The sequence below is a fragment of the Bradyrhizobium sp. BR 10261 genome (assembly GCF_019455395.1).
Taxonomy (GTDB): domain Bacteria; phylum Pseudomonadota; class Alphaproteobacteria; order Rhizobiales; family Xanthobacteraceae; genus Bradyrhizobium; species Bradyrhizobium manausense.
In genome coordinates this window covers 1-55,538 of record NZ_JACOFQ010000022.1, presented here as the reverse complement: position 1 = coordinate 55,538, position 55,538 = coordinate 1, and the positions used below count along the sequence as shown (strand labels likewise).

The 55,538-nt window shown below is 63.6% G+C and carries 58 protein-coding genes and 1 pseudogene; 49 read left to right on the top strand and 10 right to left on the bottom strand.

Translation table 11 applies throughout. The features are described 5' to 3' along the window. Positions 1 to 144: 144 nt before the first annotated feature. The 35 genes from fliN to HYH07_RS24105 all read left to right on the top strand — a co-directional run bounded on the left by fliN (position 145) and on the right by HYH07_RS24105 (position 29,812). Positions 145 to 519, top strand: coding sequence for a flagellar motor switch protein FliN (gene fliN, locus HYH07_RS24275; protein WP_220004865.1), 375 nt, complete (start codon positions 145 to 147; stop codon positions 517 to 519). A gap of 2 nt (positions 520 to 521) precedes the next feature. Next, positions 522 to 1,556, top strand: a complete 1,035-nt coding sequence (locus HYH07_RS24270) for a flagellar motor switch protein FliG (RefSeq protein WP_220004864.1) — start codon at positions 522 to 524, stop codon at positions 1,554 to 1,556. Between the two features lie 13 nt (positions 1,557 to 1,569). Further along, positions 1,570 to 2,652, top strand: coding sequence for a flagellar biosynthesis protein FlhB (gene flhB, locus HYH07_RS24265; protein WP_220004863.1), 1,083 nt, complete (start codon positions 1,570 to 1,572; stop codon positions 2,650 to 2,652). Between the two features lie 64 nt (positions 2,653 to 2,716). Beyond that, positions 2,717 to 3,118: a flagellar basal body rod protein FlgB gene (gene flgB / locus HYH07_RS24260; RefSeq protein ID WP_057742839.1), complete on the top strand. Its 402-nt coding sequence runs from the start codon at positions 2,717 to 2,719 to the stop codon at positions 3,116 to 3,118. A gap of 11 nt (positions 3,119 to 3,129) precedes the next feature. Then, positions 3,130 to 3,546 (top strand): flagellar basal body rod protein FlgC, encoded by a 417-nt coding sequence (flgC, locus tag HYH07_RS24255; RefSeq protein WP_220004862.1) that lies wholly within the window; start codon positions 3,130 to 3,132, stop codon positions 3,544 to 3,546. A gap of 2 nt (positions 3,547 to 3,548) precedes the next feature. After that, a complete protein-coding gene (locus HYH07_RS24250; protein ID WP_220004861.1) occupies positions 3,549 to 3,878 on the top strand; it encodes a flagellar hook-basal body complex protein FliE in 330 nt (109 codons plus the stop codon). An 18-nt stretch (positions 3,879 to 3,896) separates the two neighbouring features. Continuing rightward, complete coding sequence (flgG, locus tag HYH07_RS24245) at positions 3,897 to 4,688, top strand: flagellar basal-body rod protein FlgG (protein WP_220004860.1); 792 nt, start codon at positions 3,897 to 3,899, stop codon at positions 4,686 to 4,688. A gap of 13 nt (positions 4,689 to 4,701) precedes the next feature. Continuing rightward, the gene (gene flgA, locus HYH07_RS24240) at positions 4,702 to 5,178 is read left to right on the top strand and encodes a flagellar basal body P-ring formation chaperone FlgA (RefSeq protein ID WP_228749744.1); all 477 of its coding nucleotides are present in this window, start codon (positions 4,702 to 4,704) and stop codon (positions 5,176 to 5,178) included. Next, on the top strand, positions 5,175 to 6,305 hold the full coding sequence (gene flgI / locus HYH07_RS24235; RefSeq protein ID WP_220004858.1) for a flagellar basal body P-ring protein FlgI: 1,131 nt from the start codon (positions 5,175 to 5,177) through the stop codon (positions 6,303 to 6,305). Before flgA ends, flgI begins: the two co-directional genes overlap by 4 nt. 67 nt (positions 6,306 to 6,372) lie before the next feature. Next, the gene (locus HYH07_RS24230) at positions 6,373 to 7,128 is read left to right on the top strand and encodes a MotE family protein (RefSeq protein WP_220004857.1); all 756 of its coding nucleotides are present in this window, start codon (positions 6,373 to 6,375) and stop codon (positions 7,126 to 7,128) included. Then, positions 7,129 to 7,824 carry a flagellar basal body L-ring protein FlgH gene (gene flgH / locus HYH07_RS24225; RefSeq protein WP_220004856.1) on the top strand — a complete coding sequence of 232 codons (696 nt, stop codon included), beginning with the start codon at positions 7,129 to 7,131 and terminating at the stop codon, positions 7,822 to 7,824. A 30-nt stretch (positions 7,825 to 7,854) separates the two neighbouring features. After that, entirely contained in the window at positions 7,855 to 8,298 is a 444-nt protein-coding gene (locus HYH07_RS24220) for a flagellar basal body-associated FliL family protein (RefSeq protein WP_220004855.1), read from the top strand. Then, positions 8,295 to 9,035 (top strand): flagellar type III secretion system pore protein FliP, encoded by a 741-nt coding sequence (gene fliP / locus HYH07_RS24215; RefSeq protein ID WP_220004854.1) that lies wholly within the window; start codon positions 8,295 to 8,297, stop codon positions 9,033 to 9,035. The genes HYH07_RS24220 and fliP overlap by 4 nt, the downstream gene beginning before the upstream one ends. 239 nt (positions 9,036 to 9,274) lie before the next feature. Then, on the top strand, positions 9,275 to 10,180 hold the full coding sequence (locus HYH07_RS24210) for a flagellin (protein ID WP_220004853.1): 906 nt from the start codon (positions 9,275 to 9,277) through the stop codon (positions 10,178 to 10,180). 270 nt (positions 10,181 to 10,450) lie between these two features. Then, a complete protein-coding gene (locus HYH07_RS24205; RefSeq protein ID WP_220004852.1) occupies positions 10,451 to 11,359 on the top strand; it encodes a flagellin in 909 nt (302 codons plus the stop codon). A 286-nt stretch (positions 11,360 to 11,645) separates the two neighbouring features. Continuing rightward, entirely contained in the window at positions 11,646 to 12,554 is a 909-nt protein-coding gene (locus HYH07_RS24200) for a flagellin (RefSeq protein WP_057742869.1), read from the top strand. A gap of 287 nt (positions 12,555 to 12,841) precedes the next feature. Continuing rightward, the gene (gene fliF / locus HYH07_RS24195) at positions 12,842 to 14,467 is read left to right on the top strand and encodes a flagellar basal-body MS-ring/collar protein FliF (protein ID WP_220004851.1); all 1,626 of its coding nucleotides are present in this window, start codon (positions 12,842 to 12,844) and stop codon (positions 14,465 to 14,467) included. Then, positions 14,464 to 15,171, top strand: coding sequence for a hypothetical protein (locus HYH07_RS24190; RefSeq protein ID WP_220004850.1), 708 nt, complete (start codon positions 14,464 to 14,466; stop codon positions 15,169 to 15,171). The genes fliF and HYH07_RS24190 overlap by 4 nt, the downstream gene beginning before the upstream one ends. A gap of 7 nt (positions 15,172 to 15,178) precedes the next feature. Continuing rightward, the gene (locus tag HYH07_RS24185) at positions 15,179 to 16,498 is read left to right on the top strand and encodes a MotB family protein (RefSeq protein ID WP_220004849.1); all 1,320 of its coding nucleotides are present in this window, start codon (positions 15,179 to 15,181) and stop codon (positions 16,496 to 16,498) included. Next, positions 16,495 to 17,679 carry a chemotaxis protein gene (locus HYH07_RS24180; protein WP_220004848.1) on the top strand — a complete coding sequence of 395 codons (1,185 nt, stop codon included), beginning with the start codon at positions 16,495 to 16,497 and terminating at the stop codon, positions 17,677 to 17,679. The genes HYH07_RS24185 and HYH07_RS24180 overlap by 4 nt, the downstream gene beginning before the upstream one ends. Further along, positions 17,676 to 19,001 carry a flagellar hook-length control protein FliK gene (locus HYH07_RS24175; RefSeq protein ID WP_220004847.1) on the top strand — a complete coding sequence of 442 codons (1,326 nt, stop codon included), beginning with the start codon at positions 17,676 to 17,678 and terminating at the stop codon, positions 18,999 to 19,001. Before HYH07_RS24180 ends, HYH07_RS24175 begins: the two co-directional genes overlap by 4 nt. After that, a complete protein-coding gene (locus HYH07_RS24170; protein WP_220004846.1) occupies positions 18,952 to 19,533 on the top strand; it encodes a transglycosylase SLT domain-containing protein in 582 nt (193 codons plus the stop codon). Before HYH07_RS24175 ends, HYH07_RS24170 begins: the two co-directional genes overlap by 50 nt. Before the next feature lie 128 nt (positions 19,534 to 19,661). Further along, a complete protein-coding gene (locus tag HYH07_RS24165) occupies positions 19,662 to 20,900 on the top strand; it encodes a flagellar hook protein FlgE (protein WP_057742884.1) in 1,239 nt (412 codons plus the stop codon). A gap of 46 nt (positions 20,901 to 20,946) precedes the next feature. Beyond that, the gene (gene flgK, locus HYH07_RS24160) at positions 20,947 to 22,425 is read left to right on the top strand and encodes a flagellar hook-associated protein FlgK (protein ID WP_220004845.1); all 1,479 of its coding nucleotides are present in this window, start codon (positions 20,947 to 20,949) and stop codon (positions 22,423 to 22,425) included. Then, positions 22,425 to 23,471: a flagellar hook-associated family protein gene (locus HYH07_RS24155; protein WP_220004844.1), complete on the top strand. Its 1,047-nt coding sequence runs from the start codon at positions 22,425 to 22,427 to the stop codon at positions 23,469 to 23,471. Before flgK ends, HYH07_RS24155 begins: the two co-directional genes overlap by 1 nt. A 45-nt stretch (positions 23,472 to 23,516) precedes the next feature. Beyond that, entirely contained in the window at positions 23,517 to 23,861 is a 345-nt protein-coding gene (flaF, locus tag HYH07_RS24150) for a flagellar biosynthesis regulator FlaF (RefSeq protein WP_220004843.1), read from the top strand. Continuing rightward, positions 23,861 to 24,271 carry a flagellar biosynthesis repressor FlbT gene (flbT, locus tag HYH07_RS24145; protein WP_057742891.1) on the top strand — a complete coding sequence of 137 codons (411 nt, stop codon included), beginning with the start codon at positions 23,861 to 23,863 and terminating at the stop codon, positions 24,269 to 24,271. Before flaF ends, flbT begins: the two co-directional genes overlap by 1 nt. Positions 24,272 to 24,285: 14 nt before the next feature. Beyond that, positions 24,286 to 24,708 (top strand): flagellar hook assembly protein FlgD, encoded by a 423-nt coding sequence (gene flgD / locus HYH07_RS24140; RefSeq protein WP_220004842.1) that lies wholly within the window; start codon positions 24,286 to 24,288, stop codon positions 24,706 to 24,708. Positions 24,709 to 24,710: 2 nt separating this feature from the next. Further along, positions 24,711 to 24,977: a flagellar biosynthesis protein FliQ gene (fliQ, locus tag HYH07_RS24135; protein WP_220004841.1), complete on the top strand. Its 267-nt coding sequence runs from the start codon at positions 24,711 to 24,713 to the stop codon at positions 24,975 to 24,977. Positions 24,978 to 25,048: 71 nt separating this feature from the next. Further along, positions 25,049 to 27,130, top strand: coding sequence for a flagellar biosynthesis protein FlhA (gene flhA, locus HYH07_RS24130; RefSeq protein ID WP_220004840.1), 2,082 nt, complete (start codon positions 25,049 to 25,051; stop codon positions 27,128 to 27,130). Further along, complete coding sequence (gene fliR / locus HYH07_RS24125; protein ID WP_220004839.1) at positions 27,127 to 27,879, top strand: flagellar biosynthesis protein FliR; 753 nt, start codon at positions 27,127 to 27,129, stop codon at positions 27,877 to 27,879. The genes flhA and fliR overlap by 4 nt, the downstream gene beginning before the upstream one ends. A gap of 7 nt (positions 27,880 to 27,886) precedes the next feature. After that, positions 27,887 to 28,306 carry a hypothetical protein gene (locus HYH07_RS24120; protein ID WP_220004838.1) on the top strand — a complete coding sequence of 140 codons (420 nt, stop codon included), beginning with the start codon at positions 27,887 to 27,889 and terminating at the stop codon, positions 28,304 to 28,306. Then, on the top strand, positions 28,303 to 28,770 hold the full coding sequence (locus HYH07_RS24115; protein ID WP_220004837.1) for a rod-binding protein: 468 nt from the start codon (positions 28,303 to 28,305) through the stop codon (positions 28,768 to 28,770). The genes HYH07_RS24120 and HYH07_RS24115 overlap by 4 nt, the downstream gene beginning before the upstream one ends. 44 nt (positions 28,771 to 28,814) lie before the next feature. Further along, complete coding sequence (locus tag HYH07_RS24110; RefSeq protein ID WP_220004836.1) at positions 28,815 to 29,357, top strand: flagellar biosynthesis protein FlgN; 543 nt, start codon at positions 28,815 to 28,817, stop codon at positions 29,355 to 29,357. Beyond that, entirely contained in the window at positions 29,354 to 29,812 is a 459-nt protein-coding gene (locus HYH07_RS24105) for a hypothetical protein (protein ID WP_220004835.1), read from the top strand. The genes HYH07_RS24110 and HYH07_RS24105 overlap by 4 nt, the downstream gene beginning before the upstream one ends. A gap of 115 nt (positions 29,813 to 29,927) precedes the next feature. On the opposite strand, the gene HYH07_RS24100 is transcribed toward HYH07_RS24105, so the two are convergent. Beyond that, positions 29,928 to 30,698: a response regulator transcription factor gene (locus tag HYH07_RS24100; RefSeq protein ID WP_220004834.1), complete on the bottom strand. Its 771-nt coding sequence runs from the start codon at positions 30,696 to 30,698 to the stop codon at positions 29,928 to 29,930. Positions 30,699 to 31,510: 812 nt separating this feature from the next. On the opposite strand from HYH07_RS24100, the gene HYH07_RS24095 reads away from it, so the two are divergent. After that, entirely contained in the window at positions 31,511 to 32,446 is a 936-nt protein-coding gene (locus HYH07_RS24095) for a hypothetical protein (protein WP_220004833.1), read from the top strand. Positions 32,447 to 32,459: 13 nt separating this feature from the next. Here HYH07_RS24095 and HYH07_RS24090 read toward each other — a convergent pair whose 3' ends face one another. After that, a complete protein-coding gene (locus tag HYH07_RS24090) occupies positions 32,460 to 33,038 on the bottom strand; it encodes a MarR family winged helix-turn-helix transcriptional regulator (RefSeq protein ID WP_220004832.1) in 579 nt (192 codons plus the stop codon). Positions 33,039 to 33,471: 433 nt separating this feature from the next. Between HYH07_RS24090 and HYH07_RS24085 the strand changes: the two are divergent. Next, positions 33,472 to 33,638 (top strand): annotated as a pseudogene (locus tag HYH07_RS24085) (dienelactone hydrolase family protein); the annotation flags it as partial. On the opposite strand, the gene HYH07_RS24080 reads toward HYH07_RS24085, so the two are convergent. The 3 genes from HYH07_RS24080 to HYH07_RS24070 all read right to left on the bottom strand — a co-directional run bounded on the left by HYH07_RS24080 (position 33,613) and on the right by HYH07_RS24070 (position 36,559). Next, positions 33,613 to 34,473 (bottom strand): SDR family oxidoreductase, encoded by an 861-nt coding sequence (locus HYH07_RS24080; RefSeq protein ID WP_220004831.1) that lies wholly within the window; start codon positions 34,471 to 34,473, stop codon positions 33,613 to 33,615. The pseudogene HYH07_RS24085 and the gene HYH07_RS24080 sit on opposite strands and share 26 nt — an antisense overlap. Positions 34,474 to 34,592: 119 nt before the next feature. Further along, entirely contained in the window at positions 34,593 to 35,000 is a 408-nt protein-coding gene (locus HYH07_RS24075) for a nuclear transport factor 2 family protein (protein WP_220004830.1), read from the bottom strand. 89 nt (positions 35,001 to 35,089) lie between these two features. Next, a complete protein-coding gene (locus HYH07_RS24070) occupies positions 35,090 to 36,559 on the bottom strand; it encodes a mannitol dehydrogenase family protein (RefSeq protein WP_220004829.1) in 1,470 nt (489 codons plus the stop codon). A gap of 131 nt (positions 36,560 to 36,690) precedes the next feature. Here HYH07_RS24070 and HYH07_RS24065 point away from each other — a divergent pair, with 131 nt between their 5' ends. From HYH07_RS24065 to uxuA, 3 genes are all read left to right on the top strand, one after another. Continuing rightward, positions 36,691 to 37,500, top strand: a complete 810-nt coding sequence (locus HYH07_RS24065; RefSeq protein ID WP_220004828.1) for a FadR/GntR family transcriptional regulator — start codon at positions 36,691 to 36,693, stop codon at positions 37,498 to 37,500. A gap of 66 nt (positions 37,501 to 37,566) precedes the next feature. Then, on the top strand, positions 37,567 to 38,616 hold the full coding sequence (locus tag HYH07_RS24060; protein ID WP_220004827.1) for an L-idonate 5-dehydrogenase: 1,050 nt from the start codon (positions 37,567 to 37,569) through the stop codon (positions 38,614 to 38,616). A 72-nt stretch (positions 38,617 to 38,688) separates the two neighbouring features. Beyond that, positions 38,689 to 39,879 (top strand): mannonate dehydratase, encoded by a 1,191-nt coding sequence (gene uxuA / locus HYH07_RS24055; protein ID WP_220004826.1) that lies wholly within the window; start codon positions 38,689 to 38,691, stop codon positions 39,877 to 39,879. Positions 39,880 to 40,455: 576 nt separating this feature from the next. Here the strand turns inward: uxuA and HYH07_RS24050 are convergent. From HYH07_RS24050 to HYH07_RS36635, 3 genes are all read right to left on the bottom strand, one after another. Next, positions 40,456 to 40,923 carry an MAPEG family protein gene (locus tag HYH07_RS24050; RefSeq protein WP_220004825.1) on the bottom strand — a complete coding sequence of 156 codons (468 nt, stop codon included), beginning with the start codon at positions 40,921 to 40,923 and terminating at the stop codon, positions 40,456 to 40,458. A gap of 430 nt (positions 40,924 to 41,353) precedes the next feature. Then, the gene (locus HYH07_RS24045; protein WP_220004824.1) at positions 41,354 to 41,947 is read right to left on the bottom strand and encodes a DUF6647 family protein; all 594 of its coding nucleotides are present in this window, start codon (positions 41,945 to 41,947) and stop codon (positions 41,354 to 41,356) included. A 227-nt stretch (positions 41,948 to 42,174) separates the two neighbouring features. Next, the gene (locus HYH07_RS36635) at positions 42,175 to 42,411 is read right to left on the bottom strand and encodes a DUF1127 domain-containing protein (protein WP_220004823.1); all 237 of its coding nucleotides are present in this window, start codon (positions 42,409 to 42,411) and stop codon (positions 42,175 to 42,177) included. Between the two features lie 745 nt (positions 42,412 to 43,156). Between HYH07_RS36635 and HYH07_RS24035 the strand changes: the two genes are divergently transcribed. Further along, complete coding sequence (locus HYH07_RS24035) at positions 43,157 to 44,614, top strand: M81 family metallopeptidase (protein ID WP_220004822.1); 1,458 nt, start codon at positions 43,157 to 43,159, stop codon at positions 44,612 to 44,614. 21 nt (positions 44,615 to 44,635) lie between these two features. On the opposite strand, the gene HYH07_RS24030 is transcribed toward HYH07_RS24035, so the two are convergent. Further along, positions 44,636 to 45,397 carry an FCD domain-containing protein gene (locus HYH07_RS24030; RefSeq protein WP_228749743.1) on the bottom strand — a complete coding sequence of 254 codons (762 nt, stop codon included), beginning with the start codon at positions 45,395 to 45,397 and terminating at the stop codon, positions 44,636 to 44,638. A 220-nt stretch (positions 45,398 to 45,617) separates the two neighbouring features. Here HYH07_RS24030 and HYH07_RS24025 point away from each other — a divergent pair, with 220 nt between their 5' ends. After that, the gene (locus HYH07_RS24025; RefSeq protein WP_220004820.1) at positions 45,618 to 47,264 is read left to right on the top strand and encodes an L-lactate permease; all 1,647 of its coding nucleotides are present in this window, start codon (positions 45,618 to 45,620) and stop codon (positions 47,262 to 47,264) included. 13 nt (positions 47,265 to 47,277) lie between these two features. Beyond that, positions 47,278 to 48,450 carry an alpha-hydroxy acid oxidase gene (locus HYH07_RS24020; protein ID WP_220004819.1) on the top strand — a complete coding sequence of 391 codons (1,173 nt, stop codon included), beginning with the start codon at positions 47,278 to 47,280 and terminating at the stop codon, positions 48,448 to 48,450. On the opposite strand, the gene HYH07_RS24015 is transcribed toward HYH07_RS24020, so the two are convergent. Next, complete coding sequence (locus HYH07_RS24015) at positions 48,444 to 49,382, bottom strand: LysR family transcriptional regulator (protein ID WP_220004818.1); 939 nt, start codon at positions 49,380 to 49,382, stop codon at positions 48,444 to 48,446. The genes HYH07_RS24020 and HYH07_RS24015 overlap by 7 nt on opposite strands. A gap of 211 nt (positions 49,383 to 49,593) precedes the next feature. Here HYH07_RS24015 and HYH07_RS24010 point away from each other — a divergent pair, with 211 nt between their 5' ends. From HYH07_RS24010 to HYH07_RS23985, 6 genes are all read left to right on the top strand, one after another. Beyond that, entirely contained in the window at positions 49,594 to 50,673 is a 1,080-nt protein-coding gene (locus tag HYH07_RS24010; RefSeq protein ID WP_220004817.1) for an ABC transporter ATP-binding protein, read from the top strand. Positions 50,674 to 50,703: 30 nt separating this feature from the next. Next, positions 50,704 to 51,417 carry an HAD family hydrolase gene (locus HYH07_RS24005; RefSeq protein WP_220004816.1) on the top strand — a complete coding sequence of 238 codons (714 nt, stop codon included), beginning with the start codon at positions 50,704 to 50,706 and terminating at the stop codon, positions 51,415 to 51,417. A 15-nt stretch (positions 51,418 to 51,432) separates the two neighbouring features. After that, positions 51,433 to 52,740 (top strand): FAD-binding oxidoreductase, encoded by a 1,308-nt coding sequence (locus tag HYH07_RS24000; RefSeq protein ID WP_220004815.1) that lies wholly within the window; start codon positions 51,433 to 51,435, stop codon positions 52,738 to 52,740. Positions 52,741 to 52,761: 21 nt separating this feature from the next. Further along, positions 52,762 to 53,808, top strand: coding sequence for an ABC transporter substrate-binding protein (locus HYH07_RS23995; RefSeq protein WP_220004814.1), 1,047 nt, complete (start codon positions 52,762 to 52,764; stop codon positions 53,806 to 53,808). Between the two features lie 69 nt (positions 53,809 to 53,877). Next, positions 53,878 to 54,690 carry an ABC transporter permease gene (locus HYH07_RS23990; protein WP_220004928.1) on the top strand — a complete coding sequence of 271 codons (813 nt, stop codon included), beginning with the start codon at positions 53,878 to 53,880 and terminating at the stop codon, positions 54,688 to 54,690. After that, complete coding sequence (locus HYH07_RS23985) at positions 54,687 to 55,472, top strand: ABC transporter permease (RefSeq protein WP_220004813.1); 786 nt, start codon at positions 54,687 to 54,689, stop codon at positions 55,470 to 55,472. The genes HYH07_RS23990 and HYH07_RS23985 overlap by 4 nt, the downstream gene beginning before the upstream one ends. Positions 55,473 to 55,538 lie beyond the last annotated feature (66 nt).

Below are 55,538 nucleotides of genomic sequence, written 5' to 3'. Positions count from 1 at the left end.
CGAAAAGATCATGCTCAAACAAAGAGCTAAAGCGCGATGACGATTCAACCCAATCTCATCGCGCTTTAGGGCCGGAAACGGCCGAAGAGACAGATCGGAACGTCGCGACGCTCCGGGAGCGGAACTACCAAGAGGCGATACCAGATGGCGCAATCCTTCGACTACGAATCTGCAACCGCATCCGACGATGCCGAGACCTCTCCGCTCGACCGGCTGGCGGAGATTGCCGCCCGCACCGCCGAGGAGACCGGCAAGTTCGCCAATGTGGATGCTATCATGCGCATTCCCGTCACCATGCAGGTGGTGCTGGGATCGGCGACCATCCCGGTGGCGAATTTGATGAAGCTCGGCCGTGGTGCTGTGGTTCCGCTGGATCACCGCGTCGGCGAGCCGGTTGACGTCGTGGTCAACGGCCGCGTCGTTGCCCGCGGCGAAGTGGTCGTCGTCGAGGAGGACAATTCCCGCTTCGGTGTCTCGCTGACCGAGATTGTCGGACCGCTGGGGCAGGGTGATTCCTGACCATGGCGGCACCGGTCGCTCCCATCAAGCAGCGCGGCGTTGCCACGCTGGGCGGAACAGAAAAGGTCGCGGCGCTGCTGCTGGCCATGGGCCGCCAGGCCGCGGCCAGCGTGCTCGCGCAGTTCGAACCGCAGGACATTCGCGTCGTCACCAAGGCCGCGGCCGAGCTGAGGCCGATCACGGCGCAGGAACTCGAGGCGATCGTCGAGGAATTTGCCCAGCAATTCTCGATGGGCGCCAACATCCTCGGCACTCTCGGCGGCCTCGAAGCCGTGCTGGGCGACGTGCTTCCCGCCGACCAGGTCACGGCCATCATGTCGGACCTGCTCGGAAATTCCAGCCGATCGGTGTGGGATCGCGTCTCGTCGGTGTCGGAAAATTCGCTGGCGACCTACCTCTCCAAGGAACATCCGCAGACCGCGGCGCTGATCCTGTCCAAGGTCAAGCCGTCCTGCGCGGCCAAGGTGATGAGCCAGCTGCCGTCGAGCCTGCGCAACGAATTGATGCGGCGCGTGCTCAGCCTCAAGCCGATCGTCGACGATGCGATGAAGGTGCTCGAGAAGACGCTGCACGAAGACCTGACGCTCAATTTCGCCCGCAATCTCGGCGCGGACACCTACGCGCGTGTCGCCGACATCATCAACAAGATGGAGCGCGGTCATATCGAGGACATGCTGAAGAGCCTGTCGGAAAAGCGGCCGAAATCGGCCGAAGTGCTGAAGGAGCTGCTGTTCACCTTCGACGACGTCATCAACCTGGCCCCGAAGGCGCGCACCATGATCTTCGATCAGGTGCCGACCGACCGCATCGTCGTGGCGCTGAAGGGCACCGATAAGCATTTCCGCGAGTTGATCCTGTCCGCGGTCGCCTCGCGCGTTCGCCGCGTCGTCGAAGCCGAGCTTGCCATCGGCGAGCCGTCGAACCAGCGCGACGTGCTGGAGGCGCGCCGCGTGATCACTGATCTCGCGCTCGACCTGGCTGAGAAGGGTGAAATCGAGCTCAACCCCGACCAGGAGGATGAGCTGGTCTTCCGCTGACCGCTGAACGGGCATGGCAGAATCCGATCAGGAGAGCAAAACAGAAGAACCGACCGAGAAGAAAGTCCGCGATGCGCTCGAACAGGGCAAGATTCCGGTCTCTCGGGAGGCGTCCATGTTCGCGTCCATGACGGCGCTGATGGTGATTCAGGCGTTCCTGATCGGCCAGGGCGTGCAGCAGCTGACGCCGACCTTGAAGGGCTTTCTCGACGATCCCGACGGCTTCCCGCTTCATACCGGTGCGGACGCGCAGAATCTGCTCACCGTGGTCGGCCTCGAGGCCCTGCGCTTTCTGGTGCCGCTGGTCGTGATCCTGGCGGTGTTCGGGCTCGCAGCGTCGCTGCTGCAGAACGCGCCGCGCCTGGTGCTGGAGCGCATTCAGCCCGACTTCTCGCGTATTTCGCCCGCGAGTGGCTGGAACCGCGTCTTCGGAACTCAAGGGCTCGTCGAGTTCGCCAAGTCGATGTTCAAGCTGGTCTCGGTGACAGCAGTGGTCTGCTTCGTATTGCGCTCGTCGGAGGCGAGGGCGTTCGAAGCTATGTACACCGATCCGGTCGCGTTGCCCGAGATGATCCTCACCATCGCGATGCGGATCGTGTCGGCGATCTGCATCGCGACGATCGTGCTGGTCGCGATCGATCTCGCCTGGGCGCGCTTCCACTGGCGGCGCGAGCTGCGCATGACCAGGCAGGAGATCAAGGACGAGCACAAGCAGGCGGAGGGCGATCCGCTGATCAAGGCGCGGTTGCGTTCGCTCGCGCGCGACCGCTCGCGCCAGCGCATGATCGCTTCCGTGCCGCGCGCAACGCTGGTGATAGCGAACCCGACGCATTTCGCGATCGCGTTGCGCTACAACCGCGACGAAAACCCGGCACCGCTCGTGGTGGCCAAGGGCATGGACGTGATCGCGCTGAAGATTCGCGAGGTCGCCGAGCAGAGCCAGATTCCGGTGATCGAGAACAAGGCGCTCGCCCGTGCGCTTTACGAAGCGGTGCAGGTCGATCAGGTGATTCCAGCCGAATTCTTCCGTCCCGTCGCCGAGATCATCTATTTCCTGCAGTCGAAGCAGGCCCCGCGGCCCGCGAAGGTTCAGTAGAATCGCCGGAATGGTGCTCCGCGCAACAGCTTGACGAAAGCTTAACGCCCTAGGGTTCTCTCCAATGAACCATAATGGGGCCGTCGTGGGACCGCTTTATCTCTTCGAACTCGCATCGTCGCAGGCACGCTGGCTCGAGCTTCGTCAGTCGACCATTGCCACCAATGTCGCCAATGCCAATACGCCGGGCTTCAAGGCGCGCGATGTTGAACCGTTCAACAAGGTGCTCGACGCGGTGCCGGTGAGACTGGCCACCACGTCGCCCGGCCACATGCAATTGTCGCCGGCGGAAACCGACACGCGGGCTACCGCCAAGAAGGACAGCTGGGACGTCGTCCACTCCGGCAACTCCGTGAGCCTGGAGCAGGAGATGATCAAGGGCAGCGACGTCAATCGCGACTATTCGATGAATTCGGCGATTGTGCGTTCGTTCAACCGCATGGTCATGACCAGCGCGAAGACCTGAGGTGAACTGACATGCTTGACGCTCTATCGGCATCGTTGACGGTTGCGAGTTCCGGGCTCGAGGCGCAATCGACGCGCATGCGTGTCGTCTCGGAAAACCTCGCCAACGCCACGTCGACCGGGCACACCGCGGGGGCCGATCCCTATCAGCGCAAGACCATCACCTTCGATGCCGCGCTCGATCGGGCCTCCGGCACGCAGCTGGCGAAGGTCAAGGAAATCGGGGTCGACACCACGCCGTATCGCGTCGAGTACGACCCGGGACATCCCGCTGCTGACAAGGCCGGCTACGTCAAGATGCCCAACGTCAACATGATGATCGAGATGGCGGACATGCGGGAGGTCAACCGCTCCTATGAGGCCAATCTCCAGGTCGTGAAACAGGTGAGGTCGATGCTCGGCATGACCATCGACCTGCTGAGGAGCTGACGATGCTTGAAGCGATTTCGTCGACTGCGATCACCGCAGCGCAGGCGGCCTCTCGCGCGACCGAGACACAAACCATTGCGCCGACGGGGACGTCCGCGGTCCAATCCGCTGACGATGTCGGCTTCGATTCCGTGATGAAGCAGGTGACCACGGACGCGATCGGAACGTTGAAGACGGGCGAAGCGGCGTCGATCTCGGCGATGCAGGGCAAGGAATCGACGCGAAAGGTCGTGGAGGCGCTGATGTCGGCCGAGCAGGCCCTGCAGACCGCGGTCGCGGTTCGCGACAAGGTCGTGCAGGCCTACCAGGAAGTCGTTCGAATGTCGATTTGATCTGAAGGAGCAACCTAAGTGAAATCGCTCGCCATCGCCGCCACGGGCATGAATGCCCAGCAGACCAACATCGAAGTCATCGCGAACAACATCGCCAACATCAACACCACGTCGTTCAAGCGCGCGCGTGCGGAATTCACCGATCTGTTCTACCAGATGGACCGCATGCAGGGCGTCGCAAACGTCAACGGCTCCTCGCCGATTCCGGAGGGCGCAAATCTCGGCCTCGGCGTCAAGTCGGCGGCGATCCGCAAGCTGCACATCCAGGGCGCGCTGACGCAGACCGGTAATCCGTACGATCTCGCGATCAACGGTCGGGGCTGGTTTCAGGTGCTGGGGCCGAACAACGAGGTGCAATACACCCGCGCGGGCTCGTTCAACACCAACGCGACTGGCCAGCTGGTGACGATAGACGGCTACCTGCTGGATCCCAACATCACGGTGACGCAGGGGACGGTGCAGGTCACCGTGAACCAGACCGGCCAGGTCTTCGCCAAGCTGGATACGGAGGTCAATCCGCGCCAGATCGGCCAGCTCAACCTTGCCAATTTCGCCAACGAGGCAGGTCTCGAGCCGCTCGGCAGCAATCTCTATCGCGAAACCACGGCATCGGGCGCGCCGGTGGTTGGTCTGCCCGGCGATGCAGGCTACGGCAAGATCAACCAGCAATATCTAGAAGCTTCGAACGTCGATCCCGTCAAGGAAATCACCGAGTTGATCTCGGCGCAGCGCGCCTACGAGATGAACGCCAAGGTGATCCAGGCGTCGGATGACATGGCCTCGACGGTATCGAAGGGTCTCAGTCGCTAGTTTCGGTGTGTCCATGTTGAACTGGGTGGGCCTGATCGTGCGCGGGTTGGCCGCCGCGCTGCTGGTTCTCGTCTTCGCGGGGTACGCCGCCGCGGACGAGAAGCGGCTTCCCGTGCCCGCGATGTCGATCCGCGCCGGCGAGCTGATCAGGGAAGACATGATCACCGAACGCAGCTTTGACCAGAATGCGCTCGGCGTCGCCATGTTCGTCGAAGGGCGTCAGGTCCTGGTCGGCCGGATGGCGCGGCGGGCGCTGTTGCCGGGTCAGCCGATCCCGACCAATTCGGTGGAGGACCCCTGGACCATCGCCCGCGGCGCGACGGTGAAGGTGGTTGTCGAAGACTCCGGCTTGTCGATCGTGACGTACGGATCGGCGATGCAATCCGGTGCGCCGGGTTCGCTCATCACCGTGCGAAACACCGACACTGGCGTGATCATCAGGGCCATCGTCCAGCCGGACGGCACCGTCAAGGTCGCGGACGGGTCATGACCAGAGTCCTGATCGCGCTTCTGCTGATCTTCTCCGTCGCCAGCGCCCATGCTGCCGTCCGCATCAAGGACATCGCTGACATCAAGGGCCTGCGCGAGAACCAGATCGTCGGCTATGGCCTGGTGATCGGCCTCAACGGCACCGGCGACACCCTGCGCAACGCTCCTTTCACGGAACAGTCGCTGCAGTCGATGCTCGAGAACATGGGAATCAACGTCCGCAACGAGACGAGCAGCACGAACAATCAGTCGCGGCCGACGACTCTGCGCACGCGGAACGTCGCCGCCGTGATGGTGACCGCGGACCTGCTGCCCTCGATCGGGCCGGGCGAACGGATGGACGTCACCGTGTCGTCCCTTGGCGATGCGACCTCGTTGCTTGGCGGCACGCTGGTGATGACGTCGCTGCGCGCGGCCGACGGTGCGGTCTATGCGGTGGCGCAAGGTGCAGTCACGGTCGCCGGCTACAGCGTCGGAGGCCAGGCCCAGAACGTCAGCCAGGGCACGCCGACCGCGGGCCGCATTCCGAACGGCGCGCTGGTGGAGCGCGAGGTGCAGGGAAGCCTCCACGAGATGGAATTCCTGGTGCTGGAGCTGAAGAACCCCGATTTCGTCACGGCGACGCGGATCCTCGACGCCGTCAATCGCTATGCCGGCGGCCGCTATCGTGCCCAGATTGCCTTTGAGCGCGACTACCGGACCATCGTGCTGTCGAAGCCGCGCTATGTCGGGCCGGTTCGCTTTCTCGCCGAGATCGGCGAGCTGACCGTCGAGCCCGACACGCCCGCGCGCGTCGTGATCAATGAGCGCACCGGCACGGTGGTGATCGGACGCGACGTGCGGATATCAACCGTCGCCGTCACGCATGGCAATCTGACAGTTCGCGTCACCGAGCTGCCCGTGGTGTCGCAGCCGGCGCCGTTCTCGCAAGGCCAGACCGTCGTGGTGCCCCAGACCATCGTCGAGGCCAATGAGGCAGGATCGCAGGTAGCGATCCTGAGCGGCGTCGATCTGCAGCGCCTGGTGCGCGGATTGAACCAGATCGGACTGAAACCGTCCGGCATCATCGCGATCCTTCAGGCGATCAAGACCGCCGGCGCGCTGCAGGCTGAAGTCATCGTGCAATGATGCACAAGCGTCGTGCAAGCTTGGTCGCTCAATGCTCAGGTCCTGACCGGGAATCGCACGCGGGCCGATGCTGAAGCTTGATCACAAAGCGCACCTCCTTCTGGCCACGGTGTTCGTGCTCGCGAACACTTCGCCTGTGCTCGGGCTGGACGAACCGAAGCCGTCGAAGCCGCTCAATCTGCTCTCGTTCGCACGCGCTCGCGCGCCCGGGCCGCAGAGGTCGCAGGCACAGGCTGCGTCTGTTCCAGGCGATAATTCGCGGGCCACGGCCTGGGCGGCCGAGGATTCAGGGCCCGCTACCACCGGTGCGGTGCCCGAGGCGGCTGCTCCAGCACCGGCTCCCGTTCCGGCGCGTCCGGCGAAGTCAGGCAGCGGCACAGCGCCGCCGAAGCCGGTGCCGGCACAAACCGCTGCGCCGGCGGACAACGAAGTCGCGCTGTTCTGTAGCAACGTCGCCGATCCCGCCGTCGACGCCAGGCTCGCCTGGCAGCTGAAAGAGCTGGAGAAGGCCGAGAGCCTGCTGCGCGAGCGGATCGCCGAAGTCGAGGCCAAGCGGGCCGAGTATGAGAAGTGGATGGCGCTCCGCGACGACTTCCTGAAGAAGGCCGAAGCCAACGTCGTCGAGATCTATTCGCGCATGAAGCCGGACGCGGCCGCAACCCAGATCGCGGGCATGGCTGACGAAACAGCCGCGGCGGTTCTTGCGAAGTTGAGTCCGAGGAGCTCGAGCGCGATTTTCAACGAGATGGAGACCGGGCGCGCAGCGCATCTCGCTGACCTGCTCGGTGGAATGCGTCGCGTGGATGACGGGAAGACGAAGTAAATGAAGACGCCATGCCTCATCCTGTCGCTGTTGCTTCTCGCCGGATGCTCCCACGACCCGGCAGAAATCCTGACCGGCCCGAAGCTGTCGCCCGTGGGCAGCGGCCTGAGGACGCCGGCGGAGCCTATTCCGGTGACGCCCCGCATGCACCAGCCCGTCAGCTATCGCTCGACCTGGGACGACGGTACCGATCTCTACCGCGATCCCCGTGCGCGCCGCGTCGGCGACGTCGTGACGGTGATCATCTCGATGCAGGACAAGGCCAAGCTCGACAACAAGACCGATCGCTCGCGCGATTCGCAGATCCAGTTCGGGTTGAACTGGCTGATGGACGTCGCAGGATGGAAGGACAAGGGCCAGGCCAACGCCAACCTCAACACCAATACGCAGATCAAGGGCAACGGTCAGATCGACCGCTCCGAAGACATCAAGCTTTCCATCGCGGCCGTCGTCACCGACGTGCTGCCGAACGGAAATATGATGATCAGCGGCTCGCAGGAGTTCGGCATCAACACGGAGATGCGCGTGCTCAATGTCGGCGGCATCGTGCGTCCGCGGGATATTTCGCGAACCAACACGATCTCCTACGAGAAGATCGCCGAGGCGCGCGTGTCCTATGGGGGTCGCGGAAATCTGTCTGACGTGCAGCAGCCTGGTTGGGGACACCGGATCTATGATGCCGTGGCACCGTTCTGAGGCTCGCGCGTCATGGGAGCGGGGGGCGTCATGCGCCTGATCGCGGCCATCGTCGTGCTGACCCTGGTCGCGATAGGCGCCGGCGCGCTTGCTGGCCTGCATCTGTTCGCCGCCGCCGAGCGCGTCGCCGATGCAAAGAAGGGCGCTACCCCGCCGCCGGTCGCGTCGAGCTATTCGGGAAGCGCGCGGCTGAGAAAGCTGTCACCGATCGTGACCAATCTTGCGGCGCCAGCCAACAACTGGGCCCGGGTCGAGGCCTCCATGGTAACCGACAGCATGAGTGACGAGGATGCCGGCATCCTCGCTGCCCATATCAGCGAGGACATCGTCACCTATCTTCGCTCGGCCTCGGTTGCGCAGTTCGAAGGCACGCGAGGGCTTCAGCATCTGCGCGACGATCTGTCCGAACGCGCCAGCATCCGCTCGTCCGGCAAGGTCCGCGAATTGATCATTGAGACGTTGGTGATCCAGTGAAATTGAGAGTCCTGCTGCTCGCATTGCTGCTGGTCGTGCTGCCCGAAGTGGCATTCGCCCAGATCCCGGACCTCAACTCGCTGCTGCCGCCGGGCAACGGTTCGACCAGCGGACGCATCATCCAGCTCATGGCGCTGCTGACGGTCCTGTCCGTCGCACCGGGGCTGCTCATCATGGTGACGAGCTTTACCCGCTTCGCGGTCGCTCTGTCCTTCCTGCGCGCCGGGCTCGGTCTTCAAACGACGCCTCCGAACCTCGTGCTGATCAGCCTCGCACTGTTCATGACCTTCTACGTCATGGCGCCGACTTTCGATCGCGCCTGGGAGACCGGCGTGCAGCCGCTGATGAAGAATGAGATCTCGGAGGAGGACGCCTATCTGAAGATCAGCGATCCGTTCCGCGAGTTCATGCTGGCCCATGTCCGTGATAAGGATCTGCAGACATTCGAGTCGCTCGCCGCGGAAAGCTTTCGCAAGAAGTTCGACGACAAGCGCATCGATATGCGCGTCATCATCCCGGCCTTCATGATCTCCGAGCTCCGGCGTTCGTTCGAGATCGGTTTCCTCATCATCCTGCCGTTCCTCGTCATCGACATGATCGTGGCGACGCTGACCATGTCGATGGGCATGATGATGATGCCGCCGTCGATCCTCGCGCTTCCGTTCAAGGTGCTGTTCTTCGTGCTGATCGACGGCTGGAATCTGCTCGCCTCCGGACTGGTGCGATCGTTCTCTTGAGGGCCATTATTGGCCCTGAGAATCGTTAAGGTTAGTAAAGAGTAATATTAACCATATGATTTTGCTGAGGAATTCAATCTCGCTTTAATCCGGAAGCAAGATTCGGCGTGCTACCAATGCGGCACGGCGGGTTGGACCCACCCACATCAGTCCAAAGGCATGATGCCGCCCCTCCGTACCGGTGGAAGCCCGGTATGTCCCCTCGTGAAATGTAACGCGTACATAAAGGGACATTCGCAATGTCAAGCCTGCTTACGAACTCGACCGCCATGACCGCGCTCCAGACCCTGCGGTCTGTGAGTTCGCAACTCGCCACCACGCAGACCCGCATCTCCACCGGCCAGCGCGTCTCGACCGCGTCGGACAACGCGGCCTACTGGTCGATCGCAACCTCGATGCGCGCCGACAACGCTGCGCTCTCCGCGGTCTCCGACTCGCTCGGTCTTTCGGCCGCGACCGTCGACACCGAATATACCGCTCTGACCTCGGTTGTCGGCGACAGCAACGGCGGCCTCACCAAGCTGCAATCGCTGTTGGTCGAAGCCAAGACCGCAGGTATCGACCGCACCAAGATCCAGGCCGATATCACCCAGATCCAGCAGCAGATGAAGGGCACCGCCAATGCGGCGACCTTCAACGGTGTGAACTGGCTGAGCACAACCACGGCCACGCCGACGACGGTGAACCTGGTGTCGTCGTACTCTCGCGTCGGCGGTACGCCGACCACCGGCTCCATCGGCCTGACCGTTGCCAACTACTCGCTCTACACCTCGTCCACCAGCGGCATCCTGGACAAGGTGAGCGGCGGCGCGTCGGTCGATACTATCAATATCGGCACGCTGACTGACTCGGCAGCCGACCAGACCACCCTCGACGGTTACATCGCGCAGGTCACTGGTGCGATCAACTCGGTGGCTTCGGCCGCCGCCGACCTCGGCGCCGTCAAGAACCGTATCTCGACCAACACCGACTTCGTGAAGTCGCTGATGGACTCGGTGAGCCGCGGTATCGGCCAGCTCGTCGACGCCGACATGAACCAGGAGTCCACCCGTCTGTCGGCCCTCCAGGTCCAACAGCAGCTCGGCGTCCAGGCGCTCTCGATCGCCAACAGCAGCAGCCAGAGCATCCTCTCGCTGTTCCGCTAAGTCTGACGACAATTTGAGGGGGCCGCGCTTCTCGCGAAGTGCGGCCTTTTCGTTTGAGGCGACGTCCAGGGCGCGTCGCAACTTTGGCTTCGCTGTTGCGGCGAGGACACAGAGCCACAAGCCTCGCACAAGCTTCGAGCGTTACGGTCGCCGTACGACAGGTTGGGCCCTCAACGCTCTTGCGCAGCCCAAAGGCATGACGCCGCCCTGTCGTACCGGTGCAAGTCCGGTATGTCCCCAAAACAACTCGATCTTCAAAGGGACATCAAAATGGGTTCTAGCCTTCTCACCAACTCCGCCGCTATGACCGCGCTGCAGACGCTGCGCAACGTCAGCTCCAGCCTGCAGACCACGGAAAACCGCATCTCGACCGGCCAGCGCGTCGCCACTGCGTCGGACAACGCAGCCTACTGGTCGATCGCAACCTCGATGCGCGCCGACAACGCCGCGCTCTCCGCCGTCTCCGACTCGCTCGGTCTGTCGGCCGCGACCGTCGACACCGAATATACCGCTCTGACCGCGGTCGTCGGTGACAGCACCGGCGGCCTGACCAAGCTGCAGGCGCTGCTGGTCGAAGCCAAGACCGCCGGTATCGACCGCACCAAGATCCAGGCCGACATCACCCAGATCCAACAGCAGATGAAGGGCACCGCCAATGCGGCGACCTTCAACGGCGTGAACTGGCTGAGCACGACGACGGCGACGCCCGCGACCTTCGACCTGGTGTCGTCGTTCTCGCGCGTCGGCGGCACGCCCACCATCGGCTCCATCACGCTGACGATCTCCAACTATTCGCTCTACACCTCGTCTACCAGCGGCATCCTCGACAAGGTCAGCGGTGGTGCGTCGGTCGACACGATCAGCATCTCAACGCTGACCGATTCGGCGGCGGACCAGACCACGCTCGATGGCTACATCTCGCAGGTCACCACCGCGATCAACTCGGTCGCCTCGGCCGCTGCCGACCTCGGCGCCGTGAAGAACCGCATCGCGACCAACACCGACTTCGTCAAGACCCTGATGGACTCGGTGAATCGTGGTGTCGGCCAGCTCGTCGACGCCGACATGAATGCGGAATCCACCCGCTTGCAGGCGCTCCAGACCCAGCAGCAGCTCGGCGTCCAGGCGCTCTCGATCGCCAACCAGAACAGCCAGAGCATCCTCTCGCTGTTCCGCTAACCCTGAACACGACCTGAGGGAGCCGCGCTTCTCGCGAAGCGCGGCTCCTTTCCTTTTGGGTACGCTGTTGGCGTGCCGGAAGATCTCGACTTCTCGCCTTGAACTGTCGCTCCTCCCCGGTGCAGTCATGGCGCCACAAGCTTCGCGCAAACTTCGCGTGCTATCGCCGCCGTTACGGCAGGTTGAGCGCGCTTTTTGCAGCCCAAAGGCATGATGCCGCCCTGTCGTACCGGTGCAAGCCCGGTATGTCCCAACAATTTCAATTCGTTTTCAGGGGACGTCAAACATGAGTTCTAGCCTTCTCACCAACTCCGCGGCAATGACCGCGCTGCAGACGCTGCGCAACGTCAGCTCCAATCTGCAGACCACCGAAAACCGGATCTCGACCGGCCAGCGCGTCGCCACCGCGTCGGATAACGCCGCCTATTGGTCGATCGCGACCTCGATGCGCGCCGACAACGCCGCGCTCTCCGCCGTCTCCGACTCGCTCGGTCTGTCGGCTGCGACCGTCGACACCGAATATACCGCGCTAACCGCGGTTGTCGGCGACAGCACCGGCGGCCTGACCAAGCTGCAGTCGCTGCTGGTGGAAGCCAAGACCGCCGGCATCGACCGCACCAAGATCCAGGCCGATATCACCCAGATCCAGCAGCAAATGAAGGGCACCGCCGCGGCGGCGACCTTCAACGGCGTGAACTGGCTGAGCACGACGACGGCGACGCCCGCGACGTTCGACCTGGTGTCCTCGTTCTCGCGCGTCGGTGGCACGCCCACCATCGGCTCCATCACGCTGACGATCTCCAACTACTCGCTCTACACCTCGTCCACCAGCGGCATCCTGGACAAGGTGAGTGCCGGCGCATCGGTCGACACGATCAGCATCTCAACGCTGACCGACTCGGCAGCCGACCAGGCCACGCTCGACGGTTACATCACGCAGGTCACGGCCGCGATCAACTCGGTAGCCTCGGCTGCCGCCGACCTCGGCGCCGTCAAGAACCGCCTCGCGACCAACACCGACTTCGTCAAGACCCTGATGGACTCGGTGACCCGCGGTGTCGGCCAGCTTGTTGATGCCGACATGAACGCGGAATCCACCCGCCTGCAGGCGCTCCAGACCCAGCAGCAACTCGGCGTCCAGGCGCTGTCGATCGCCAACCAGAATAGCCAGAGCATCCTCTCGCTGTTCAAGTAAGCTTCGGCTTCGAAAGCGACCGTGCTCCTCTGGGAGCACGGTCCCGCTGCGACCGGCGGACGTGACGGCACATGACGTGCCCGCAATTGATTTCCTGACGCCAGACGTCAAAGCGACGTGTCGTCCGCGCGGGCGCTCGCTCGTTGCCGTTGAACCGGTTGCGATGTCTGAACTTCCTGCAAAATTGCAACGCCTCGCCTGCGAAGCGACATATTCGCATGCTCGCGCAACCCTCAGACAAGGTTGGCAGCGGAGTGTCCTTGCCATTCGCATTGGTACGAGGTCACATGCTCAGTCGCGCGCAGCTACAGCAGCTGCTCAACAATCTGCTGGAACTTGGGCCGCGACGTCTGATGGCCTTGGGATTGATCGGCTTCGCCGTCCTCGTCACCGTGGTTGGCGGCGCCTATTATCTGAGCCGTCCGGAATACGAAACGCTTTATACCGGCCTCACGCGCGAAGACGTGACACGCATCGGGGCTACGCTGCGCGAGCAGAACATCACCTTCGATATCAGCGCGGCCGGTGATGCCGTCTCGGTGCGACCGAGCCAGACCGCGCAGGCGCGAATGCTGCTCGCCGAGAAGGGGCTGCCGACCAGCGCCAATTCCGGTTACGAGCTGTTCGACAAGATCGGTTCGCTCGGGCTGACTTCATTCATGCAGGAGGTCACCAAGCTGCGTGCACTCGAAGGCGAGATTGCGCGCACCGTTCAGCTGATGAAAGGCGTCAAGGCGGCACGGGTGCACATCGTGATGCCGGTACGCGGCTCGTTCCGCGCGACGCAGCAGCCGCCTTCCGCGTCGGTCGTGCTGCGCACTGACGGTGCGATCGAGGCGCGGACGGCGCAGTCGATCCGCCACCTGGTCGCGGCCGCCATTCCCGGCATGACGCGCGACAAGGTCACGGTGCTCGATGCCGACGGCTCGATGCTGCTGGCGGAGGAAGACGAGGCCAGCGCCGCGCCGACCAAGATGGCGAGCCTGCAGAAGACCGTCGGCGGAATGGTGCAGGAGAACATCCGCAAGGCGCTGACGCCCTATCTGGGGTTGGACAATTTCGAGGTCAGCGTCGCGCCCCAGCTCTCGACCGACAAGCGCCAGATCAACGAGACGGTCTACGATCCGGAGACACGTGCCGAGCGTTCCGTACGCAACGTTCGCGAAAACGAGAAGTCATCGAACGCCGACCGCTCGACGCCGACGACGGTCCAGCAAAACCTGCCGGACCAGCAGGTCAATGCCGGCGGCACCAAGAACTCCAGCGAGGACAAGACCCGCCGCGAGGACGTCACCAATTTCGAGGTCTCGTCCAAGACCACGACGACGGTCAGTGACGGCTATTCGGTCAAGAAGCTCTTCATCGCCGTGCTGGTCAACCGGGCTCGGCTGGTCGCCGACCTCGGCGACAAGACCAACCAGGCCATCGTCGACAGCAAGCTCGCCGAGATCAGCCAGCTGGCGGCAACCGCCGGCGGACTGGACAAGGCGCGCGGCGACCAGATCCAGGTGACGGCGGTCGACTTCGTGGAGGGCTCGCGCGATCTGGCGCCGGTTCCGCCGATCAGCTTTGTCGAGATGATGAACAAGCAGCTCGGCAGCGTGATCAACGCGGTGACGATCCTGGCCGTCGCTTCGATGCTGGTCTGGTTCGGGCTCCGGCCGGCGGTCAACGGCATCCTGACCCATCGTGCAGCGCAGGAACAGAGCGAGGCGGCCGAAGCCGCTGAGCTCGAAGCTGCCACGGCCCTCGCCTTGGCTGAGAGCCAGGACCCCGAGCTCAATCTCGTCGAGGACCTCGAAGGCAAGATGCAGCGTACGCCGCAGAAGCGGCTCGAGCAGATCGTCCGGCTCGATCAGATGCAGGCGGCAGCAATCCTTAAGGATTGGATGCGACGCGAGGAGGCGGCATGAACGCGGCAATCGGAAAGCTCCTGACGCAATTCGACGCCAACGGCAGGGCCAAGTCACCTCCGGCTCCGCTGCCCAAGGTCCAGGACGTGCTGACGAAGCAGAAGGAGGTCCGGCGCGAGCCGCAGCCTCAATCGCAGCGCCAGGAACGCCAGGCGCAATCGCAGCCGCAACTTCAACCGCCGCCTCCGGCGTCTGCGCCGGAAGCAGCACCGCTGAACCTTCTCGAAGACGCTTATCGGCGCGGCCATGCTGCCGGTCTTGCGGAGGGTGAAGCCAAGCTCGCCGAAGAGCGGGTCCGCAGTGCGATCCGGCTGGGAGAGGAGCGGGCCAAATGGTCCGACCAGCAGGCCGTCGCGATCGTCAACGGCTTCGACGCGGCCTGCCGCGAGATCGAGAGCAACATCGCAAGCTCGGTGGCTCGGATATTGCTGCCATTCCTCGCTGAAGCGGTTCGCGACAAGGCGATCGGATCCCTGGTCGAGCAGATCGCGGCGTTGACCTCGAACTCGCCCGTGTCGGTGTTCCGCGTCACAGGACCCAGCGAGCTCATCGACCTGGTCAGGGCACAACTCAATCTGGCCGGCCGCAGCGGTGTCGAATACCAGTCGGCCGACACCGTCGAGGTGCGTGTCCTTGCCGATCAGACCACGATCGAGACGCAGATCTCGACCTGGATCGACCGGCTGAACGAGGCGCGCCGGTAGTTGCACCATGGAGGAGGTCAAGCACGAGCTGGTCATCATCCGCAGGCGGAGCGCCTTCGAGGACGAGAAGGCGCACGGCGGCGTCTGGAAGATCGCCTATGCGGACTTCATGACCGCGATGATGGCGTTCTTTCTGGTGATGTGGCTGCTCAACGCGCTGAACCAGGACCAGAAGCAGATTGTCGCAAGCTACTTCAACCCGATCAAGCTCGCCGAGAACGCGCCCGCGCCCAAGGGGCTCAAGGATCTCTCAAAGAAGGAGTCGACGCCGTTCGAGGGGCAGGACGGCCGGCGCAAGCCCGCCGGACCGAACGAGGAGCGCCGCGGTGACTCGCCGACGGAAGAGAAGCCCCCCTTCTACGAAGAGAAGGTTCTATTCCGCGATCCCTATGCGACTCTCGCCGAGATCGCGACCAGCGCGAACCAGGCCTCGGGCCAGCGGCGCGCCGGGGCCTTGACGTCTGCGGAAGAGGACGGCCTCAAGGGCGGCGATGCCTATCGCGATCCGTTCGATCCCGGCTACTGGAAGCTTGCGCCCGAGGCTTCGAAGGAAGCTGACAGCATCATGGAGGGCGAGCCGGAGGCGAGTGCTTCGGCACGCGACAATCCGGCCAGCACAAATCAGGGCGAGCCGCGCCGCGGCAGGACCGATGATGCCGGCGGCAGCATGGCTCCCGACGCTCAGGCGTCGTCCACAAGCATGTCGCCGCTGCTGCCGCCGGGTCCGGCGCCATCACCGTCTGCGCGCGATGCAGCCATGCAGCCAAGCCCGCAAGCGAATCTCCAGGCCAACGCGACGCCGCAGGCGCGCCCGACCGATGTCCCGAAGGAGTCGGAGGCGCGCGATGCCACCCAGACCCAGCAGCCGACCGTGAAGCAGCTCCAGTCCGCGATTGCCGACGCGCTGTCGGACATCAAGGCCGGCGCCGGTCCGGTGGCCGAGGTCCGCCAGGTCGAAGAAGGCCTGCTGGTCAGCCTCACCGACGATACGAGCTTTGGCATGTTCGCGGTCGGCTCGGCGGAGCCGCGGCCCGAGCTCGTTCGCGTTATCGACAAGATCGGCCCGCTCATCGCAAAACGTCGCGGCATGATCATCGTACGTGGTCACACCGACAACAGGCCCTACAAATCTGACAATTACGACAATTGGCGGCTGTCCACCGCGCGTGCACAGATGGCTTATTACATGCTGGTCCGCTCCGGTATCGATGCCCAGCGGATCGAGCATGTCGAAGGCTATGCCGACCGGAGGCCGAAACTTCCGAACGATCCTGCGGCCGCGCAAAATCGCCGGATCGAGATCCTGATCCGGGAGAAGCGTCCTTGACCAGACCGCTGCTCCGCACCGTTCTGTTGGTGCTGTTGTCGCTGGCCGCGACCCGTGCCTTTTCCGATCCAGCGCCTCCATCGGGCGAGCCGTATGAACTCGTCCGCACGCTGCAGGCGGTGCAAGACGGCATCGCCCGTGGCGATACCGCGGCGCATGGCAGCCACATCGCGCTGATCCGGCAGATCGGCGAAAAATTTCTTGCCGCCGATCCGAACGTGTGGAGCAACCCGCAGAACGGGCAGGCGGTCGTGATCTATCTGCTGTCCGGCGGCGCGCCGCAGATCGTTCGCAAGCTGCCGCGCGACAAGATCAATGTCGACAAGGTGATGTTCGACGGCGCGCTCGCTTATGTCGAGGGACGGCAGGACGAGGCGAGGGAGCTGCTCAAGGACGTCAAGCCGCGCACGATTTCGTCCGGCATGGGCGGGCAGGTGGCGCTGGTCCAGGGCGCGCTGTTCGCGCGGTCAGAGACCTCGCTCGCGATCGAGCGTCTGGACGATGCGCGCCTGCTGCTGCCCGGCACGCTGGTCGAGGAGGCGGCACTGCGGCGCGAGGTCCTTCTGGTCGGCCAGGCCGAGGACTTCGACAAGTTCGAGTTCCTGACGCTGGCCTATATTCGCCACTACCGCAACTCGGTCTATGCCGCCGATTTCTGGCAGCGCTTCTCCACGGGCCTGACGCAATCGAATCTTGCGCTGGACGATCGTCGCTTTGCACGGGTCGCGGCGCTGCTGGAACATGTCGACCGCGCCGGCCGCCTCAAGCTGTATCTGGTGATTGCGCGCGGTGCGTTGATCCGCGGCAAGCTTACTGTCGTGAGCCTCGCAGCCGAGCGGGCGCTGACGCTCAGCGCCGATGTCGCGCCCGATCGGGAACGCGCGCATTTCTATCGCGGCGCATCCCGCGCGCTGACCGACGAATATGACGGCGGTTTCGCCGAGCTGCGGGCGATCGACCGGTCGAAGCTGGCGGAACGCGATGTCCAACTCCTCAACGCAACCCTCCAGCTCGCGCTCGACATTCGCAAGTCGATCACGGGACCGGCGGCCGTCATGACAGCCGACAAGCCACCGCCCACGCCGGCACGGATCGATCTCGCCTCGTCCAACGCGACGCTCGCACGCGCGAAGTCGCAGCTCGGCGAACTGGAGCTTCTCACCAGGGATCATCGCCCATGACCAAGCTCACTGGAACCTCCGGACAGCTCTTCGCCGGTCTCGCCGAAAGCCTTGCGCGCGGGGTGACACGGTCGACGAAAGGGGTGGCAACACCGGGCACGAAAACCGCCGACGATGCCTCGTTTCACGATCTGCTCCACACCGTCTCAAACATGGCCAAGCGGGCTTTGGACGATCAGGAGACCGATACGACCACCAAAGTTGCCCCGGCGCGCCCGCGCGTGAGACAGTTGAGCGAGCCTGGCACGTCGAAGGATGAACCGGTGCACGAACGCACCGAGGAGACCAAATCGTCGGACAAGCAGGAGCAGGTCGATCAGGTCGCGAAGGCTGATGTCTCGCCCAGATTGGGCCTTCCCGCGATGCTGGGGCAGGAGCTCGCTGCCGCGCAGACCGCGGCAATGCAGACACCACAGCCGTCCGGCGACAAGAAGGAGACGTCGGCCCGGGACGAGCGTCCGTCAGCGGCAAAGCAGGGCATCGGCGAGGCAAGGGCGGCGACAGACGTCGCAGGATCCACCGTCGCGCCTTCGTTTGTGGCGCGTTCCGGCGGCGACACGTCCCTCGCGCGCGGGCAGGCGGCCGCAGGTGCACAGGCTGCAGCGATGCCGCAGGGAAGCGCCGCTCCGACGGATGCCATGCCGGCAACACCGGGCTTCGAAGCCGTCGCAGCGAATGTCGAGCGCGCCGCAAAGTCCGCGGGCCGCGACGCCTTGCCTGAGACGACCAAGGTCACGGTCATCCAGCAGGAGACTCATCTGCCTCCTGTGGGGCCGTTCAGCGCGACCCAACAGGTGGCGAACGCCGTCGTGTCCGAGCTCAAGAGGTCACCCGCGCCGGCCGCGTCCGCCGCGACGGATCTCTTGGGCGCGCAGAACAAAGCTCCGGATCAGCCGCTCAAGATCCTCACTGTCAATCTCGAGCCGCCTGATCTCGGCAATGTCACCATGCGTCTTCGTCTCGTCGGCAATGAGGTGTCGGTTCAGCTCGCCGCCGATCGCAAGGACACCAGCACGATGCTGGATCAGCAGCGCGATCAGATCCGCGACCTGATGCAGTCGGCGGGATATGTCGCCGACGTCGCGCCGGTGCAGCACGGTTCGCTCGACGGATTCCAGTCGGGATCCGGCCAGTCGCAGCCGCATCTCTCCGGCCAGCAACAGCAATCATCGCAGTCGCAAGGCGCGTTCGGCGGCGCAGGCACGTCCGGTCAGTCGGACGGCGGCGCCAGGCAGGCCCGCCAAGACCAGCAGCCCAACCAGGAGGCACGCCATGACCAGGACGTGGCGCCACATACTCGTCGCGGCCCTGTCTATTTGTAATGTCGGCGTCGCCGCGGCGGCGACTGACACTGCGCGCCCTTGCGAGCGCGAGATGGCGCGCGCCTCGCAGCAGCACGGAATTCCGCTCGGCATCCTCTATGCGGTCGGCCTCACCGAGACCGGCCGCCGCGGCGCGCTCTATCCTTATGCATTGGGCGCCGAAGGGCAGACCGTGTTCGCCAAGGACATGGACGATGCGATCGCGAATTTCGAGGCGATGCGGGCCAGGGGCATCAAGCTGATCGATCTCGGCTGCATGCAGATCAATCACTATTTTCACGGCGACAAATTCGCGTCGGTGCGGGCGATGTTCGATCCGGCGAAGAATGTCGACTACGCCGCGCGTTTCCTGAAAGAGCTGAAGCAGCGCGAGGGAAGCTGGACCATGGCGGTCGCCCGCTACAATGCCGGTCCCAATAATCAACCGGCGCAGAAGCGCTACGTCTGCCACATCGTTGCGCATCTCGTCTCCAGCGGCTTCGGCGCGTGGACCGACAAGGCGCGCTCGTTCTGTCAGCCCAAGACAATATGAAACGATAACATGAAACGACGACCTGGGATGGCGAGGCGCGACATCAAGTTGTGCATCGCCACCAACCATCAGCCCCGCGCAAGCAAGACCCCCCATTGTAACTCCAATCTGCCAAAGGAGCCCACTACATGAGCCTGTATGGTGTTATGCGCACCGGCGTTTCCGGGATGAATGCGCAGTCCAACAAGCTGTCGACGGTCTCGGACAACATCGCGAACGTCAACACGGTCGGCTACAAGCGGGCTTCGACGGAATTCTCCTCGCTGATCCTGAAGAGCGGCTCCGGCAACTACGATTCCGGCGCGGTCGAGACCACGGTCCGCTACGCCATCACCGATCCCGGCAATCTCCAGTTCACGACCTCGACGACGGACCTCGCGGTCCAGGGCAACGGCTTCTTCGTCGTGCAGGATGCGAACGGCAACAACTTCCTCACGCGTGCCGGCTCATTCGTGCCCGACAGCACCGGCAACCTCGTCAACACCGCCGGCTTCCAGTTGATGGGCTACAACATCCAGAACGGCGCCGTCCCCAACGTGGCCGCCAATGGCTTCGGCGGCCTCCAGGTCATCAACGTCAACCAGATGGCGTTGCAGGCCTCGCCCTCGACCAAGGCGACCGTGGCTGCCAATCTGGATCCGAGCGCGGCGATTGTCGCTGCTCCGGCGGCCGCCGCTGGTCCGGGCAACTACACGTCGAAGACATCGATGGTGACCTACGACAACATCGGCAACGCCGTGACGCTCGACGTCTATGCCGCGAAAACCGCTGCGAACACCTGGGACATCGAAGTCTACAACGGCGCAGCCTTGCTGACGGGTGGTCCCTCGGCGGCGACCAGTTTCACCTTCAACGTCACGGCGGCCGGAAAGGGCGCGCTGGCCGCAGCAAGCCCCAAGACGCTCGCGTTCACCGTCCCCGGCGGCTCGGCCTTCACCATGGACCTCTCGGCCATGACCCAGGTTGCCTCCAGCTTCGACTTCAAGGCGACCGTTGACGGCAACGCGCCGTCCTCCGTCGAGAAAGTCAACATCGACAGCAAGGGCGTGGTGAGCGCGGTGCTCAAGAACGGCACCCAGTTGCCGAGCTTCCAGGTTGCGCTCGCAACCGTGCCGAGCCCGGATCACATGACGCCGGAGGTCGGCAATGTCTATTCGCCGAACCTTGATTCCGGAAACGTGCAGGTCGGTCTGGCCGGGCAGGGTGGCCTGGGAACCATCCAGTCCGGCGCTCTCGAAGACTCCAACGTCGATCTTGCGAGCGAACTGACCGACATGATCTCGGCGCAGCGCGGTTTTACCGCGAACTCGAAATCGTTCCAGACCGGCGCAGATCTGCTTGACGTCGTCGTCAACCTGAAGCGCTGAGTAGCTCAACGCCGATTCCGGGCAAGAGAACGTTCAAGAGCACGCCATGTCCCTTACCTCAGCCCTCGACTCGGCCCGCAACTCGCTCATGGCGTCGGGCATCCAGTCCTCGACGATCTCGCGCAATATCGCCGGTGCCGGTTCGACCGGCTATTCGCGCAAGATCACCGAGCTGGATAACCTTCCCGGCGCCGGCGTTTATGTCGCGGCGATCCAGCGCGCCGCCTCTTCGGGCCTGTACAGCAACGTCCTGACCGCGACCTCGGCAGCCGCAACGCAGAGCGCGATCTATGCCGGTCTGCAGAAGATCGCCGCTGCCACAGTGGACGATCCGCAGCTCGACCAGTCACCGACGGCGCAGCTCAACGCGCTGAAGCAGGCGCTGCAGCAATATGCCAACGCGCCCGATAACACCACGCTGGCTCAGGCCGCCGTGACCTCCGCCAAAGACATGGCGAGCGCGCTCAACCAGGCGACCGTGACCGTGCAGTCGGTGCGCGAGGGTGCGGACGCCGACATGAAGACGTCGGTCCAGAACATCAACCAGCTGCTCTCCCAGTTCCAGGCGGTAAACACGGCGATCGTGAAGGGTACAATCGCCGGCGACGACGTAACTGATTATCTCGACCAGCGCGACAGCATTGTCTCGCAATTGTCGCAGGAGGTCGGCGTCACGATGACGATCCGCACCAACGGCGATGCAGCCCTCTACGCCGACAGCGGCGCGGTGCTGTTCGACAAGACGGCGCGGGCGGTAACTTTCGCTCCCACCACATCGTATTCGGCGAGCATCACGGGTAACGCGGTCTTCATCGACGGCGTGCCGGTGACCGGCGCCAATTCGGTGATGCCGATCAAGTCCGGCAAGCTCGCCGGCCTCGCCCGGCTGCGCGACAGCGACACGGTCACCTATCAGAGCCAGCTCGACGAAATCGCCCGCGGTCTGATCAATGCTTTCAAGGAAAGTGACCAAACGGCCGCGGCGCTGCCCAACGTTCCCGGTCTCTTCACGTACCCTGGCGCGCCGACGATGCCCGCGAGCGCCACCGTCTCGGTGGGCCTCGCCGGCACGATCTCGGTCGCGGCGTCGGTCGATCCTGCCTTGGGTGGCAACCCGAATCTGCTGCGCGACGGCGCGATCAGCGGGAACCCGGCTTATAACTACAACACGGCGGGCAACGGCGGCTTTTCGGCCCGGCTGCAGCAGCTCATCGGCAACATGGATGCGTCGCAGCCGTTCGATGCGACAACGCAGGGTAAGCCGAACGGCAGCCTGATCGACTACGCATCGTCGTCGACGAGCTGGATCGAGAACCAGCGCAAGGCCGCCAACGACAGCTCGCAATATCAGAACACGCTGCTGGACCGCAGCACGACGGCGCTGTCGAACGTCAACGGCGTCAACATGGACGACGAGATGTCGTTGATGCTCCAGGTCGAGCGCACCTATTCGGCGTCCTCCAAGATCATTTCGACCGTTGACCAGATGTTGCAAGCCTTGCTAGCCGCCGTGGGGAATCCGTGATGATGAGCGCCAACTACATTTCCACCCTCGTGCTGTCCTCGTCCTTGAGGTATTCGATCACGAACAACCAGGCGGCGCTGAGCAAGGCGTCAACGGAAGCGACCACCGGCCGTTTCGCCGATGTCGGCCTCCAGCTCGGGGCGACGACGGGGGGCGACGTCACCTTGAGGGCGGACCTCAGCTTCGCCGACCAGCTCGTCGATACCAACGGCCTGGTCGGGGGACGCCTGGACGTGACGCAGGACCGCATCACCCAGCTCGGGTCGACCGCAACTGATTTCCTCAAGGACCTGATCGCGGCCCGCAGCACCGACGGTGGCGGGCGAATCATCCTGCCACCGGCGTCCTCCAATCTCCAGGACCTGATCGGCGCGCTGAACGTCTCCTACAATGGCTCGTTCCTGTTCTCGGGCATCAACACGCAGACCCAGCCGATCACGCCTTACCAGGCCGGCTCGGCCAGCAAGAACAAGGTCGATGCCGATTTCCTTGCAGCCTTCGGCTTCACGCAATCCTCGGCCAGCGTGAACACCATTACGCCGGCGCAGATGCAGACATTCCTCAACGGTCCCTTCGATGCCGAGTTCGCAAGTCCCGCCTGGAACACCAACTGGTCAACGGCCACCGACCAGGTCATGCAAAGCCGCATCTCCACGACGGAGATCGCCGATACGTCCGTCAGCGCCAACCAGACCGGTTTTCGCAAGCTCGCCGAGGCTTATACGATGATGGCCGATCTCGGAAATGCGAACCTCGACCAGTCGACGTTCCAGGTGGTCGTGGACAAGGCGATCGGCCTCGTCGGCAGCGCCATCACAGACCTCGCGACGCTCGGCGGCGACGTCGGCACGGTGCAGCAGCGCATCACCACGGCGACCGACAAGCTGAAGACCCAGAAGGATATTCTGAACAATCAGATCGTCGGCATAGAGAAGGTCGATCCGACCGAAGCGTCGGTACGCGTCAACACGCTACAGACCCAGATCCAGACGGCGCTCGCACTGACTTCGCAGCTCCAGAAGATCAGTCTCATCAACTATCTCTGAGCCCGAGCCGCTTACGCTTTCAGTTTCCTGCGCAGAGTATTACGGATGACTTTTGAAGCCTATGAGACGGTCGTTGAAGACAGCGGCCATGAGGCGCGAGGGCGCGAGCGCCAGGCGCTCAGCCTCGGCATCGACCGGCTGGAGCGGCTCCAGCGGGAGTGTTTCAGCATTGAAGATCAGGTTCAGAGCCTGCTCTATGTCCGGCGGCTGTGGACCATCTTCATCGAGGATCTGGCGCATCCCGAGAACGGACTGCCCGAGCAGCTGCGCGCCGACATCATCTCGATCGGTCTGTGGGTCGTCAAGGAAGCCGATCGCCTGCGCGAGGAAAAATCGAACGACGTGACGCAGCTCGTCGAAATCAACCGCCTGATTCGAGACGCGCTTTAATGAAGATCTCCTTGCGAGCGGGCGAACGGGTCTACATCAACGGCGCGGTGTTGCGCGTGGACCGCAAGGTCTCGCTCGAACTCGTCAATGATGTGATGTTCCTGCTGGAAGGGCAGGTGATGCAGGCTGCCGACGCCACCACGGCGATGCGCCAACTCTATTTCATCGTTCAGCTCATGCTGATGAACCCGACAGATGTTGGCGCCGCCGCCTCGCTCTATGGGCAGCACCACGCGGCCCTGCTGGCTGTTTGCGAGAACCGCGAAATGCTGGACGGGCTCGCCGCGATCGACGAGATGGTCGGCGGAACCCGCTACTTCGAGGCACTCAAGCGGATCCGGGCGCTGTTCCCTCTCGAGGAGGCGATCCTGGCCGGCACCACCACCAAATCTCCATTCAAGGCTGCCTGACAGCGGAGAGGCCCATGAACGTTCCCAGCGCGACCGATACCCCGAGCACCAGTTCGACCAGCTCGACCTCGTCCAGCTCGACGCCGTCAAGCAGCGGAGTCGACTACAACACCTTCCTCCAGCTCCTCATCGCCGAGATGAAGAACCAGGATCCGACCAATCCGACGGATACGTCGCAATACATGAGCCAGTTCGCCCAGCTGTCGACGGTCGAGCAGGCCATGCAAACCAACACGAAGCTGGATGCGTTGCTGTCCTCCCAGTCGCTGTCCCAGGCGGACGGGCTGATCGGAAAGAATGTCAGCTTCACCGACTCGACCGGCGCGACTTTCACCGGCAAGGTCGCCTCGATCTCGATCAACAGCAACGGCTCCGTCGCGACCCTCCAGGACGGCACCAAGGTCGCGGTCGGCCCTGGTCTTACGATCAGCAACTAACCATGAACGAGCGGGACGCCCTCGACCTCGTCCAGGCGGCGATCTGGACCATCCTCGTTGCCTGCGGACCCGCCGTCGGCGCGGCGATGCTGGTCGGCATCGTCATCGCGCTGATCCAGGCCCTGACCCAGATCCAGGAGGCGACGCTGACCTTCGTTCCGAAGATCATCGTCATCCTCGTGGTCGTGGCCATCTCCGGCTCCTTCATCGGCGCCCATCTCTCCACCTTCACCGAGATGGTCTATTCGCGGATCGAGCACGGCTTCTAATCCGGCGGCCACCACCCTCGCGTAAGCTTTGCGGGGCAGATTGCAGGGCGGACCCTGCTGCCCGGTGACCTATGGCCGATACGTTAGCTGCTAGCCTGCCGAACCCGCGACGCTTCGGCGCGGACGCCGTCTTCGCTGGCGGCATCGTGACCATGCTCACGATCCTGTTCTTGCCGATCCCTCCCATCCTGATCGACCTCGGCCTCGCTTTTTCGATCGCGCTGGCGGCGCTGATCCTGATGGTCGCGTTGTGGATCCAGCGGCCGCTCGATTTTTCCGCCTTCCCGACCGTGCTCCTAATCGCGACGATCCTGCGGCTCGCACTCAACGTCGCGACCACCCGCCTGATCCTGTCGCGCGGCGGGGAGGGCGAGACCGCTGCCGGCCACGTCGTCGCCGGCTTCTCGAAGTTCGTCATGGGCGGCGACTTCGTCATCGGATTGATCATTTTCGCGATCCTGGTCACGGTGAATTTCGTCGTGATCACGAAGGGCGCAACGCGTATCGCCGAAGTCGGCGCGCGCTTCACTCTGGACGCCATCCCCGGCAAGCAGATGGCGATCGACGCGGACCTCTCTGCAGGCCTGATCGATGACAAGGAAGCCCAACGCCGGCGCCGCGAGCTCGAAGAGGAGAGCTCCTTCTTCGGCGCGATGGACGGTGCCTCGAAATTCGTGCGCGGCGATGCCATCGCCGGCCTGATCATCACGGCGATCAACATCTTCGGCGGCATCATCATCGGCGTCACTCATCACGGTCTGACCCTGTCGCGCGCCGCCGACGTCTACACAAAACTCTCCGTCGGCGACGGTCTGGTCACGCAGATGCCGGCATTGATCGTGTCGCTGTCGGCGGGCCTGCTGGTGTCCAAGGGCGGCACCAGAGGCTCGGCGGAGCAGGCGGTGCTGCGGCAGCTCGGCGGCTATCCCCGCGCGGTGTCTGCCGCGTCCTTAATGATGTTCGTGCTTGCCTTGATGCCGGGGCTGCCGATGGCACCGTTCGTGCTTCTGGGCGGCGTCATGGCCTTTGTCGGCTACTCGCTGCCGAAGCGGCAGGCGGCCGCGAAGCAGAAGGAGGATGCGCGCAAGGCCGAAGAACGCGCCCAGAACGACGCCAAGGAATCGGTCAAGGAATCGCTCAAAACCGCCGAGGTCGAGCTGTCGCTCGGCAGCCATCTGTCGGTTCACCTGCTCGGTTCGCGCAACGAGCTTGCCCACCGCGTCGCCAAGATCCGCAAGAAGTTCGCCAAGCAGTATGGCTTCGTCATTCCCGAGATCAAGCTGTCGGACAATCTGTCGATCGACCCCAAGGGATACCAGATCCGGATCCACGATACGCGCGTCGCCCATGGCGAGCTCCGCATCGGCGAGGTGATGGTGCTGGTGGACAAGGACGGCAAGCCCGACGTGCCCGGCGACGAGGTGATCGAGCCCGCCTTTGGCATGAAGGCGCTGTGGGTGACGGAAGCCTTCACCGAGGAGGTCAAGCGCCAGGGCTGCAAGCCGGTCGACAATCTGTCGGTGCTCCTCACGCACCTGAGCGAAGTGCTGAGGGCAAATCTGTCGCAGCTGCTGTCCTACAAGGACATGCGCGCACTGCTCGACCGGCTCGAACCCGAATACAAGCGCCTGGTCGACGATCTCTGCCCGTCCCAGATCTCCTATTCCGGCCTGCTGGCGATCCTGAAGATCCTGCTGGGCGAGCGGGTGTCGATCCGGAATCTGCATCTGATCCTCGAGGCGATCGCCGAGATCGCGCCGCATGTCCGGCGGTCCGAGCAGGTTGCCGAGCACGTGCGGATGCGGCTGGCCCAGCAGATCTGCGGCGACCTCTCCGACAATGGCGTGCTCAATGTCCTTCGCCTCGGCAATCGCTGGGATCTTGCCTTCCATCAGAGCCTGAAGCGCGACGCCAAGGGCGACGTCGTCGAGTTCGACGCCGATCCTCGGCTGATCGAGCAGTTCGCGACCGAAGCCAGCGCCGCGGTCCGGAAGTTCACCGAGGACGGCACCAGTGTGGTGCTCGCGGTGACGCCGGAGGCCCGACCCTATGTGCGCATGATTTTGGAGCGGGTGTTCCCGACCCTGCCGATCCTGTCGCATGTCGAGGTCGCCCGCAGCGCCGAGATCCGGGCGCTCGGAGCCATTTCGTGATCATCGGCCTCACTGACCACGTGCTCGTCACGTTCATCGTGTTCTGCCGGATCGGCGCCTGCCTGATGCTGGTGCCCGGCTATTCCAGCGTGAACGTTCCGCCGCAAATCCGCCTGTTCGTCGCTCTCGTCACGACCTTCGCGCTCGCGCCGATTCTTGTCGCCATCCTGAAGCCGCTCGTCGACGGCGCCTCGCCGCTGACGATGGCGCTGCTGATCGGCACAGAGCTTCTGGTCGGCGGCGTCATCGGTCTCGGCGGGCGTGTGTTCTTCCTCGCGCTCCAGACCATGCTCACCGTCATGGCGAGCGCGATCGGGCTCAGCAGCATCCCGGGCACGCCCGTCGGCGACACCGATCCGGCGCCGCCCGTGGTGCCGCTGATCATGGCCGCCGTCACCACGTTGTTCTTCCTGACCGATCAGCACTGGCAGGTGTTGCGCGGGCTGATGAACTCCTACGACGTCTGGCATCCCGGCGAGAAGCTGACCGGCGAGATGGCGCTGAACCAGCTGGTGAGCCGTCTCGCCGACGCGTTCGTGCTGACGCTGCGGATCACCAGCCCCTTCATTGTCTATTCCGTCATCGTCAATTTCTCGGTCGGTCTCATCAACAAGCTGACCCCGGCGATACCGGTCTATTTCGTCTCGGTGCCATTCGTCCTGTTCGGTGGTTTCCTGCTGCTCTATCTCACCAGCGACGAGCTGCTGGCGCAATTCATGCTGGGCCTGTCGTCGTGGCTGGCGGGATGATGGGGTCATGACCTCGCGCGCGGACAAGCTCAGCCGAATCGTCTCGCTGATCAAGCTTCAGCTCCGGCTGTCCGAATGGCAGCTTTCACAATTGCGACAGCAGGAGCAGACCATGCAGGATGAGCAGGCCTGGCTGGTGGCGACGCTGAACGAAGGCAAAACGCCGGCGGGATCGTCGAGCGATTCGATTGCGCGGCGCCTCAACAGGACCAGCGTCGACGCTCGTGCCGTGCAGGAACGCGCCGCGATGCAGCTCGACAAGGTCAGCTCGGAGACCCGGCGTGTGAAGCAGCTCGAGGAGGTCGCCAGGGCGGCGCTCGCCGACAAGCTGCGTGCCGCAGAGAAGCGCTCGCTCGAAGACATGATGGGAACACACGCCGCCGCGCGCGATCTGACGCCGCGGCCGACCAGCCGGACCAAGACATGATCGTGACACCGACATCCGACCTCGTTCTTGATGTCCTCGACGCCGCCGATCCGGTGACGCAGCGGACGGCGACGGCGAAGCTGGAGTCGCTGAAATCGTCGGGCGCCGATTTTGCTGCGACGATGGATGCGACGGCCAGCAAGGCGGCCGATCAATCCGCCGCAAGTGTGACGGAGGCGCAATCGGGCGTTGTGAACGGGCCGCCGGTGCAGGTGATCAAGAAGCCTGGCCCGGACGAGGTCTATCGCAAGTTCGAAGCGTTCATTCTCCAGACCTTCGTCGAGACGATGCTGCCTAAGGAGTCTGACGAAGTATTCGGCAAGGGCATCGCGGGCGGCATCTGGAAATCGATGCTGGCCGAGCAGCTCGGCGCCCAGCTCGCGAAAGGCAAGGGCATCGGAATTGCCAAGCAGCTCGCGGCTGCGCATCCGGCAGGCCCGGGGGCCGCGGGCAGGTCGGACTGATGGATATGGGACATGGGTGACGAAAGTTGAGGGGTGAATTTGCTATGCAGGTAGAACAAGGCGCGACGGCCCAGGTGATGGAGCAGCCGGTCATTGAGCAACACGTCCTTGACATCGAGGCGATGACGGAGGCTGCGCCGAGCGACGTTCTGTTGCCCGCGCTCCTGCCTAATGTCGCCAGCGACATGACGCCCGACGACCCTGAGGCGGCGGCGAGGTTGGAGGTGATGCGGTCCGAAGAGGTCCGCGGATTGCTGGTCGCAATTCGCCGGCTCGAAACCATTGTCGAGGAGGAGACCGCCGCGCTCGCCACCGGACAGAAGGTCGACTTCGACGACTTCAGCGCCCGCAAGAGCCGGAGCATGCTGGAATTCGTCCGCCTGATGCGGGCGCGGATGCATCTCGGCAGCGAAACCGAGATCACCGAGGAAATTCAGCGGCTGCGCGAGAAGCTCGAGCGAAACCGCTCTCTCCTCGAAATGCACTACGACGCCGTGCGTGAGGTCGCGAGCATCATCCTCAGGGCGATCAAGGAAGCCGAATCGGACGGCACGTACACCGGTCGCGCAGCGCAGGACAGAAAATGATCAAGCTGGTGCTGGCTGGGCTCTGGGTATGCATCCTCACCGCGGGCACGAGCTATGGGGTTGCCTATTGGAAGGAAAATGGCAGCCTGCTGCCCGCGAAGGACGAATATCTTGAAGGCCTGCAATACCAGAAGACCCGGGCGCTGAGCGTGCCCATGGTCGAGGGCGGCGCTGTGCAGGGCTACATCGTCGCGCGCTTCGTCTACACAGTTGAGGCGAAGACCATGCACCAGCTGACGGTTCCGCCGGAGCCGTTCGTCGTCGACGAGGCCTTCCGAAGGATCTACGCTGACGACAAACTCGATTTCAGGAAGCTCGCCCGTTACGATCTCTCCGTCCTCACCTCGGCGATCAAGCAGCGCGTCAACGAGCGGATGCAGGCCGACATCGTCCAGGACGTTCTGGTCGAGGACTTCAACTACGTCTCCAAGGAAGAATTCCAGCAGAAGCCGTAGTGCGCCGGTCCGCGAAGCCGCGCAGGCTGACGACGTCCCGGCCGTCAAAAACAAACCGGCCCCTGCGCGAGCTTCCCGCAGGGGCCGGTGGTCGTTTGCGAGCCGGCTTGCCGCGTCAGTTGCCGGCCGGGTAGGCCGCAGGCGCGGCATGGGCCCGGTTCAGGAGGATGCCGACCTCGTCGAGCTCCTGCATCGGCTCGTCGATCGTCTCATTGGCCGGGATGTTGAGCCGGTATCCGACATAGCGGCGGGCCACGATCGCGTCGAAACCGAGGCGGTCGCGGAGCTTCTTGCGTAGCTTGCTGACGTGACTTTCGATCACGCTCTCGTCGAAGGTGGATTCAAAGATGCCGTAGACCGCGTTGAAGATCTGCGTCTTGGTGATCCATTTGCCGTGGTTGCTGACCATATATTCGAGGATGCGCAGCTCGCGGCGCGGCAGCGTCAGGGCGTGGCCTGCGATTTCGGGGTCACGTCCGTTGAAGAAGACCTGGATCCTGGTCTCGCACGGCCTCGGCAACTCTCCGACCCGGCGGCGAGCGATCGCGGCCGTTCGGGCAAGGATCTCACGCAGATGGATCGGCACGTGGACCACGTCGTCCACACCGGATTCGAACAGCTCCAGCGTATTCTTGAGCATCTTTTGGCCGCTCATGGCGATGATCGGAGCCGTAGACCGCTTGCGCATCGCCCGCGGCAGGCTTCCGCGGGCATCGCAGTCCCCCAGAAGGAAGGCATCGACGGCTGCAAGGTCCGATTCACTCGCGGATTGCAGCCAGTCCCAGAATTCTCCGGAGGAGAAGCCGATCGACGATACGCCTTCGCGAACGAGCCCTCCTACGTAGCTGTTCGTGACGCTCTCGCGATCATCAACGATAATATACATCGGTCTTTCGCCCCTGTTTCGCACTTGCTGTAGCCGGGAGGTTTGTTTGTGATGCCCCGGTTCGGCAGCCATGCTGTTTGACGATATTCCCTCCCGCGAACCGTTATTGTGGTTTCGATATTCGCGGGCAGCTCTACGCATTCAGTGCCCACATGTGTGGGCCTGCTACTTCGACTCGATACTGAACGCTTACTGCGTGAAGCCCGGCGGGTGTCTGACAGATCACCTTGCGGGGCGGATTGAGATAGCGACGTAGTACAGCTGCGTTACGTTGCTCATCGCGTCCGAACGCCACTGAACTCTGTCGATCTCCTCGCCAACGGGCGAGAATCACTTAAGACAGACCGTAACAATTGCCGATTTCCGATCAAGCGTGCGGAACAAAGCGTTTGCTACGTGTGCTTGATGCTGTTGGTTTGTTTCCAGTTGTCTTTTTGTATGTCCGAACGCATCAGTTGATTTGAAATTCGAACCAGTTTTGCACCTTAGCGGTTATAAAGTTCCTATGCCCGTACAAACAAAGCCATTTTGAGTCGTGTCACTGAGCCGTCATACCGAGGACTTTCAACCCCGGATTGACTCTCCTGGCCGTGGACTGACATGCGACAATTCGACTCATGTATGGCGGCGAGACTCCAGCTTGGCAAAATCTTGGCGAGTGTGTGTCTTTCGAGTCGCACTTTTGAGTCCCGCATGATGCGCCACACGCGCCCTTGCATCATGCGCGGCGAAAAAGTTCTGATGCGCACGTTTCAGGCAAGCTTCGCCAACTAGTTTCATTCGACAGATCGAAACGAACGGAGCATTTTCAAATGTTGTCCGATGGAAAAACGCGTCCCGCTGAAGCTGCGGATTTGATCGCAGCGGCGAAGCCTGCTCCGGACACACGCGATACCAAGCCCAATAATTACACGCGCATGGCCAAGCCCGCGGCAGCCGCGAAGCCTGCATCATTGTCGAACGACGAGGCCGCAGCGAAAGAGGCGCTCGAGGGATTGAAGCGCATTCGTGCCAAGGCTCGCCTCGACAAGATGGCGATACCAAAGCCTGCGCCGGCCGTCATCAAGCCGGCGATGATCGTGGCCAAGCCGCCGCCGCCGCGCCCTGCCTGGGTCGTTCCGCTCGCGACATTGGCGGTTGCCGCCATCCTGGTGGTCTGCGCGTGCACCGGCGTCATTGCCTATCTCACCACGCAGCCCGGCCAGACCAATGCCACGGCCAATGCGGAGATCAGGAATCTGCGCGAAACGGTCGCCCAGGTCCGCAAGCAATTGGCCGGCGTATCAGAGAATCTCGATGGCCTGCGCACCGCGGTCGATCAATCAAGCAAGGCAACCAGCGATCGTTTCGGCCGGTTTGCCGAAAATCTGGATCGAATCGAGCGAGTCAGTTCGTCTTCGACGGCGAAGCTCGACAGGCTCGCCCAGGCCCAAATCCAGGCGCCGGTGCAAGTCGCCGCGCAGCCGTCGCCGGCGATGCCGGTGATGGCGTCGGTGGCCGCGCCGGAGACCACGGGCTCGGTGGCTCCGGTCGAGCGCAGCTCGGCGCCGCGCAAAGTGGTCAAGGGCTGGTCGGTTCGCCAGGCCTATGAGGGCATCGCGATCCTGCAGGGCCCGAACGGTGTCGTCGAGGCCGTGCTCGGGCAGCAGGTGCCGAATCTCGGTCGGATCGAGGAGATCAGGAACGAGAACGGCCGTCTCGTCGTGGAAACCAGCGGCGGCGGCGTCATCTATTCAGCGCGCAAGTAAGCGGCGGAGGCTTCTATTGTCGGTGATGCTCGAAGCTGGTGCATAGCAGCTCGATCTCGGCCTCCGCGATCGGCGCACGAAACAGCCGGCAGGTGAACTCGACCGTCGACTTGTTCTCGGAAGCTGTGCGATCCTCTCGCAGGAAGATGCATCGCTTGCAGATGTCGCTGTGGGGCCGCTGTTCGGCGGCATCCGCCTGATCGAGCACGTGACGCAACGTGTCGCGAAAGCGAAGCTTGCTGTCGTCATCGAGAACGGCGAAGGCATCGACCAGGCCGTTGACCGGATCGCGCGCCAGAAACTTCTTGCCTTGCTGCGTCACGCTCAGCATGACCGATCGCTTGTCCTTGGAGGAGCGGGTTCGCTCCACATAACCGAGGCGTTCGAGCTCGCCGATGATGAAGGAGGCGGTGCCGCGCGTCGTGCCGACATAGCTTGCCAGCGCCGATGGCGTCCGTGAGAACCGGTTCGCACGGAAGAGGAAGCGCAGCGCCATCCACTCGCGATCCCGCATGCCATGCTTGGTGCCTTCGAACCACAGGATCCGCGCCACCTGTCCCAACAATTCGATTGCTTCGCGAGCCAAATTCATTTCGATGCCAGATCGGATAAAGCTTTGTTCAATTGAGTGTTCGGGGGCGCAATCGCTGCGGGTTCGGAATGAAGCCGTCTAGCGTTTGCTTCGCGCGAGTCCAAAAGAACATGCCGCGCTTGGAAGACGCTTCTCCGTTCTGGAGATGGAACATTCGGGAGTGGAACTAGAGCGTCACAAAGAAAGTTCGAGTAAACTGCGAAGCTCAACTGATCCGAAAATTTCAGTCAAATGGTGCGGGCCCGCTGTGTTCGGGCAACATCATGTGTCGCTGCGGCCACGATCGCGTCCGATTCTTGCGTCGAAACGTTTCGAATTGCGCGAAGCTGCAAACAAGGCGCAACACGTGACGGCACGGCAAGGGGCGGGAGAACCCGTTTTTTCGGTTAATGGATGTTGCGACGCAATGCGGCTACACGGTTAAATCGGGCACGTTTACGGCGGCGCCGACACCGGCATTCCCCGGCCGAATTCAAGATCTATCCGGACGCGCGGCATGGCTTCCATGCCGACTATCGCGGCAGCTATCGCAAGGAAGCGGCGGAAGATGCCTGGGCAGAGGCGCAAGCCTGGTTCAAGAAATACGGCGTCCTGAGCTGACGCCGCGCCACAGCGCGTCGAGGCCGTGCCGATAGGTCGGATAGGCCAGCGTGACGCCGAGCTCGCGCTTCAGTTTCGCATTGGAGACGCGCGCGCTGCTGGCATAGAAGCTGCGCGCCATCGCCGACATCTCGGCCGTCGCAAACGCTTCTTCGGCCGGCGGCGCGATGCCCATCAGCTGTGCGGCATAGGTGATCACGTCTTGCGGCGGTGCGGGCTCGTCATCGCAGACGTTCCAGGTGCCGCCGCTGGTGTGGGTGATCGCGGCCATGATGGCGCTCGCGATGTCGTCGACATGGATGCGGTTGAAAACCTGGCCGGGCTTGATGATGCGGCGGGCGGTGCCGCCACGCAGCGTCACCAGCGCGTTGCGGCCGGGACCGTAGATGCCGGCAAGGCGCAGGATCGCAACATCGCCGTGCGCCGTCTCGGTCCAGGCCTGCTCCGCGGCGACGCGCAGCCGGGCGCGATCCAGGGAAGATTGCGGCGGCGTGCTCTCGTCCACCCATCCGCCGGCATGATCGCCATAGACGCCGATGGTGGAGAGATAGACGACCTTGCGGCGGCCTGTTGCGAGCACGTCGCCGAGCGCTGCGAGCGCGGGATCGCCGCTGCCATCAGGCGGGATCGAGATCAGGAGAACATCGGCATCGCGGATGCGATTGACGGTCGCATCAGCCGGGCGGCTGCCGGAAAAGGCATGCAGCTCGACGCCGGCGAGATCGTCCCGCGTGGTGGGATCGCGCACGGTGCCGGCGACATGCGAGAAGCTGCCGCCGAACCTGCGGACGAAATGCCGGGCGCTATAGCCGAGGCCAACAATGAAGAGCCGCATGCGTCTTCCCGTGCCGGGTCCGAGTTCGTTCGCGCGAGCCGGCGCGTCCTCGCTCATAAGAGATCAAAACCGCAAAACAACCCCATGCACAGTACATCACGCCGGCGTGAGGGTTGCCCTCAGTGCACCCGGTGGCTCGCCCTATCGTCCTCGGCCTGCTCGACAATCTGTGCGATCGGGCTCGACTGGTGATGCACCATGCGCCAGTCGTCGCCGACGCGGCGAAAATGGTTGGCGGCAGCCAGCGCGGTTCCGTCGACGATCTCGATGCAGAGCACGCGGGCGCTGTCGCCGTCGACGATCGCCTGCGGTTCGGCGCAGACGATCTGCGGCCTCTCAGGATTTTGCAGGATGTCGCGCCAGCTGCCGATGACAGTGGCATGGCCGACGATCGCGGGCCAGCCGGGATGAATGCAGGAGATGGCGTCGTCGTCCGCCCACATCCGCTTCATGCTGTCAAAATCGCCCGTCGAAAAGGCGGCGTAAAAAGCCGCGTTCGCGGCGATGACCTTGCTGTCCTTTGCCATCTCTCTCGGGTGGGGCAATGGAAGGCAAAAATCAAGCGCGACTTCAGTCCGACTTTGAACGCAGTGCAGCATCGCTGCCCAGTTTCTGGTCATGCCGAAACGAGCATCTCTACCGCGCGCCGCGCACCTTCCGAGTAGAGGCGCCCAAGCGCTACGGTCACCGCCTCGCGCAGCCGCGGCTCGGCGCCAAGCGGCCCAAACACCTTCGTGACGCCGAGCAATGCAGGCGCAAGCCGTTCGGCGACGGGACCGGCCTCGCGCGCCAGCGCCGCCAGCTCGGCCGCGAAGGGATCGCGCACGTCGATGGCGCGGCCCTGCTCGTCAGATGCGGTGACGTAGCGCATCCAGCCAGCCACCGCGAGCGCATGGGTCGCGATCGGCAGGTTCATGGCGAGACGATCCTGCATCGTCCCGAGCAGGCGCTGCGGCAGTTTTTGCGAGCCGTCCATCGCGATCTGCCAGGTGCGGTGATGCAACGCCGGATTGGCAAAACGCTGGAGCAGGGAGGCGCGATAGGCGGCAAGATCGGTGCCTTCGGGCATCGTCAACGTCACCGCGGCCTCTTCCATCACCCGTGCGGCGAGGCGCGCGAAATGCGGATCCTGCATGGTGTCGGCGATGGTCTCGTACCCGGCGAGGTAGCCGAGATAGGCGAGCGCTGAATGGCTGGCATTGAGCAGCCGCAGCTTCATCAGCTCGAACGGCTTGACGTCGCTGACAAGCTCGACACCTGCCGCGGCGAGATCGGGCCTTCCCGAGGCAAAGCGATCCTCGACCACCCATTGCGTGAACGGCTCTGTCATCACAGGCCAGGCGTCACGCATTCCGAGCACTGCTGCGACCCCATCACGATCGGCACGGGTGGTTTCGGGCACGATGCGGTCGACCATGGTGCAGGGGAAAGTGGCGTTAGCGGCGATCCACTTGCCAAGCTCCTCTGAGCGGAGCGCGGCGAATTGCGTCACGATCCGCTGCACGGTGTGACCGTTGGCGGCGAGATTGTCGCAGCACAGCACGGTGAAGGGCGCAATGCCCAGCGCCCGCCGCCGCGCCAGCGCCGCCACGATGAAGCCCGGCGCCGAGCGCGGCGCGTCGATATCGTTGAGGTCGTGCACGACATCGGGGTGTCGCTCGTCAAGATCGCCTGACTGCGGCGTGTGGCAATAGCCCTTTTCGGTCACCGTCAGCGAGACGATGCGAATGGCGGGATCAGCCATCCGTTCGACCAGCGCAGCCGGCTTCTCGCGCGCGACGACGCTGTCCAGCAATGCCCCGATGACACGATGCTCGGTGCCCTCGGCGGCGCGCACGGCGACCGTGTAGAGATGATCCTGCGGGGCGAGAGCATCGCGCGTATCGGGGCTGCGCAGGCTCGCGCCGACGATGCCCCAGGATGTGGGGCCTGCGGCCAGGCAATCGTCGATGGCGACAGCCTGATGCGCACGATGAAACGCGCCGAGACCGAGATGCACGATGCCTGGCGTGATCAGGGAACGGTCATAGGCCGGGCGGCGGATGGCCGCTGGCAACAGGTCGAGATGGGCGTGACCAAGCCGCATGGTCGTCTCCCTGGGTTTGGCCCGTTGCTTGACATGGCGGCCGTATCGGGTCAATTGGTAAGGCCAATTATCCAAAGTGGACGTGGCCGCCGGCAGCAATCCATCCGGCGAGACCGTTCGGGGAGGCCGGCGTGCCGCTGGAAGCTGTGGAGGCGAGACGGCTTTATCGCCAGGTCGCCGATCAATTGCGAAGCCTGATCGACAGCGGCGAGTACGCCGTCGGCAGCCGCTTGCCGACCGAGCGCGAGCTCGCCGAGCAGCTCAAGATTTCGCGGCCGACGGTGCGCGAAGCCCTGATCGCCCTCGAAGTGGAGGGACGCGTTCGCATTCGCGTCGGCTCCGGCATCTATGTAACAGAGCCCGTCGACGCTGCGCCGGTGTCCTCGGCCGTCCTCGAGGGGCCGTTCGAGCTGCTGCGCGCCCGTGAATTCCTGGAAAGCGCCATCGCGGAGCAGGCCGCCCGCGTGGCGACCAGCGACGATGTCGCGCGCATCGACGCGGCCCTTGTCGCGATGGCTGAGGTCGAGCATCCCAGCGAAGCTTCGATGGTCCATGACCGCGCCTTCCACATCGCGATCGCCGGATGCCTCGGCAACGCCGTGCTGGTGCGCGTCGTCGGCGAGCTGTTCGACCAGCGCCTCAATCCCTATTTCACGCAGCTTGCGCATTATTTCGAAAACCCCGGCACCTGGCTCGCCGCGCTGAGCGAGCATCGCGCCGTGCGCGACGCCATCGCGGCGCGCCGGCCAATGTCGGCTCACGACGCCATGCGCGATCACCTCGCGCATTCGCAGGAGCGCTTTGCGCAGAGCTTTGGCGCCGAGACATCAGCAGGCGCGCCGGGGGCGCGGAAGCGGACGGCGCGATCCGGAGATCAGCCGGCGAAGCCAAAACGATCCTCTGGCGTGCAGGCCAAAGGCGGCAGCGCGGGGCGACGATGAGATTGGACCGCTCGTCTCGTTGTTAGGGCGGGTGAACGAAGCTGCAGACACAATGGGATTTTACCGATGACCTCGACCGCTCTCGCCGCAACCCTGTTTGGACCCGAAGATCTGCGCATGATCGAGCATCCGCTCGACAAGCTCGCTGACGGAATGGTGCGCATCCGCTTCGGCGCCGGCGGCATCTGCGGCTCTGACATGCATTACTTCCGCCATGCCCGCACCGGCGATTTCGTGGTGAAGTCGCCGCTGGTGCTCGGTCACGAGATCTCGGGCGAGGTTGTGGAGATCGCGGGTATGCCTGCGAACCTGAAGGTCGGCGACCGCGTTGCCGTCAATCCGTCGCGCTGGTGCGGTCACTGCGTCGCCTGCCGCGAGGGGCGGCAGAACCTCTGCGAAAATATCTACTTCATGGGCTCGGCCTCGAAGACGCCGCACATGCAGGGCGGCTTTGCCAACTATTTCGACGCCGTCCCGGCGCAGTGCGTGAAGATCCCCGACCACGTCTCCTATCAGGCCGCAGCGCTCGCCGAGCCGCTGGCGGTCTGCCTGCATGCCGTCGCGCGCGCCGGCAACATCCAGGGCAAGCGCGGCATCATCTTTGGCGCCGGCCCGATCGGACTTCTCACCATGCTGGCCGCGCGCCGCGCCGGCATGGCCGATATCACGGTGGCCGACATCGCGCCGGCGCCGCTGGCCTTCGCGACCAAGCTCGGTGCGTCCCATGTCGAGAACGTCTCGGGCGGCGAAGAGGGCCTCAAGGCGCAGGCCGCGTCGCGTCCCTATGACGTCGCCTTCGAAGTCTCGGGCACTGCCGCGGGCCTTGCCAGTGCCATCGGCATCGTCAGGCGCGGTGGCGTGGTGGTGCAGATCGGCAATCTGCCGGGCGGCCAGATCCCGACGCCGTCGAATGCGGTGATGGCCAAGGAGATCGACCTGCGCGGCTCGTTCCGCTTCGGGCTGGAATTCATGACCGCGGTGGAACTGATCGGCGCGGGCAGCGTCGACGTGCTGGCGCTGGTCACCGCCGAGCGACCACTATCGACCGCGCCCGACGCGCTGCGGCTGGCGCTCGACCGTTCGCAGAGCGTCAAGGTCGTGCTGACTGCGAACTGAATCTCGTTTTGACGCGTTTTCTTCACGCGAACCGGTGCCCACTTCTCTCGAAAACGCTTTAGGAGAATGTCGATGATGCGCGAGGGATGGCGCTGGTACGGGCCAAACGATCCCGTGTCGCTCGACGATGTCAGGCAGGCCGGCGCAAGCGATATCGTGTCGGCGTTGCATCAGGTGCCGATCGGCGAGGCCTGGACGCGCCGGGCGGTCGAGGAGCGCAAGAGCTTCATCGAGGACGGCCACCCCGGCCGCTCGCCATTGACCTGGTCGGTGGTGGAATCGATCCCGATTCCCGATGACGTCAAGCGGCTCGGGGCTAAGGCGACCAAATCCATCGACGCCTGGATCGCGAGCCTGGAGGCGGTGGCCGCCTCTGGCATCAAGATCATCTGCTACAATTTCATGCCCGTGGTCGACTGGTGCCGCACCGATCTCGAATGGGAGCTGCCGAACGGCGCCCGCGCCCTGCGCTTCGACCAGGACCGGTTTGCGGCGTTCGAACTCCATATCCTGCAGCGCCCGGCAGCACTGCGGGAATATTCGCCCGAACAGCAGGCGCGCGCAAAGGCGCGGTTCGACAAGATGAGCCAGGCCGACATCGACTATCTCATCATGGCCATCGCCAGCGCGCTGCCGGGCTCGACCACCGAGCCGCTGACCATCCCGCAATTTCGCGACAAGCTGGATGCCTATCGCGATATCACGCCAAAGATGCTGCGGCAGCATCTCGTCGAGTTTCTCGAGCGCGTCGCGCCGGTCGCCGAGCAGCTCGGCGTCTCGCTGACGCTGCACCCGGACGATCCGCCGCGGCCGCTGTTCGGCCTGCCGCGCATCGCCTCCACGGCAGAGGATTACCAAGCGCTGTTCGATGCCGTGCCCTCAAAGGCGAACGGCATCTGCCTGTGCACAGGCTCGCTCGGCGTGCGCCCTGAGAACGATCTGCCTGCCATGGCCGAACGCTTCGGCCCGCGCATCGCCTTTGCCCATCTGCGCGCGACCAGGCGCGAAGCCGACGGCTTGTCCTTCCACGAGTCCGATCATCTTGACGGCGACGTCGACATGATCGCGGTGCTGAAGGCGCTCCTGAAGGAGAACGCCCGGCGCTCGCCGGATCAGCGCATCGTATTCCGCCCCGATCACGGCCATCGCATGCTGGACGATCTCGCCGCCACCAAGCGCACCAATCCCGGCTACACCGCAATCGGCCGCCTCCGCGGTCTCGCCGAGCTGCGTGGCGCCATCCGGGCGATCGGGCATCGGTGAACTCTTCGCCTCTCCCCGCGTGCGGGAGAGGCCGGAATGCGCGCTGAAAGCGCTGATTGCGGGTGAGGGGACTCTCCGCGAGTCCATCTCTCACGGTGATTGCGGAAGTAGCCCCTCGCCCCACCCTCTCAGGGCGAGCGCAGCTCGTCCCGGCCCCGTAGGAACGGGAATAGGGAGAATGTAGGCCGTGTACCCATAAGCCCGGCGATTTGATGCGACGAAAGCAATGTCCGCTTTGCCCCTATAGCGACCAAGTTCGCGCGGCAGCGCAGTATGTCGCGATGGGCCAAAGGCAGACATAGACCCGAGAGATATCAGATAAAGCCTTCGATGTACTCTCGCACCGCCCTTGTGTCGCCAGCCGCGGCAGCACAGATGCCAAATGCATGGATTTCATGAGGCAATGCGGTTAATTCCTTGAGAGTGCCAAAGGAACGGAGCCCAACGCCCTATGCTATCGCAGGATGTCCGTTGAGGAGCGGTGAACGGACCTCCGGCAGATGCTTCTGCCCATGCCACGTTGGATGCGATAGCAAGCTACGAACTTACATGCGAAGGGCCCAGTGGCTGCCGACATCATTGACGCAAAGCAACAATCAGCGTCCAGCAAGTCATAAAGATTAGAATTAGAGAACCCACCGTCCAGAGTGTTGCGCGCGTATCGTGAGTCCTTGCCGTGAAATATGCGGCGAAATGCAATAGCCGCGAGACCACGTAACCGTACAGCAGCCATTGCGTGAGCGCTATTGATGGCTCGGTCAAGATGAAGAGGAATCCAGCGACTAGGAAAAACGGCAGATTTTCGAGATCGTTCAGCTGAATTCGCCGGATGCGGTCCACATATTCATTTGGTGCTAGTTGTTCTGAGTTTGGATGTGGGTTGAGGATGGTCTTCTTGATGTCCTCGGGTGAGCGAAATCCGCCTCTTACTTGCATCATCCGAACAACCGTCAACCACGACATCGTGAGAGCTTTGAGAACCATGATGGAGGCAGCGATCGCATAGGTACGAAAAAGCGGATCGTGAAAGCTGAGCTTGTCCATATCGCATCGCCTTCGTTTTGCTCGGTCATTCAACCACACAGAAGCGGGGAGCGGCTAGGCCTCAAAGTCCACTTCGGGTCAGGCGCGCCGTTTTGACGGTCGGCCCTTGCTTCTGGTCCAATCCGATAAGCTGACAATTGAAGACGCCGCCCAAACTTCGCATTCGGGCCAAGAGCCGGCCTGTGCGCCAGCGACAAATTGGGTAGGTGCGCCACCGTCGGCGAACTCAGGGAATAAGCGGCGCTGGCAGCGGCCCCGTTGGCAGTGGGACAAATTGATTCTGCTGCCCCCGGGCCATCGCCAGGATTATCAAGATGATTGCGATGACCGCGAGAAGTTTGACCATCGATCGAATTCTGCTGAAAACTTGTTCGTACGTCCAAGTTCTTGGCTTTGCGCTGCGTCGTAAAAGCAATCGTCCGCGACCACATCAATACATGCATGCTGAAGAAATCAGCACCGTAAACATGTCCACGTCGAACTCTTTCTCCAGGCTCAGACCGAACCGCTCCAGCCATTTTGCCTGAGCCAGGTAGGCCGTGTTCTCCCGCGCCTGGGGGCAATCGAATTTGAGCTTTCCCAGATTCTGAAGGTGATGGACCATTTCATGGACCAGGACCGATTGGTCCGCCGGCGAAGTCGAGTCCCAATCGTCAGGAAGCAGGATCGTACTCCTATGGTTGTCGTAGAGTGCGACGACCTCGCGCTGAGCGGCTTGCCCATCGTTTCCCATGAAGCTTTGCGAAGACGCAAGGTCCCTTGCACGTAACCTCGCAAGCTCCATCCTTGATGCAAATTCAATGGCAGGACGATCTTTGTTGGCTGGGAGGTCAAAATTTGACGAGAGCCAAGTTACAATCTCTTCCAACAGGTCTTCCGAAGGTTGAACCGCGTCAGAATGCAACAAGACCGAACGCGACCCGGTGGACGCGCTGCCCTCCAAAGCATATTCGCAATGACCTCTTGAGGATGTCGCCAACGTGAGAGAGGCAACTACAGCGACCATAAGGAATTCTTTGAACATGACCCTCTCCTAGAGGCTGTTCGGAATACGGACGCTCTTCCAATACCCTTAGTCAGCAGTTGAATGGCTGAATCATAGCATTCGCTTGCCGACGCCATTGTGAACCCATTCACACCAGAGAAGCCACAACGCCGGTCACCGAGTATGCTGGTGAGCGGCGCGGGTGGTACCTCGCCGGGATACAAACAGACCGCCCATCGTGAGCACGCCTATCGCCGATTGCCGAGCTAGGATGAACGAAAAATGGTTGGGTCGATGGATGGGTTCGAGGTGACGAAGTCGATCTCACCGCGCGTGATACCAATGTCCATAAGCTCGCTGTCCGTCAGGCAACACAGCTGCATTCGCAGCCTCTCGCGTTTGCGCCACTCACAAAACGCATCCCAATATGCTTCGAGGGGGCTGTAATACTGCCGCCTTGCAGTTGCCGGTCCAAACTCAGTGGTCCCGTGGATCGTGCTCATCGCGGTGTGTCCAAGTTGGGCTGTTTTCACCAAACTAAAGCTGCCTGCACATCCGCTGGCGCGCTTAACAGGTGGCTTACATTCTCCTTACCGGCAGCTTATTCTTTGCGCTCCTGAGGCTTCAGAGGTGACCTCGAGATTTGTATTTCCAAGGCATGGCTTGCTTAAACAAGGGAAGGATTCCCGAGTATCTTGCCCAAGCGCGCAGTTTTCTTGAACGCGCCTTGGCGCTCGATCCCAAAAATGTCGAGGCGCTGGTCGCGTTGGCAAATATTGACCTGAATAGTGGTGCATTCTATTTGACAGATGATCCGGCCGCACGGTTCGCGGCGGCTGAGACGGCCTTGATCAAGGCTCTGTCATTGGCCCCACAGCACGCGCGGGCCCACCGGCATCTTGGACACGTCAAGATTTTCACCAACCGCGCGGCTCAAGGCCTTGCTGAATGCGAGCAGGCATTGGCACTGGATCGAAACTTGGCCAGCGCACACGGGTCCATCGGTATGGCCAAGTATTTTCTTGGTTGCGGCGCTGAGACCGAGGCCCATATCCAAAACGCACTCCGCCTCAGTCCTCGCGATACGGACGCTTTTATTTGGATGATAATCGCCGGCCACGCTAAGCTACAGCTCGGCGCCGACGAGGAAGCGGTCGCGCGGTTCCGTCGCTCAATGGACATCAAAGACGGTTGCGCCTGCCGCCATAGCGGGCGTTATTGCGTTCTCAACGTGAGAAGTGAAATCCCATGCGCGTCTTTTCTGCCGCCCTTGCCACCGAGACGAACACCTTTACGCCGATGCCGACGGGCGTGTCGGCGTTTCATGAGCGCGCCTATTATCCCGCGGGAAAGCATCCCGATGCGATGCAGATGCACGGCGGCCCGCTCTGGGCCGCGCGGGAGGTCGGGCCGTCGCGTGGCTGGACGCTGATCGAGGGTCTGGTGGCGGCAGCCGTGCCGAACGGCATCGTGACGCGCACAGCCTATGAAAGTCTCCGCGACCAGCTGCTCGGGGATCTCAAGGCGGCGCTTCCCGTCGACATGGTCCTGCTCGGCATGCACGGCGCCATGGTCGCCGACGGCTATGACGATTGCGAAGGTGACCTCCTGGCGCGCGTCCGGCAGATCGTGGGACCGGACACGGTGGTCGGCGGGACGCTCGACCCGCACACCCATCTCAGCGACGCGATGGTCGGCAATGCCGACCTCCTGATCTGCTGGAAGGAGTATCCGCACACGGACATCCTGGAGCGGGCGCGGGAGCTCGTCGAATTCTGCACGGCGCTGGCCGAGCAGCGCCTCGAGCTGCGCGTCGCTGTTATCGACACCGGGATGATCGCCCCGCTGCACACCACGCGCGAGCCGGGCAAGAGTTTCGTGAACCGCGTGCGCGCCCGCGAGGGCAAGGACGGCATCGTCTCCATCTCCATCGTGCACGGCTTTGCATCGGGCGACGTGCCTGACATGGGCACCAAGATGCTGGTCTATAGCGATGCCGCCGCCGATCCGGACGGCGCACGGGGACAAGACGTGGCGCAGCGCCTGGCGCGCGAGCTGTGCGACCTGCGCGGGGCGCTGAGCGAGCGACCGGTCGGGATCGATGCCGCGATCGACGCCGCGCTCGCTTCGAACGGCACGGTGGTGCTCGGCGATGGCAGCGACAATCCGGGCGGCGGCGCACCCGGCGATTCGACCTATATCCTGCGGCGGCTCATCGATCGCAAGGTCGCGAGCACTTGTCTCGGGCCATTGTGGGATCCCGGTGCGGTACGGATCGCCTTCGATGCCGGCGTCGGCGCGCGCATCGCCTTGCGCATCGGCGGCAAGATCGGGCCATTGTCGGGAGATCCTGTCGACGCCGTCTGGGAGATCCGCGCGCTCAAGCCGGACATGGTCATGACGGGACTTGCGGGGACGCCGGCGAAGCTCGGCGACTGCGCCCTGATTGCCTCTGACGGCGTCGAGGTCGTGCTCTCGACCTTCCGCTGCCAGACCTTCGGTGTCGACGTCTTCACCCAGCTCGGGCTCGATCCCGCGCAGCGCAAGATCGTCGTGGTCAAATCATCGCAGCATTTCCGCGCGTCGTTCGAGCCGATCGCCACGCGCGTCATCATGGTCGACGCGCCCGGCGTCGTGGCCCGCGACATCACCACGCTGCCATATCGCAAGATCAAGCGCCCGAAATGGCCGCTGGATGCGAGCTGACGGCCGTCCGGTCATCAACCGTCAGGCGAGAAAATCGCTGCGGTTGACGCGGCTCAACGATGTCTCCAGCCGGACACTGTCGCGCCTGATTTCCTCGACCGTCTCGAAAGTGAAGCCGATATGCGCGGCCGCTGCCGCCTCAGCCTCCTTGGCCTTGCCGGCAATCACGGCCTCCGCGAGCGTCAGGTGCTGCTGGAGCAGCTGATCGCGGACGCCTTCGCGCAAATAGAGCTGCGCGCGGCTGTAGAAGATATTGTTGCGCAGGAGGTCGGCGAGCGCGCGCATGACGTGAAGCAGGACCACGTTGTGGCTGGCCTCGTAGATCAGCAAATGGAGGTCGACGTCGGCGTCGCCTTCCTGTGTCGGATCCTCGAGCTTGTGAGCCTTCTGCATCCGGTCGACGCAGTGCCGGATCGCCTTCCGGTCGAGATCGGTTGCGCGCATGGCGGCAAAGCGGGCCGCATGAGCCTCCTGAATCCGGCGGAATTCGAAATAGTCGGCGGTGACGCGCGGCTTGTCCTGCAGCAGCGTGGCGAGCGGCCGAAATAGCGGCGAGAGGAATTGGGCCACGAACGTTCCCGAGCGCGTGGTGGCGAGCAGCCCCCGCTGTTCCAGGATCTGCAGCGCCTCGCGCAGCGACGGCCGCGAGATGTCCAGCTTCTCGGCCAGGTCCCGCTCGGCCGCCAGCTTTTCACCCGGCCGGAGCACGCCCTCCAGGATCAGCCGCTCGATGTGCTCGGCCATCGCTTCCGCGATCTTGGGTGTGCGAACGACGTTGCTCAAGTGGCACCTATCTGTCTGGCCGAGCGCATGGATTCGTCTTGCGACTATGGACCTTGGAAGGCATCGGTCAAGTCCGCTCCCCGTCATCGACCGATTATGAAATATCTTTCCCAATTGACAGCACTGGTAAATTAATTTTACCAATATGAGGATAGGATAACAGATATGCCCAAGATCGCGGTTCAGCGCGGCGGCGTGAGGAAACGCGAGGAGAAGTCTCATGACGTGGACGCAGGTTTACGACCCTTTCAATAATCCGTGGCTTTCGACCGCGGCGGCGGCCCTTCCCGTGGTCGTCCTGCTGAGCGCGATTGCGATCTTCGAGATCAAGGCGCACTGGGCGGCGGCGATCGGCCTCGTGACGGCGCTTGGCGTCGCCATCCTCGGCTTCGGCATGCCGGCGCCGATGGCCGCAATGGCGGCGATCTATGGGGCCGGCTTCGGGCTGCTGCCGATCGGCTGGATCATCATCAACATCATCTTCCTTTATCAGTTGCTGAACGAGAAGGGCGAGTTCGCGGTGCTGCAACGCTCGATCAGCTCGATCAGCGACGATCGGCGGCTGCAGCTCTTGTTCATCGCGTTCTCGCTCGGGGCTTTCTTCGAGGGCGCTGCCGGGTTTGGCACGCCCGTCGCCGTCACCGCCGCAATGCTGATCGGGCTGGGCTTTTCTCCGCTCGCCGCATCCGGCCTGTCGCTGATCGCCAATACGGCTCCGGTCGCCTATGGGGCGCTCGGAACGCCGGTGATCGCGCTCAGCGCCGTAACGGGACTCGATCTGCAGGCCTTGAGCGCGATGATCGGCCGTCAACTACCGTTCTTTTCGCTGCTCGTGCCGTTCTGGCTGATCTGGGCCTTCGTCGGTTTTCGGCGGATGCTCGAAATCTGGCCGGCTATCCTGGTCGCCGGCGTCTCGTTCGCCGTTCCGCAATATCTGGTCTCGAACTTCCATGGTCCGTGGCTGGTCGATGTGATCGCCGCAGTGGTCTCCATGGCAAGCCTCGCGCTGTTCCTGAAGATATGGCGGCCGGCGAATGCGATGAAGGACATGCCGGCGCGCTATGGCGCGCCGCTCGCGGGCGAAGCACCCAGCGGCAAGACGACGAAGGCGGCCGTCGCCAAGGCGTGGACGCCGTGGCTGATCTTCTCTGCCTTCGTCTTCGCCTGGGGAACGCCGCAGGTGAAGAGCTGGCTCGACAGTATCTGGGTTGCGAAGTTTCCCGTCGTGGGGCTGCACAACCTCGTGCAGAAGGCGCCCCCGGTCGTGGCAAAGCCCGCGGCCGAAGGCGCGGTCTATGTGCTGAATCTGCTCTCGGCGGCCGGTACCGGCATCCTGCTGGCGGCGATCATCTCGGGACTGCTGGTCGGCTACGGCCCCCTCGGCCTGGCGCGCATGTATGTCCGTACGTTGCATCTGACGCGCTATTCGCTGGCAACCATCGCCTGCATGCTGGCGCTCGGTTTCGTCACGCGTTACTCCGGCACGGACGCCACGCTCGGGCTCGCCTTTGCCAAAACCGGATCGCTCTATCCGTTCTTCGGTGCATTGATCGGTTGGATCGGCGTGGCGCTGACCGGATCGGACACGTCGTCGAACGTGTTGTTCGGAGGGCTGCAGCGCATCAGCGCCGAGCAGATCGGCGTCAGCCCGGTGCTGATGGCGGCTGCCAACAGCTCCGGCGGCGTGATGGGCAAGATGATCGACGCGCAGAGCATCGTGGTCGCCTCCACCGCGACGAAATGGTACGGCCACGAAGGCACGATCCTGCGCTTCGTTTTCTTCCACAGCCTCGCGTTGGCCGTTCTGGTCGGCCTGATGGTGCTGGGTCAGGCCTATCTCTGGCCGCTGAAGCTCCTCGTGCCCTAAGGGAGCCCGCAAGATGCGTCTCGCACAGTGTCACAATTTCCATGACTTCCGGCGGCTGGCACGCCGCCGGCTGCCGGGACCGATCTTCGATTATATCGACGGCGGAGCCGACGACGAGACGAGCCATCGGCGCAACACCGCGAGCTTCGAGCAGTGCGACCTCGTGCCCAATGTGTTGCGTGGCGTGGGGCAGGTCGACCTGTCGGTCACCGTCATGGGCCAGAAACTGGCGCTGCCGTTCTACTGCTCGCCGACCGCCTTGCAGCGCCTGTTCCACCACCAAGGTGAGCGTGCCGTCGCCGCGGCCGCGGCGCGCTACGGCACCATGTTCGGCGTTTCCTCCCTCGGCACGGTCGGCCTCGAGGAGCTGCGCAAGGCCCACGACACGCCGCAGGTCTATCAGTTCTATTTCCACCGGGATCGAGGCCTCAACCGCGCCATGATGCAACGCGCCAAGGAGGCCGGCGTGAACGTGATGATGCTGACGGTCGACAGCATCACCGGAGGAAATCGCGAGCGCGATCTGCGCACCGGCTTCAGCATACCCTTCCGCCTGACGCTATCAGGCATGCTTCAGTTCGCGATCAAGCCGATGTGGGGCATCCAATATGCCACTCACGAGAAGTTCAGGCTGCCGCAATTGGACGAGCACGTCGACATGAGCGGCGGCGCCATGTCGATCGGCCGCTATTTCACTGACATGCTGGACCCATCCATGAATTGGGACGACGTCGCCGAGATGGTGCGGACCTGGAACGGGCCGTTCTGTCTCAAGGGCATCATGTCGGTGGAGGACGCACGACGCGCGGTCGAGATCGGCTGCACGGGGATCGTTCTGTCCAATCATGGCGGACGGCAGCTCGATGGCTCCCGCTCGGCTTTCGACCAGCTTGCCGAAATCGTGGATGCGGTCGGCGACCGCATCGATGTGATGATGGATGGCGGCATCCAGCGCGGGACCCACATCCTCAAGGCGCTGTCGCTCGGGGCCAAGGCCGTTGGCCTTGGACGATACTATCTCTATCCGCTCGCCGCGGCCGGCCAGCCCGGCGTCGAGCGCGCGCTCGGCCTGCTGCGCGCCGAGCTCGAGCGCGACATGAAATTGATGGGATGTAACTCGCTCGGCCAGCTGTCGCGCGCCAATTTGCGCTTCAGGAGCGCATCACCAGCCGGTTGCTCTCAATAGCACGCCGCCATCGCGCCGAGCTTGGGATAGAGCTGGTCGATCGCGGCGATCTCGCTGTGCATCTGGGCGATGATCCAGTCGCGGATCTCGGCGGCGATGGGGCGCATCGGCCGGTTGCGCGGGGGGAGGAATTCGCAGATGCGGCGCGTGGTGGTGAGCCGGTCGGAGGCAGGCACCAATGCGCCGGTCAAAAGCCAGTGCGAGGCGACCGTGAGCCAGCCGAGCGCGATGCCCTGGCCGAGCAGGGCGGCCTGCACCACGACGGCATAGTCGGTGAAGCTCAAGCCCTTGGCGGCGCCGCGGCGGCCGGTGAGCAGCGAGGCGTAATCCGCGGCCCAGTCGCCGGGCGTCTCGGCGAGGCGAATGATGGTGTTGCCCACGGCGGGATCGGTCGCGCCGAGATAGGTCGGGCTGCACATCGGCAGCATCACTTCCTTCATCACCAGCGTGCCGCCTGAGGACGGCTCGTCGCGATCGCGAAAGCGCATGCCGAGATCGACATTCTCCACCGGCCCGCGCAGCGCGCCGGAGATGAGCTGGAAGCGCAGATCGACCTGCGGAAACTGCTTCTGCAGCTTGTCGATGCGCGGCATCAGCCAATGCGTGGTGAAGGCGGAGGAGACCGACAGCGTCACCGTCTCGGTGCCCTTGCGGCGCCGCTCGATCTCGGTGAGCCCGGTCTCGATGCTGCGAAAGCCCTCGAGCACGCGGCGATAGAGCAGCTCGCCTTCCTCGGTGAGCACCGCGCGGCCGGCTTTGCGGTCGAACAGTCGCACGCCGAGATGCTCCTCGAATTGCCCGAGCATGCGGCTCACCGCCGGCTGCGTCACGTTCAACTCGGCGGCGGCGGCCGTGAAGCTGCCATTGCGCGCCGCTGCGTCGAAGACGAACAGGGCGTTGCTGGAGGGCAGCATGCGGCGGAGCTCGGGCATAACGTCATGTTATGAGGCTGGTGAGAATTTGGCAATTGCCGGATTTTCGCAAGTCTGGTGTCATTGCCGTGACTGGCTAAAGACAGGCGCTTGCGAGCGAAGATTTGGTGCGGTGCACGCCGCGCCTCTGAATGCTCCAAAACCCTGTCTATAAAGCAGGCTTATGGCGTGCAGTGAGGCACGTCATGGCGGGATTGCGCGAGGTCGATCGTTGGACAAACGAGCGGAAAGCGTCGAGATCAGGTCCGCGAGCAAGGCGTATGGCGCCGTTCGCGCCCTCGACGATGTGTCCCTCAATGTCGGCGCCGGCGAGTTCGTCTCGCTGCTGGGTCCTTCCGGCTCCGGCAAGACCACGCTGCTCGGAATTTTGGGCGGCTTCATCCTGCCGACCTCTGGCACCATCCTGTTCGGCGGCCGCGACGTCACCTACATGCCGCCGCACAAGCGCGACATCGGCGTGGTGTTCCAGAACTACGCGCTGTTCCCGCATATGAGTGTCGGCGAGAACGTCGCCTTTCCCCTGCGCGCACGCCGCCTGCCGAAGGCGAGCTGGCCTGACAGGGTGCGCGCGGCGCTCAGCATGGTCGGCCTTGCCGGCTACGAGGCGCGCGGCATCGCGCAGCTCTCGGGCGGCCAGCGCCAGCGCGTGGCGCTGGCGCGCGCCATGATCTTCGAGCCGCGGCTGATCCTGATGGACGAGCCGCTGTCGGCGCTCGACAAGCAGCTGCGCGAGACCATGCAGATCGAGCTGCGCGCACTGCACAGGCGCATCGGCGCGACCATCATCTACGTCACCCATGACCAGCGCGAGGCGCTGACCATGAGCGACCGCGTCGCCGTGATGAAGGATGGAAGACTGATCCAGATCGACGCGCCGGCGCGCCTGCACGATCACCCGGCCGATTCCTTCGTCGCCAGCTTCATCGGCGAGGCGACGATGCTTCCCGTCCGCCGCGTCGACGCTTGCAGTGTCGCGCTCGGCAACGCGCTGCTGCGCAGCGCCCGCGCCATTCCTGATAGCGATGCGCTGATGCTCGCCGTGCACAGCGAGAAGCTGCTGATCGACGACGGCGCGCAGGATGATGCCTGCAACCGGCTGACCGGCACGGTCACCGACATCGTCTATCAGGGCGAGAGCCTGCGTATCTTCCTGGCGCTCGAAGGCGCCGTCGCGCTCAGCCTGCGCCAGCCTTCCTATCATCAAGCGTACCAGCGTATCCCGCCGCTCGGCGGCAGCCTCACCGTCACCCTCCACCCCGAGGACACCATCGTCGTGCCCCGGGTGGACTGAAGCCTTGTTGCAACCTGAGAGAAGAAGCACATGTCGACCCAAGCCGCGTTCAGCAATTTCAAGGTTCTCACCTTCGACGTCGTCGGCACCTTGATCGACTTCGAAACCGGCGTGCTCGAAGCCGTGCGCAGGATCGGAGGCAGGAAGGCGGCCGAGTTCAGCGACGAGCAGATTTTCGAGCCCTACAAGCGCGGCCGCGACAAGCATTACGAGCGCTCCAGCGAGGTGATGTTCCACGTCTATCGCCATCTCGCCACCGAACTCGGTTTGCCTGCCGACGACGCATCCTGCGACGTGTTCCAGCTCTCGGTGCTGCGCTGGGGCCCGTTCTCGGATTCCGTCGGGGCGCTGAAGCGGCTGCGGACAAAGTTTCGCCTGGTGGCGATGACCAATGCCGACCGGGTCGCGCTGTCGTGTTACGCCCACGCGCTCGGCAATCCCTTCGACGACACCGTCTGCGCCGACGACACCGGGGTGGCAAAGCCGAATCCGGAATTCTTCGCCTACAACAAGGGCCGGCAATCCGCGTTCGGCTACAAGCAGTCCGACATCCTGCACGTCGCGCAGAGCCAGTATCACGACATCGGGATCGCGCGAAAACTCGGCTACAAGGTGTGCTGGATCGAGCGCCGCCAGGGCATCGCAGGTTTCGGCGGGACGCCCGCAGTGGAAACGCTGACCAAGCCGGACTTCCATTACCCGACTCTGAAGGCGCTGGCCGACGCGGCCATCGGCCCGGCTTAAGAGACGAGCGCCGGCATGACACGCGACTGGAGCGCGCTGCCATCGGCCAAGTCGCTGTGGGAAGCCACGGCGGAGCCGGCGCGCGCCTTTCCGGTGCTCTCCGGCGAGCAACAGGCGGATGTGGTGATCATTGGCGCAGGCTATACGGGCCTCTCCGCCGCGCACCACATCGCCAAGAGCGGGCTGGCCCCTGTCGTGCTCGAGGCCAACAGGCCCGGCTGGGGCGCGAGCGGGCGCAATGGCGGCGTGGTCACCGCAAAGTTCCGTCTCTCGTTTCGCGAGATCGATGCCGCGCATGGCCGCGCCATGGCGAGACGCATGTACGAGATCGCACATGAATCGACCGACATGGTCGAGGAGCTTGTCTCCGAGTTCGGCATCACCAGTGCGAACCTGACCCGCACCGGCCAGGTCAAGGCGGCGCACAACGAAACCACGCTGAAGGCTGCCATCGACGAAGCCAACTGGATGACGCGCGAAATGGGCTCGGCCGAGGTCCGTATCCTCGACAAGCGCGGCGTGCGCGAGGAGACCGGCTCCGACATTTTCGTCGGCGGCGTGCTCAATCCCGGCTCCGGCGGCGTCCATCCGCTGAATTATCTGCGCGGCCTCGCCGACGGCGTCGCGCGCCGCGGCGTTCAGATCTTCCAGGAATCGCCGGTCGTAAAACTCCGGCGCGAGGGCGACGGTGTCGTCGCCGAGACGCCGCAAGGCGCGGTGCGCGCCAGGCAGGCGATCATCGCCACCAACAGCTATTCCGATCTCACCGGCGCCACCGCGCAACTCCAGCGCACGCTGATCCCGTTCCGCAGCGCCCTCATTGCGACGGAAAAACTGCCGCGCAATCTCGCCGGCAAACTGATGCCGACGGGGCGCACCTACACCGAGACCAAGCGCATGATGCGCTGGTTCCGCATGGTCGACAATCGCGTGATCTTCGGCGGCCGCGGCGCCTTCGGCAAGCAGGATTCGCAAACCGCCTTCGACGCGCTGCGCAAGGCGATGGTCGGCATCTTCCCTGATCTGGCCGATGTCCCGCTCGAATACAAATGGTCGGGCCTCGTGGCGATGACGCTGGACTCGGTGCCGCATATCGGCCGGATCGACGACCGCACGCTGGTCTCGCTCGGCTATAACGGTGCCGGCGTCGCGATGTCGAGCCTGATGGGCCGTTATCTCGCCGCCTTCGTGCGCGGCGAGAGGCCCGATGTCGGACTGCTCGACGTCAGCCGCATGAAACCCATTCCGTTCTATCCGCTGCGCGAGCCAGCCGTGCGCATGGTCGCCGGCTGGTACCAGTTTCTCGATGCGATCGGCCAGTGAGATTCATTGAAGGAGGCGAGGATGATGACGAAACGGAATTTTGGATTGGGCTGTGCGCTGGCGGGCGCAATGGGATTGACCACCTCGGCTGATGCCGCCGAACAGATCACCTTCGTCTCGCAGGGCGGCGCCTATCAGCAGGCGCAGACGGTGGCGATCCTCGATCCCTCCGCCAAGAAGCTCGGCATCACCATCAACCAGGATTCGATCCCCGACGCCTGGCCTGCGATCAAGACCCAGGTCGGCAGCGGCAAGCCGATCTGGGACGTCGTCGACACCCCGACCGGCAACTGCCTGCGTGGCGGTGAGCAGGGGCTGATGGAGAAGCTCGACTTCTCGAAGATTCCAAACGGCGCGGCGATGCCGGAAGCCTATCGCAGTCCCTATTCGGTCTCCTATGAGTTCTATTCCAGCGTGCTGTCCTACAGCCAGAAGACCTTCCCGAAGGACGCGCCGAACAGCTGGGCCGATTTCTGGGACGTGAAGAAATTCCCCGGACGCCGCGCGCTGCGCAACCATCCGTTTGCGACGCTCGAGGCGGCGCTGATGGCCGACGGCGTCGCGCCTGACAAGCTCTATCCGCTCGACGTCGACCGCGCCTTCAAGAAGCTCGAGGAAATCAAGCCTAACATCACGGTGTGGTGGACCTCGGGTGCGCAGTCGGCGCAGCTGCTCAATGACGGCGAAGTCGACATGGAGATGGCCTGGAACGGCCGCGTCAGCGCCGTCGCCAAGGAAGGCGCCAAGGTTGCCTTCACCTACAACCAGGGCATCCTGCAGAGCACCTCGCTGTGCATCCTCAAGGGCGCACCGAATCTCGACACGGCCGTAAAGTTCCTCAACGAGGCCGTCGATCCCGTGCACCAGGCCAATCTGCCGCTCAACATTGATTACGGCCCTGGTAATCCCAAGGCGTTCGAGACTGGTGTGATCAAGCCCGAGCGCGCGGCGCAATTGCCGAGCGAGCCGGCGAATGCGTCCAAGCAGGCGCTGATGTCCTATGCCTGGTGGTCTTCGCCTGCCGGAGAAGCCGCCGAGAAGCGCTGGGCGTCGTTCATGCAGAAATAAGTGAGGCCAGCTTTGACGACTTCAGTGCCAGATCCCTCCCAAAAGCATCAGCGCCGCGAGCACGGCCTGATGCTGGCATTGGTGTCGCCGGCGCTGCTGGTGATCCTGGCTCTGATCGTGCTGCCGGTCGGCTGGCTGGCCTGGCAGTCGATCTACCATGACGGCTTTACAGTGGAGAACTATCGCCGCGTCTTCACCGAGGACATCTACTGGCGCAGCTTCGCGCTGACCTTCGAGATCAGCCTCGCGGTCACCGTGATCGCGTTGCTGCTCGGCTATCCCGTCGCCTACCTCGCCAATTCCGTGCCGAAGGGCTGGAGCATCCTGATCCTGTCGCTGGTGGTGCTGCCGTTCTGGACATCAGTGCTGGTGCGCGCCTATGCCTGGCTGGCGCTGCTCCAACGCACCGGCGTGATCAATCAATTCCTGCGCTATCTCGATGTGATCTCCGAGCCGCTGGCGCTGGTCCACAACACCTTTGGCACGGTGGTCGCGACCGTGCACATCCTGCTGCCGTTCATGGTGCTGCCGCTCTACGCCACCATGCAGAAGATCCCGGGTGATTTGATGCAGGCCGGCGCCAGCCTGGGCGCAAGCCCGTCGCTGACATTCCTCCGCGTGTTCCTGCCGCTGTCGCTGCCTGGCGTGCTCGCCGGCTGCACGATGGTGTTCGTACTTTGCCTCGGCTTCTACATCACGCCGGAGCTGCTAGGCGGCGGCCGCACCGTGATGGTGTCGATGCTGGTGAGCCGCAATGTCGAGCTCTACAACCAGTTCGGTGCCGCGAGCGCGGTCGCGGTGGTGCTGCTCCTCAGCGTGCTCGCGATCTTCTTCGTCGTCAGCCGCTTCATTTCGCTCGATCGCGTGTTGGGGCAGAAATGACGCGCATCTCGCCCGCACGCATCGCCCTCTACGTGATCAGCGCGCTGGTGCTGATCTATCTGATCCTGCCGGTTCTGATCATCGCGCCGATCTCGTTCTCCAGTGCGCGCTTCCTGACCTTCCCGCCGCCCTCATTCTCCACGCGCTGGTACCAGCAGTATTTTTCCAATCCGGCCTGGATGCAGGCGACGCGGGTGACGCTGACGGTGGCGCTGTTCACCGTGGTGATCGCAACGCCGTGCGGTGTCGCCGCTGCCTATGCCATCAGCCAGTCCAAACTGCGCATCATGCGGCTGATCCACATGGCGCTGCTGCTGCCGCTGGTGGTGCCCATCATCATTACCGCGGTCGGCATCTTCTTCGTCTATGCCAGGATCGGCCTGGTCGCGACCATGCCCGGCCTCGTGCTGGCCAACGTGATGCTGGGCTTGCCTTACGTCGTCATCTCGGTGCTCGCGGGCTTGCAAAGCTTCGATCCCGCGCAGGAGATGGTGGCGCGCAGCCTCGGCATGAACCGGTTGCGCAGCTTCTTTGCGGTGACGCTGCCGCAGATCAAGTCGAGCGTGATTGCGGGGAGCATCTTCGCCTTCATTTCGGCCATGGACGAGACCATCATCGCGCTGTTCATTTCCGGCGGCCAGTATCAGCCGCTGACCAAACGCATGTTCACCGCGCTCCGCGACGAGATCGACCCGACCATCGCCGCGATCTCGACGCTGATGACGGCGGCGTCGTTCCTGCTGGTGCTCGCGGCGAGTACGCGGCAGAAGAAGGCGGGGTAGGGCTCCATTCCCGGTGTCATCGCCCGCGAAGGCGGGCGATCCAGTATTCCAGAGACGGCAGTGATT

Bases quoted from the DNA above. Each gene is read 5' to 3' on its own strand.
- fliN (WP_220004865.1), top strand. From the start codon at position 145: ATGGCGCAATCCTTCGACTACGAATCTGCAACCGCATCCGACGATGCC.
- HYH07_RS24270 (WP_220004864.1), top strand. From the start codon at position 522: ATGGCGGCACCGGTCGCTCCCATCAAGCAGCGCGGCGTTGCCACGCTG.
- flhB (WP_220004863.1), top strand. From the start codon at position 1,570: ATGGCAGAATCCGATCAGGAGAGCAAAACAGAAGAACCGACCGAGAAG.
- flgB (WP_057742839.1), top strand. From the start codon at position 2,717: ATGAACCATAATGGGGCCGTCGTGGGACCGCTTTATCTCTTCGAACTC.
- flgC (WP_220004862.1), top strand. From the start codon at position 3,130: ATGCTTGACGCTCTATCGGCATCGTTGACGGTTGCGAGTTCCGGGCTC.
- HYH07_RS24250 (WP_220004861.1), top strand. From the start codon at position 3,549: ATGCTTGAAGCGATTTCGTCGACTGCGATCACCGCAGCGCAGGCGGCC.
- flgA (WP_228749744.1), top strand. From the start codon at position 4,702: ATGTTGAACTGGGTGGGCCTGATCGTGCGCGGGTTGGCCGCCGCGCTG.
- flgI (WP_220004858.1), top strand. From the start codon at position 5,175: ATGACCAGAGTCCTGATCGCGCTTCTGCTGATCTTCTCCGTCGCCAGC.
- HYH07_RS24230 (WP_220004857.1), top strand. From the start codon at position 6,373: ATGCTGAAGCTTGATCACAAAGCGCACCTCCTTCTGGCCACGGTGTTC.
- flgH (WP_220004856.1), top strand. From the start codon at position 7,129: ATGAAGACGCCATGCCTCATCCTGTCGCTGTTGCTTCTCGCCGGATGC.
- HYH07_RS24220 (WP_220004855.1), top strand. From the start codon at position 7,855: ATGCGCCTGATCGCGGCCATCGTCGTGCTGACCCTGGTCGCGATAGGC.
- HYH07_RS24210 (WP_220004853.1), top strand. From the start codon at position 9,275: ATGTCAAGCCTGCTTACGAACTCGACCGCCATGACCGCGCTCCAGACC.
- HYH07_RS24205 (WP_220004852.1), top strand. From the start codon at position 10,451: ATGGGTTCTAGCCTTCTCACCAACTCCGCCGCTATGACCGCGCTGCAG.
- HYH07_RS24200 (WP_057742869.1), top strand. From the start codon at position 11,646: ATGAGTTCTAGCCTTCTCACCAACTCCGCGGCAATGACCGCGCTGCAG.
- fliF (WP_220004851.1), top strand. From the start codon at position 12,842: ATGCTCAGTCGCGCGCAGCTACAGCAGCTGCTCAACAATCTGCTGGAA.
- HYH07_RS24190 (WP_220004850.1), top strand. From the start codon at position 14,464: ATGAACGCGGCAATCGGAAAGCTCCTGACGCAATTCGACGCCAACGGC.
- HYH07_RS24185 (WP_220004849.1), top strand. From the start codon at position 15,179: ATGGAGGAGGTCAAGCACGAGCTGGTCATCATCCGCAGGCGGAGCGCC.
- HYH07_RS24175 (WP_220004847.1), top strand. From the start codon at position 17,676: ATGACCAAGCTCACTGGAACCTCCGGACAGCTCTTCGCCGGTCTCGCC.
- HYH07_RS24170 (WP_220004846.1), top strand. From the start codon at position 18,952: ATGACCAGGACGTGGCGCCACATACTCGTCGCGGCCCTGTCTATTTGT.
- HYH07_RS24165 (WP_057742884.1), top strand. From the start codon at position 19,662: ATGAGCCTGTATGGTGTTATGCGCACCGGCGTTTCCGGGATGAATGCG.
- flgK (WP_220004845.1), top strand. From the start codon at position 20,947: ATGTCCCTTACCTCAGCCCTCGACTCGGCCCGCAACTCGCTCATGGCG.
- HYH07_RS24155 (WP_220004844.1), top strand. From the start codon at position 22,425: ATGATGAGCGCCAACTACATTTCCACCCTCGTGCTGTCCTCGTCCTTG.
- flaF (WP_220004843.1), top strand. From the start codon at position 23,517: ATGACTTTTGAAGCCTATGAGACGGTCGTTGAAGACAGCGGCCATGAG.
- flbT (WP_057742891.1), top strand. From the start codon at position 23,861: ATGAAGATCTCCTTGCGAGCGGGCGAACGGGTCTACATCAACGGCGCG.
- flgD (WP_220004842.1), top strand. From the start codon at position 24,286: ATGAACGTTCCCAGCGCGACCGATACCCCGAGCACCAGTTCGACCAGC.
- fliQ (WP_220004841.1), top strand. From the start codon at position 24,711: ATGAACGAGCGGGACGCCCTCGACCTCGTCCAGGCGGCGATCTGGACC.
- flhA (WP_220004840.1), top strand. From the start codon at position 25,049: ATGGCCGATACGTTAGCTGCTAGCCTGCCGAACCCGCGACGCTTCGGC.
- HYH07_RS24120 (WP_220004838.1), top strand. From the start codon at position 27,887: ATGACCTCGCGCGCGGACAAGCTCAGCCGAATCGTCTCGCTGATCAAG.
- HYH07_RS24115 (WP_220004837.1), top strand. From the start codon at position 28,303: ATGATCGTGACACCGACATCCGACCTCGTTCTTGATGTCCTCGACGCC.
- HYH07_RS24110 (WP_220004836.1), top strand. From the start codon at position 28,815: ATGCAGGTAGAACAAGGCGCGACGGCCCAGGTGATGGAGCAGCCGGTC.
- HYH07_RS24105 (WP_220004835.1), top strand. From the start codon at position 29,354: ATGATCAAGCTGGTGCTGGCTGGGCTCTGGGTATGCATCCTCACCGCG.
- HYH07_RS24100 (WP_220004834.1), bottom strand. From the start codon at position 30,698: ATGTATATTATCGTTGATGATCGCGAGAGCGTCACGAACAGCTACGTA.
- HYH07_RS24095 (WP_220004833.1), top strand. From the start codon at position 31,511: ATGTTGTCCGATGGAAAAACGCGTCCCGCTGAAGCTGCGGATTTGATC.
- HYH07_RS24090 (WP_220004832.1), bottom strand. From the start codon at position 33,038: ATGAATTTGGCTCGCGAAGCAATCGAATTGTTGGGACAGGTGGCGCGG.
- HYH07_RS24080 (WP_220004831.1), bottom strand. From the start codon at position 34,473: ATGCGGCTCTTCATTGTTGGCCTCGGCTATAGCGCCCGGCATTTCGTC.
- HYH07_RS24075 (WP_220004830.1), bottom strand. From the start codon at position 35,000: ATGGCAAAGGACAGCAAGGTCATCGCCGCGAACGCGGCTTTTTACGCC.
- HYH07_RS24070 (WP_220004829.1), bottom strand. From the start codon at position 36,559: ATGCGGCTTGGTCACGCCCATCTCGACCTGTTGCCAGCGGCCATCCGC.
- HYH07_RS24060 (WP_220004827.1), top strand. From the start codon at position 37,567: ATGACCTCGACCGCTCTCGCCGCAACCCTGTTTGGACCCGAAGATCTG.
- uxuA (WP_220004826.1), top strand. From the start codon at position 38,689: ATGATGCGCGAGGGATGGCGCTGGTACGGGCCAAACGATCCCGTGTCG.
- HYH07_RS24050 (WP_220004825.1), bottom strand. From the start codon at position 40,923: ATGGACAAGCTCAGCTTTCACGATCCGCTTTTTCGTACCTATGCGATC.
- HYH07_RS24045 (WP_220004824.1), bottom strand. From the start codon at position 41,947: ATGTTCAAAGAATTCCTTATGGTCGCTGTAGTTGCCTCTCTCACGTTG.
- HYH07_RS36635 (WP_220004823.1), bottom strand. From the start codon at position 42,411: ATGAGCACGATCCACGGGACCACTGAGTTTGGACCGGCAACTGCAAGG.
- HYH07_RS24035 (WP_220004822.1), top strand. From the start codon at position 43,157: ATGCGCGTCTTTTCTGCCGCCCTTGCCACCGAGACGAACACCTTTACG.
- HYH07_RS24025 (WP_220004820.1), top strand. From the start codon at position 45,618: ATGACGTGGACGCAGGTTTACGACCCTTTCAATAATCCGTGGCTTTCG.
- HYH07_RS24020 (WP_220004819.1), top strand. From the start codon at position 47,278: ATGCGTCTCGCACAGTGTCACAATTTCCATGACTTCCGGCGGCTGGCA.
- HYH07_RS24015 (WP_220004818.1), bottom strand. From the start codon at position 49,382: ATGCCCGAGCTCCGCCGCATGCTGCCCTCCAGCAACGCCCTGTTCGTC.
- HYH07_RS24005 (WP_220004816.1), top strand. From the start codon at position 50,704: ATGTCGACCCAAGCCGCGTTCAGCAATTTCAAGGTTCTCACCTTCGAC.
- HYH07_RS24000 (WP_220004815.1), top strand. From the start codon at position 51,433: ATGACACGCGACTGGAGCGCGCTGCCATCGGCCAAGTCGCTGTGGGAA.
- HYH07_RS23995 (WP_220004814.1), top strand. From the start codon at position 52,762: ATGATGACGAAACGGAATTTTGGATTGGGCTGTGCGCTGGCGGGCGCA.
- HYH07_RS23990 (WP_220004928.1), top strand. From the start codon at position 53,878: ATGCTGGCATTGGTGTCGCCGGCGCTGCTGGTGATCCTGGCTCTGATC.
- HYH07_RS23985 (WP_220004813.1), top strand. From the start codon at position 54,687: ATGACGCGCATCTCGCCCGCACGCATCGCCCTCTACGTGATCAGCGCG.